At 72.6% G+C, this 56,971-nt stretch carries 49 protein-coding genes (2 of these 49 cut by a window edge); 25 read left to right on the plus strand and 24 right to left on the minus strand.

The window, feature by feature from the left end:
- Positions 1-1,663, minus strand: the 5' portion of a protein-coding gene (locus tag ACQP2Y_RS24550) for a discoidin domain-containing protein (protein WP_433717245.1). 245 nt of this gene lie to the left of the window's left edge; 1,663 of the gene's 1,908 nt are visible here — the first part of the coding sequence; it begins with the start codon at positions 1,661-1,663; its stop codon lies off the left edge, out of view.
- A 113-nt stretch (positions 1,664-1,776) separates the two neighbouring features.
- On the opposite strand from ACQP2Y_RS24550, the gene ACQP2Y_RS24555 reads away from it, so the two are divergent.
- From ACQP2Y_RS24555 to ACQP2Y_RS24565, 3 genes are all read left to right on the plus strand, one after another.
- Positions 1,777-2,811, plus strand: a complete 1,035-nt coding sequence (locus ACQP2Y_RS24555; RefSeq protein WP_433717247.1) for a LacI family DNA-binding transcriptional regulator — start codon at positions 1,777-1,779, stop codon at positions 2,809-2,811.
- 9 nt (positions 2,812-2,820) lie between these two features.
- Positions 2,821-3,867, plus strand: a complete 1,047-nt coding sequence (locus ACQP2Y_RS24560; RefSeq protein WP_433717249.1) for a Gfo/Idh/MocA family protein — start codon at positions 2,821-2,823, stop codon at positions 3,865-3,867.
- Positions 3,868-3,939: 72 nt separating this feature from the next.
- Positions 3,940-6,957, plus strand: a complete 3,018-nt coding sequence (locus tag ACQP2Y_RS24565) for a putative bifunctional diguanylate cyclase/phosphodiesterase (RefSeq protein WP_433717251.1) — start codon at positions 3,940-3,942, stop codon at positions 6,955-6,957.
- Here ACQP2Y_RS24565 and ACQP2Y_RS24570 read toward each other — a convergent pair.
- The 3 genes from ACQP2Y_RS24570 to ACQP2Y_RS24580 all read right to left on the minus strand — a co-directional run bounded on the left by ACQP2Y_RS24570 (position 6,885) and on the right by ACQP2Y_RS24580 (position 14,021).
- Entirely contained in the window at positions 6,885-8,897 is a 2,013-nt protein-coding gene (locus ACQP2Y_RS24570; protein WP_433717253.1) for a GTP-binding protein, read from the minus strand. The two genes, ACQP2Y_RS24565 and ACQP2Y_RS24570, sit on opposite strands and share 73 nt — an antisense overlap.
- Before the next feature lie 119 nt (positions 8,898-9,016).
- Positions 9,017-9,832, minus strand: coding sequence for an SDR family oxidoreductase (locus tag ACQP2Y_RS24575; protein WP_433717255.1), 816 nt, complete (start codon positions 9,830-9,832; stop codon positions 9,017-9,019).
- A gap of 10 nt (positions 9,833-9,842) precedes the next feature.
- On the minus strand, positions 9,843-14,021 hold the full coding sequence (locus tag ACQP2Y_RS24580) for a trypsin-like peptidase domain-containing protein (protein ID WP_433717257.1): 4,179 nt from the start codon (positions 14,019-14,021) through the stop codon (positions 9,843-9,845).
- 112 nt (positions 14,022-14,133) lie between these two features.
- On the opposite strand from ACQP2Y_RS24580, the gene ACQP2Y_RS24585 reads away from it, so the two are divergent.
- On the plus strand, positions 14,134-14,814 hold the full coding sequence (locus ACQP2Y_RS24585) for a GNAT family N-acetyltransferase (RefSeq protein ID WP_433717259.1): 681 nt from the start codon (positions 14,134-14,136) through the stop codon (positions 14,812-14,814).
- Here the strand turns inward: ACQP2Y_RS24585 and ACQP2Y_RS24590 are convergent, their stop codons facing one another.
- Positions 14,815-15,990 (minus strand): acyl-CoA dehydrogenase family protein, encoded by a 1,176-nt coding sequence (locus tag ACQP2Y_RS24590; protein WP_433717261.1) that lies wholly within the window; start codon positions 15,988-15,990, stop codon positions 14,815-14,817.
- Positions 15,991-16,066: 76 nt separating this feature from the next.
- On the opposite strand from ACQP2Y_RS24590, the gene ACQP2Y_RS24595 reads away from it, so the two are divergent.
- The 5 genes from ACQP2Y_RS24595 to ACQP2Y_RS24615 all read left to right on the plus strand — a co-directional run bounded on the left by ACQP2Y_RS24595 (position 16,067) and on the right by ACQP2Y_RS24615 (position 21,414).
- Positions 16,067-17,539, plus strand: coding sequence for a GGDEF domain-containing protein (locus ACQP2Y_RS24595; RefSeq protein ID WP_433717263.1), 1,473 nt, complete (start codon positions 16,067-16,069; stop codon positions 17,537-17,539).
- A 95-nt stretch (positions 17,540-17,634) separates the two neighbouring features.
- Complete coding sequence (locus ACQP2Y_RS24600; RefSeq protein WP_433717265.1) at positions 17,635-18,684, plus strand: permease; 1,050 nt, start codon at positions 17,635-17,637, stop codon at positions 18,682-18,684.
- Positions 18,681-19,385, plus strand: a complete 705-nt coding sequence (locus ACQP2Y_RS24605) for a TIGR03943 family putative permease subunit (RefSeq protein ID WP_433717267.1) — start codon at positions 18,681-18,683, stop codon at positions 19,383-19,385. Before ACQP2Y_RS24600 ends, ACQP2Y_RS24605 begins: the two co-directional genes overlap by 4 nt.
- Positions 19,382-20,455, plus strand: a complete 1,074-nt coding sequence (locus ACQP2Y_RS24610) for a hypothetical protein (RefSeq protein ID WP_433717269.1) — start codon at positions 19,382-19,384, stop codon at positions 20,453-20,455. Before ACQP2Y_RS24605 ends, ACQP2Y_RS24610 begins: the two co-directional genes overlap by 4 nt.
- Before the next feature lie 143 nt (positions 20,456-20,598).
- Positions 20,599-21,414 carry a hypothetical protein gene (locus ACQP2Y_RS24615; protein WP_433717271.1) on the plus strand — a complete coding sequence of 272 codons (816 nt, stop codon included), beginning with the start codon at positions 20,599-20,601 and terminating at the stop codon, positions 21,412-21,414.
- A 9-nt stretch (positions 21,415-21,423) separates the two neighbouring features.
- Here the strand turns inward: ACQP2Y_RS24615 and ACQP2Y_RS24620 are convergent, their stop codons facing one another.
- The 6 genes from ACQP2Y_RS24620 to ACQP2Y_RS24645 all read right to left on the minus strand — a co-directional run bounded on the left by ACQP2Y_RS24620 (position 21,424) and on the right by ACQP2Y_RS24645 (position 29,222).
- Positions 21,424-23,529 (minus strand): PhoX family protein, encoded by a 2,106-nt coding sequence (locus ACQP2Y_RS24620; RefSeq protein ID WP_433717273.1) that lies wholly within the window; start codon positions 23,527-23,529, stop codon positions 21,424-21,426.
- A gap of 134 nt (positions 23,530-23,663) precedes the next feature.
- A complete protein-coding gene (locus tag ACQP2Y_RS24625) occupies positions 23,664-24,482 on the minus strand; it encodes a DUF4142 domain-containing protein (protein ID WP_433717275.1) in 819 nt (272 codons plus the stop codon).
- Positions 24,483-24,587: 105 nt separating this feature from the next.
- Positions 24,588-25,586 (minus strand): MEDS domain-containing protein, encoded by a 999-nt coding sequence (locus ACQP2Y_RS24630; RefSeq protein WP_433717277.1) that lies wholly within the window; start codon positions 25,584-25,586, stop codon positions 24,588-24,590.
- Positions 25,583-25,933 carry an STAS domain-containing protein gene (locus tag ACQP2Y_RS24635; protein WP_433717279.1) on the minus strand — a complete coding sequence of 117 codons (351 nt, stop codon included), beginning with the start codon at positions 25,931-25,933 and terminating at the stop codon, positions 25,583-25,585. Before ACQP2Y_RS24635 ends, ACQP2Y_RS24630 begins: the two co-directional genes overlap by 4 nt.
- Positions 25,934-26,098: 165 nt before the next feature.
- On the minus strand, positions 26,099-28,189 hold the full coding sequence (locus ACQP2Y_RS24640) for a PhoX family protein (protein WP_433717281.1): 2,091 nt from the start codon (positions 28,187-28,189) through the stop codon (positions 26,099-26,101).
- A gap of 103 nt (positions 28,190-28,292) precedes the next feature.
- A complete protein-coding gene (locus tag ACQP2Y_RS24645) occupies positions 28,293-29,222 on the minus strand; it encodes an FAD-dependent oxidoreductase (RefSeq protein WP_433717283.1) in 930 nt (309 codons plus the stop codon).
- Between the two features lie 77 nt (positions 29,223-29,299).
- Between ACQP2Y_RS24645 and ACQP2Y_RS24650 the strand changes: the two genes are divergently transcribed.
- Positions 29,300-29,590 (plus strand): YiaA/YiaB family inner membrane protein, encoded by a 291-nt coding sequence (locus ACQP2Y_RS24650; protein WP_212990485.1) that lies wholly within the window; start codon positions 29,300-29,302, stop codon positions 29,588-29,590.
- A gap of 83 nt (positions 29,591-29,673) precedes the next feature.
- Positions 29,674-31,341 (plus strand): DEAD/DEAH box helicase, encoded by a 1,668-nt coding sequence (locus ACQP2Y_RS24655; protein ID WP_433717285.1) that lies wholly within the window; start codon positions 29,674-29,676, stop codon positions 31,339-31,341.
- Here the strand turns inward: ACQP2Y_RS24655 and ACQP2Y_RS24660 are convergent.
- Together ACQP2Y_RS24660 and ACQP2Y_RS24665 are read right to left on the minus strand one after the other, a co-directional pair.
- A complete protein-coding gene (locus ACQP2Y_RS24660; protein WP_360834304.1) occupies positions 31,329-31,739 on the minus strand; it encodes a DUF1810 domain-containing protein in 411 nt (136 codons plus the stop codon). The two genes, ACQP2Y_RS24655 and ACQP2Y_RS24660, sit on opposite strands and share 13 nt — an antisense overlap.
- On the minus strand, positions 31,736-32,134 hold the full coding sequence (locus tag ACQP2Y_RS24665) for a ChaB family protein (RefSeq protein WP_433717288.1): 399 nt from the start codon (positions 32,132-32,134) through the stop codon (positions 31,736-31,738). Before ACQP2Y_RS24665 ends, ACQP2Y_RS24660 begins: the two co-directional genes overlap by 4 nt.
- A 117-nt stretch (positions 32,135-32,251) precedes the next feature.
- On the opposite strand from ACQP2Y_RS24665, the gene ACQP2Y_RS24670 reads away from it, so the two are divergent.
- The 6 genes from ACQP2Y_RS24670 (at position 32,252) to ACQP2Y_RS24695 (ending at position 39,420) form a co-directional block, all read left to right on the plus strand.
- A complete protein-coding gene (locus ACQP2Y_RS24670; protein WP_433717290.1) occupies positions 32,252-33,343 on the plus strand; it encodes a sensor histidine kinase in 1,092 nt (363 codons plus the stop codon).
- Between the two features lie 229 nt (positions 33,344-33,572).
- The gene (locus ACQP2Y_RS24675; RefSeq protein ID WP_433717292.1) at positions 33,573-34,247 is read left to right on the plus strand and encodes a response regulator; all 675 of its coding nucleotides are present in this window, start codon (positions 33,573-33,575) and stop codon (positions 34,245-34,247) included.
- 59 nt (positions 34,248-34,306) lie between these two features.
- Positions 34,307-35,818, plus strand: coding sequence for a tannase/feruloyl esterase family alpha/beta hydrolase (locus ACQP2Y_RS24680; protein ID WP_433717294.1), 1,512 nt, complete (start codon positions 34,307-34,309; stop codon positions 35,816-35,818).
- Between the two features lie 53 nt (positions 35,819-35,871).
- Positions 35,872-38,097, plus strand: coding sequence for a tetratricopeptide repeat protein (locus tag ACQP2Y_RS24685; protein WP_433717296.1), 2,226 nt, complete (start codon positions 35,872-35,874; stop codon positions 38,095-38,097).
- Between the two features lie 133 nt (positions 38,098-38,230).
- Positions 38,231-38,563 (plus strand): hypothetical protein, encoded by a 333-nt coding sequence (locus ACQP2Y_RS24690; protein ID WP_433717298.1) that lies wholly within the window; start codon positions 38,231-38,233, stop codon positions 38,561-38,563.
- A gap of 56 nt (positions 38,564-38,619) precedes the next feature.
- Entirely contained in the window at positions 38,620-39,420 is an 801-nt protein-coding gene (locus tag ACQP2Y_RS24695) for an isocitrate lyase/PEP mutase family protein (protein ID WP_433717300.1), read from the plus strand.
- A gap of 40 nt (positions 39,421-39,460) precedes the next feature.
- Here the strand turns inward: ACQP2Y_RS24695 and ACQP2Y_RS24700 are convergent, their stop codons facing one another.
- The 5 genes from ACQP2Y_RS24700 to ACQP2Y_RS24720 all read right to left on the minus strand — a co-directional run bounded on the left by ACQP2Y_RS24700 (position 39,461) and on the right by ACQP2Y_RS24720 (position 45,270).
- Positions 39,461-40,531, minus strand: coding sequence for a DUF4037 domain-containing protein (locus tag ACQP2Y_RS24700; protein ID WP_433717302.1), 1,071 nt, complete (start codon positions 40,529-40,531; stop codon positions 39,461-39,463).
- Between the two features lie 31 nt (positions 40,532-40,562).
- Positions 40,563-42,671, minus strand: coding sequence for a glycogen debranching protein GlgX (gene glgX, locus ACQP2Y_RS24705; protein WP_433717304.1), 2,109 nt, complete (start codon positions 42,669-42,671; stop codon positions 40,563-40,565).
- A 138-nt stretch (positions 42,672-42,809) separates the two neighbouring features.
- The gene (locus tag ACQP2Y_RS24710; protein ID WP_433717306.1) at positions 42,810-43,646 is read right to left on the minus strand and encodes a PRC and DUF2382 domain-containing protein; all 837 of its coding nucleotides are present in this window, start codon (positions 43,644-43,646) and stop codon (positions 42,810-42,812) included.
- A 102-nt stretch (positions 43,647-43,748) separates the two neighbouring features.
- Entirely contained in the window at positions 43,749-44,405 is a 657-nt protein-coding gene (locus ACQP2Y_RS24715; protein WP_433717308.1) for a hypothetical protein, read from the minus strand.
- A gap of 151 nt (positions 44,406-44,556) precedes the next feature.
- Positions 44,557-45,270, minus strand: coding sequence for a TetR/AcrR family transcriptional regulator C-terminal domain-containing protein (locus tag ACQP2Y_RS24720; protein WP_433717310.1), 714 nt, complete (start codon positions 45,268-45,270; stop codon positions 44,557-44,559).
- Between the two features lie 99 nt (positions 45,271-45,369).
- On the opposite strand from ACQP2Y_RS24720, the gene ACQP2Y_RS24725 reads away from it, so the two are divergent.
- The 6 genes from ACQP2Y_RS24725 to ACQP2Y_RS24750 all read left to right on the plus strand — a co-directional run bounded on the left by ACQP2Y_RS24725 (position 45,370) and on the right by ACQP2Y_RS24750 (position 50,024).
- Positions 45,370-46,788 (plus strand): DHA2 family efflux MFS transporter permease subunit, encoded by a 1,419-nt coding sequence (locus ACQP2Y_RS24725; protein ID WP_433717312.1) that lies wholly within the window; start codon positions 45,370-45,372, stop codon positions 46,786-46,788.
- Positions 46,785-47,843: a spore photoproduct lyase family protein gene (locus ACQP2Y_RS24730; RefSeq protein WP_433717314.1), complete on the plus strand. Its 1,059-nt coding sequence runs from the start codon at positions 46,785-46,787 to the stop codon at positions 47,841-47,843. The genes ACQP2Y_RS24725 and ACQP2Y_RS24730 overlap by 4 nt, the downstream gene beginning before the upstream one ends.
- 10 nt (positions 47,844-47,853) lie before the next feature.
- Positions 47,854-48,633: a class I SAM-dependent methyltransferase gene (locus tag ACQP2Y_RS24735; RefSeq protein ID WP_433717316.1), complete on the plus strand. Its 780-nt coding sequence runs from the start codon at positions 47,854-47,856 to the stop codon at positions 48,631-48,633.
- The gene (locus tag ACQP2Y_RS24740) at positions 48,630-49,157 is read left to right on the plus strand and encodes an AAA family ATPase (RefSeq protein WP_433717318.1); all 528 of its coding nucleotides are present in this window, start codon (positions 48,630-48,632) and stop codon (positions 49,155-49,157) included. Before ACQP2Y_RS24735 ends, ACQP2Y_RS24740 begins: the two co-directional genes overlap by 4 nt.
- Positions 49,158-49,230: 73 nt before the next feature.
- Entirely contained in the window at positions 49,231-49,566 is a 336-nt protein-coding gene (locus tag ACQP2Y_RS24745; protein WP_360554380.1) for an ArsR/SmtB family transcription factor, read from the plus strand.
- Positions 49,563-50,024, plus strand: coding sequence for an SRPBCC family protein (locus tag ACQP2Y_RS24750; RefSeq protein WP_433717321.1), 462 nt, complete (start codon positions 49,563-49,565; stop codon positions 50,022-50,024). The genes ACQP2Y_RS24745 and ACQP2Y_RS24750 overlap by 4 nt, the downstream gene beginning before the upstream one ends.
- A 57-nt stretch (positions 50,025-50,081) precedes the next feature.
- Here the strand turns inward: ACQP2Y_RS24750 and fliQ are convergent, their stop codons facing one another.
- The 4 genes from fliQ to ACQP2Y_RS24770 all read right to left on the minus strand — a co-directional run bounded on the left by fliQ (position 50,082) and on the right by ACQP2Y_RS24770 (position 53,099).
- The gene (gene fliQ / locus ACQP2Y_RS24755) at positions 50,082-50,351 is read right to left on the minus strand and encodes a flagellar biosynthesis protein FliQ (protein WP_360542727.1); all 270 of its coding nucleotides are present in this window, start codon (positions 50,349-50,351) and stop codon (positions 50,082-50,084) included.
- Between the two features lie 106 nt (positions 50,352-50,457).
- On the minus strand, positions 50,458-51,732 hold the full coding sequence (locus tag ACQP2Y_RS24760) for an erythromycin esterase family protein (protein WP_433717323.1): 1,275 nt from the start codon (positions 51,730-51,732) through the stop codon (positions 50,458-50,460).
- 52 nt (positions 51,733-51,784) lie between these two features.
- Positions 51,785-52,546 carry a hypothetical protein gene (locus ACQP2Y_RS24765; protein ID WP_433717325.1) on the minus strand — a complete coding sequence of 254 codons (762 nt, stop codon included), beginning with the start codon at positions 52,544-52,546 and terminating at the stop codon, positions 51,785-51,787.
- Complete coding sequence (locus tag ACQP2Y_RS24770; protein ID WP_433717327.1) at positions 52,539-53,099, minus strand: RNA polymerase sigma factor; 561 nt, start codon at positions 53,097-53,099, stop codon at positions 52,539-52,541. The genes ACQP2Y_RS24765 and ACQP2Y_RS24770 overlap by 8 nt, the downstream gene beginning before the upstream one ends.
- Positions 53,100-53,174: 75 nt before the next feature.
- On the opposite strand from ACQP2Y_RS24770, the gene ACQP2Y_RS24775 reads away from it, so the two are divergent.
- The gene (locus ACQP2Y_RS24775; protein WP_433717329.1) at positions 53,175-54,383 is read left to right on the plus strand and encodes a YncE family protein; all 1,209 of its coding nucleotides are present in this window, start codon (positions 53,175-53,177) and stop codon (positions 54,381-54,383) included.
- A 26-nt stretch (positions 54,384-54,409) separates the two neighbouring features.
- Positions 54,410-54,853, plus strand: a complete 444-nt coding sequence (locus tag ACQP2Y_RS24780; RefSeq protein ID WP_433717331.1) for a group II truncated hemoglobin — start codon at positions 54,410-54,412, stop codon at positions 54,851-54,853.
- Here the strand turns inward: ACQP2Y_RS24780 and ACQP2Y_RS24785 are convergent.
- Positions 54,842-56,560: a cellulase family glycosylhydrolase gene (locus ACQP2Y_RS24785; RefSeq protein WP_433717333.1), complete on the minus strand. Its 1,719-nt coding sequence runs from the start codon at positions 56,558-56,560 to the stop codon at positions 54,842-54,844. The genes ACQP2Y_RS24780 and ACQP2Y_RS24785 overlap by 12 nt on opposite strands.
- A gap of 107 nt (positions 56,561-56,667) precedes the next feature.
- Positions 56,668-56,971: the 3' portion of an NUDIX domain-containing protein gene (locus ACQP2Y_RS24790; RefSeq protein ID WP_433717335.1), read on the minus strand. The gene runs 113 nt beyond the window's last position; only the last 304 of its 417 coding nucleotides appear in the window; its start codon lies beyond the right edge, outside the window — the gene reads right to left on this strand; it ends in the stop codon at positions 56,668-56,670.

A 56,971-nucleotide genomic window follows, 5' to 3' on the forward strand; every position in this document is an offset into this window, starting at 1 on the left:
CGAGGTCAGTCTGCAGGTACTGGCCCGGCTGCTGCGCGGCACCGCTGGACCAGCGGGTGGACCCGTCGCCGTCGACCGCCGCCGCCGGGGTCTCCCCCGCCGGGGAGGCCGTCGCCGTGGCGCCGGTCAGCGGCACGAGGTCCAGCTCCGAGGTGAGACCGCGGGGCCAGGTGAAGGTGGCCAGGGCGCCGCCGGGCAGCGTGTACTCGAACGACCGGTCCCCGACGGCGACCGCGAAGGTGCGCGGGTCGTCGTTCTCGTTGTGCACCACCAGGGCGGTGGAGCCGTCCGGGTTGCGGAACGCCACGTCCATGAGCTGGCCGTTCCAGCCGGTGGTGCCGAACGACGTGCTGGCGATGCGGACCGCGCCGGGGCGGACGAACTTCGCCAGGTGCCCGATGGTGAAGTACTCGGCGTCGCGGGTCACCGTGCCGTCGGCCTGCAGGGTGAGCAGCCCGGTGCAGGTGCCGCAGCCGCCCAGGTGCGGGCCGCCGGTGCTGTCCAGGGCGATGTTCCAGTTGACCACCGACTTGGCCCAGTTGCGAGTGGTGCCGATGGTCAGGGTGCGGGCGTGCCAGGTCAGCGTGCCGCGGAAGATCTGCTCCGGGGTGTCGGTCGGGCCGTGCGAGCCCGAGCACTCGGTGAACCAGATGCCCTTGTCCGGGTGCGCCTCGTGCAACGCGGTCTGCGCGCTCGGATCCCCCGAGTAACAGTGGTACGCGGTCCCGGCGATCCACTTCGCCGCCGGGCTGTCCAGCAACCGGTACGGGTAGTCCGTCTCGGGGTCCTCACCGGCCGGGGTGGTGGCGACGTCGCCGGGGTGGGTGGTCCAGTTGTGGTCGTAGCCGAGGATCTTGGTGCGAGGGCTGACCCGGCGCAGCAGCGGGCCGAGCGCCGAGATGACCTTGGCCTCCTGCGCCACCGGTACGGCCGCACCCGGGTAGCCGCCGTCGTGCCGGTTCTGCGGCTCGTTCTGCACGGTGAGGTAGTCGATCGGCACCCCGGCCCGGGTGTACGCCTGCACGAAGGCGACCAAGTAGCGGGCGTACGCGTCGTAGATCTTCGGGTCGTCCTTGAGGTGCCCGCCGATCAGCGAGTCCGTCGTCTTCATCCACGCGGGCGGGCTCCACGGCGTACCCATGATCTTGAGGTCGGGGTTGAGCTGCCTGGCCCGGCGCAGCAGCGGCAGGATCTGCGCCCGGTCGTGGTCGATGCTGAAATGCCGCAGGCCGAAGTCGGTCTGCCCGGCCGGCACGTCGTCGTAGCTGTAGTGCGCCGCCGCGGCGGTGAAGTCGGAGGAGCCGATCGGCTGGCGCAGGAAGCTGACGCCGATCCCGGAACGCGGGTCGAACAGCGACCGCATGGCCTGCTCGCGGGCCGCCGGGTCGAGGCGGTAGAGCACGCTGGCGGCGGAGTCGGTCAGCGAGGCACCGAAGCCGTCCATGCTCTGGTAGCGGGTGCCCGGGTCGATCGTGATGGTGGTCTCGGGGCTGCCGCCGCGGCTGAACGCGACCGGGGCCCGCTCGTGCAGCTGCTCCGCCCGGTCGACCGTGGTGACCCAGACCCGGGCCTCGGGGGCCCGGCCGCCGTGGGCCTGCGCGGGTGCCGTGGTCAATATCAACAGAGCAGCGGTGGCCGCCGCCCCGAACGCTCGCCGTCTCATGGCTCGCTCCCCAACCGTGTAACAGATGGAACAAGAGGTTCCGCCGCCATCGACAGGAAACAATCCGGAAACTCTTCTGTCAACCGTTCAGTCGTGCTGCTACCGTCCTTTTCGTGAAACAAAGCGATGTAACAAGGACGGGCCGGAGTACCGTCCGGGAAGTCGCCGCGGCGGCCGGCGTCTCCATCGCCACCGTGTCGCGCGTGCTCAACGGCCGCGGCAGTGTCACCGCCGAGACCCGCGAGCTGGTCGAGAGCACGGTCGCCCGGCTGGACCGGCCCGGTCCCCGGCCCCGTGGCCCGGGCCGGTCGATCCCCGGGGCGGTGCTGGTCCGCTGCCCGTACGTGCTGACCGACTACTTCGGCATCATCGTGTCCTCGATCGCCGAGACGCTGCAGCTGCACGACCGTCCCCTGCTGCTCAGCGCCGGCGAGGCCGCCCAGCACTCCCCCGTGCTGCCGGGGCTGCCCGGACGGGCGGGCATCGCCGGCGCCGTGCTGATCCTGCCGCCGGAACCGGCCGCCGACCTGGAGACGCTCCGCAGCCGGCGGTTCCCGTTCGTCGTGGTCGACCCGCGGCTGCCCCCGCCCCGCGACGTCGCCGCCGTCTCCGCCGCGCACGCCGCGGGGGCCCGCAGCCTGACCGCCCACCTGACCGGCCTCGGCCACCGGCGCATCGGCGTGGTGGCCGGCCCCCGCGAGTGGCTGGCCAGCGACGCCCGGCTCGCCGGGCACGCGGCGGCACTGGCCGACGCCGGGGTGATCGGCGCACCGGAGCTGGTCCGGCACGTCGAGCCGACCGTGGCGTGGGGCCGCCGGGCCGCCGGCGAGCTGCTGGACCTGCCGGAACGGCCCACCGCGCTGGTCGGCTTCAACGACAAGGCCGCCGTCGGCGCGCTGCAGGCCGCCGCCGAGCGCGGACTGCGGGTGCCGCAGGACGTGTCCGTCGCCGGGTTCGACGACATCGACCTCAGCCGGGCCACCAGCCCGATGCTGACCACCGTGCGCCAGCCCCTGGCCGAGCTGGGCCGGATGGCCGTCACGCTGCTGGCCCGGCTGCTGGACCGGCACGCCCTGGACGCCCTGCACGTCGAGCTGGCCACGGAACTGGTCGTCAGGGACTCCACCGGCACGGCCATGGGCCGCTAAAGTGCGCCGGTGACCTCCTTCGCAGTGGTGGGCGCCGGCTGGCGCGCCGAGATGTTCTGGCGGCTCGCGGCCGGCCTCGAGGACGTGCGGTGCGCCGGAGTTGTGGTGCGGTCCCCGCGGGAGCTGCCCGTGCCGACGTTCGCGTCGCTGGCCGAATGCGTGGCCGAGACCGCGCCGGACTTCGTGGTGACCGCGGTGCCCTGGCCGGTCACCCCGGGCGTGGTCGTCGAGGCCGTCGAGCGTGGCCTGCCGGTGCTGGCCGAGACGCCACCCGCGCCCGACGCCGCCGGCCTGCGCGAGCTGTGGGCGGCCGTCGGCGACTCGGGCCTGGTGCAGGTGGCCGAGCAGTATCTGCTGATGCCCTCGCACGCGGCCCGGGCGGCGGCCGTCCGGTCCGGGCTGATCGGCACCCCGACCCAGGTGCAGGTCTCCTCGACCCACCAGTACCACGCGATCTCGCTCATGCGGGGACTGCTCGGCGTCGGCCGCGGCCCGGTCACGGTCCGGGCCAGCCGCAGCACCGCCCCGCTGGTCGACCCGCTGACCCGCGACGGCTGGACCGACGACCCCGACCCGCGGCCGGCCACCACGACCATCGCCACGCTCGACTTCGGCGACGGCCGCTCCGGGCTCTACGACTTCACCGACAACCAGTGGCACAACCAGCTGCGCTTCCGGCGGCTGCTGGTGCGCGGCAGCCACGGGGAGCTGCGCGACGACGAGGTGATCCGGCTCAGCGAGCCGCGCACGCTGGTCCGGTCGCCCCTGGTACGCCGGCAGACCGGTTACGACCTGGACCTGGACGGCTTCGACACGGACACCATCACGCTGGGCGGCGAGGTGCTGTACCGCAACCCGTACCCGGGCCGGCGCTGGAGCGACGAGGAGATCGCCATCGCCACTCTGCTGGACGCCACCGCCGCATGGGTGCGCGGCACCGCCCCCGCGCCCTACCCTTTGGCTGACGGGGCACAGGACCACCTGATCGCGCTGGCTGTCGAGGAGGCGGCCGACACCGACCGGACCGTCACCACCGGTACGGAGATCTGGGCGTAAACCGTCTCAAGCCGACCCGATCGCCGCCGATGGGAGAGGTGACCTGCCCGCAGTCCGCCGAACGGAGGCCGGATGACGACGCGAATCGTTCGCGCCTGCTTCGCCGTCTGGCTCGCCGTGCTGACCGCGGTCTACTACCTCTGGCCCAGCCTGCACGTCTTCACCTGGGGACTGATCGGGCTGTCCGGCGCGGCCGCGATCGTGCTGGGCGTCCGCGCGCACCGGCCGTCGCGGGCCCTGCCCTGGTATCTGCTTTCCGTCGCCCTGATCTTTTTCGTCGGCGGCGACATCATGTACTACGCCCAGGTGGCCCTCGACGTCGAGCCGCCGTACCCGGGTCCCGCCGACGTGCTGTACCTGCTGGTCTATCCGCTGCTCGCCGCCGCGCTGGCCTTGTTCATCCGGGCCCGCTCCGGCGAGGGCAACCGGGCGGCGTTGCTCGACGCGCTGGTTCCCACGGTGAGCCTGGGCCTGCTCTCCTGGGTCTACATGATCGCCCCGTACACCCGGGCGACCGAGCTGACGTTGGTGGAGAAGGCCGTCTCGGTCGCGTACCCGCTGGGTGACGTGCTGGCCTTGGCGATGATGCTGCGTCTGCTCGCCACGGCCGGGCGCAAGCCGCCGGCGGTGAACTGGCTGGCCGCCTCGATCGTCGGCGTGCTGGTCTCCGACGTCGTCTACGGCCTGGGCCGCCTGGACAGCGACTGGATCGTCGGTGGCCCGATCGACCTGGGCTGGATCGTCTTCTACGCGGCGGCCGGCTATGCCGCGCTGCACCCGTCGATGATCTGGCTCACCGACGACCGGACACAGGCCTGCACCCGCGTCGAGACCGGCGGGCGCCGCCTGCTGCTGCTCTCACTGGCCACCCTGATCGCGCCCTCGGTGCTGCTCGCCCAGTACGTCAACGGCGCGGTGGTCGACGCGCCGGTCATCGCGGCCGGCTCGGCGCTGATGTTCCTGCTGGTCATGGGCCGGGTCCGGGACCTGCTGGCCGAACAGCGCCAGACCAACCTGCGCGAGACCGCACTGCGCCGCGCCAACGCCGATCTGGCCGCCGCGACCACCGAGGACGACATCATGGCGGCCGTACGGGCCGCCGTCGCCATGCTGATGCCCGCCGAGCGCCGCTACGAGCTGATCGTGGGTGAGAAGACGCCGCTGACCGAGGGCGGCACCGTCGAGTTCGGCGTCAGCCTGGTGCCGGCGCCCGAGTACGGCTTCGAGTCCGCCCTGCACGCCGTCATGATCCTGCCCGGCAACCCGCCCAAGCGCGGCTCGATCCACCTGGCCGCCCCGACGTCCACGCTGCGTTCGCTGCGGCCGGCTGTCCAGGCGCTGTTCGACCAGGTCACCATGGTCGTCGAGCGGATCGGCCTGGCCGGCGAGATCAGCCGCCGCGACGGCGAGGCCTACTTCCGGACCCTGATCCAGAGCGCGTCGGACGTCATCCTGATCATCGGCGACGACGACCGGATCCGGTACGCGAGCCCGTCCGCCGCCACCGTCTTCGGCTGGACCGACCTGACCGGCACCCCGCTGGCCATGCTCATCGCCGACACCCACCACGACGCCCTGGCCGACGCCCTGGTGCGGATCCGCACCGAGCGCGGGCACGCCGACGGCATCGACCTCACCGCCGTCTGCGCGGACCGGCGCCTGCTGCAGGTCGAGTGCGGCGGGCGCGACCTGCGCGCCGACCCGACCGTCGCGGGCGTGGTGCTGACCGTCCGCGACGTCACCGAACGCCGCCGGCTGGAGAACGACCTGGCCCACCAGGCCTTCCACGACGGCCTCACCGGGCTGGCCAACCGGGTGCTGTTCCGTGACCGGCTCGACCACGCGTTCGTGCTCGCCGAGAGCGGCGCCGGCGAACTCGGTGTGCTCTTCGTCGACCTGGACGACTTCAAGGAGGTCAACGACACCCTCGGGCACGCCGTCGGCGACCAGCTGCTGGTCGCGGTCGGCCAGCGCATCGCCCAGGCGATCGGGCCGGGCAACACGGCCGCCCGGATGGGCGGCGACGAGTTCGCCATCCTGGTCGCGCACGCCGCCGACGCCAGCGCCGCCGAGGAGGTGGCGGCCCGCATCATCAGCGCGCTGTCCACGCCGGTCGAGGTGAGCGACGGTCTCGGCGGTACGCACATCGTCAACGGCGCGGCCAGTGTCGGCGTGGCGACCAACCACGACGCGGCCAGCCCGACCGAGCTGCTGCGCCACGCCGACCTGGCGCTGTACCTGGCCAAGGGCGCGGGCAAGGGCACCTGGCAGCGCTACCAGAGCGACCTGCACACGGCCATGGTGGAACGGCTCGAGCTGCGCACCTCGCTGCTGGAGGCGATCGACGCGCGGCAGTTCGTGCTGCAATACCAGCCGATCGTGGACGTCACCACCCAGGCCGTCGTCGGGGTCGAGTCGCTGGTGCGCTGGCAGCACCCGGAGCGGGGGCTGCTGGGGCCGTACCACTTCATCGACCTGGCCGAGGAGAACGGCGCGATCGTCGGCATCGGCGCGTGGGTGCTGGGTGAGTCGCTGCGCCAGTTCGCCGCCTGGCGCGCCGCCGACCCGCAGCTGGCGCTGGGCTACGTGAGCGTCAACGTCTCGGCCCGGCAGTTCCGCACCCCAGGCTTCGTGGACCAGGTTCGCCAGGCCATCACCGACGCCGGCGCACAGCCCGGATGGCTGCTGCTGGAGATCACCGAGAGCCTGGTGCTGCGCGACGTCGAGCAGGTCTGGGCCGACCTGCGGGTGCTGCGCGAGCTGGGCGTGCGGATCGCCATCGACGACTTCGGCACCGGCTACTCCTCGCTGAGCTACCTCCGGCAGATGCCGGTCGACGTGCTCAAGATCGACAAGTCGTTCATCGACGACATCATCGCCAGCCCGCAGCAGCGCGCGCTGGTCAACGCGATCGTCACGCTGGCCCGCAACCTGGACCTGACCGTGGTCGCCGAGGGCATCGAGGACGGCGCCCAGCGCGAGCTGCTGGAGCGGATGGGCTGCCCGTACGGCCAGGGCTACCTGTTCGCCCGCCCGCTGTGGCCGGCCGATATCCCGCCGCTGCTGGGTGTGGTGGGCGTCGCGGCCTGAGGCGGCCGGGCGCTGAGGAAGCGCCGGTACTCCTCGTAGTTGAGCGGGTTGCCGTCCAGCCGCGGCCGGCTCGGCGCGGGCCCGCGCAGCGGCCGGTCCGGTCCGGGCCGGCTCCACAAGGCGCCCTCGCCGTGGGTGAGCCCCGGCAGGGCGGTGGTGAGCTCATGCATCAGCCGGGCCGGCAGCAGCCCGGTGACCACCCACGACTCCGCCCGCTCGGCCGAGCCGGTGACGTCGGCGCCGAGGACTGCCAGCCGGCCGAGCACCGCGTTCAGCGTCACGGCGGGCACCTCCAGCTCGAAGGCCTGGCACGGCTCGCACACCCGGGTCCCGGCCTCGCGCAGGGCCCGTAACAGCACGACGGGCGTCAGGCCGCGGAAGGCAGCGGCCGTCGACGACGGGGCCTTGTAGCCGGTACGGATGACCGTGACGGCGCAGTCGACGACCTCCCAGCCGCGCAGCCCCTGCTCCAGCGTGCGGCGTACGGCCTCCTCGGTCGCCCGGTGGAAGGCCTTCGGGACAGCGCCCGGCTGCACGTCACGGCGGTATCGCAACCCGGAACCGGGTGGTCCCGGCTCGACGCGGAGCCCGACGGTGGCCCAGAAGTCGTTGGGCCTGCGCGGGTCGAACGCGACCACGCACTCGCCGGTGCCGACGACCCGCTCGAAGTAGACCGGCCGGATCTCACCGAACTCCGCGGCCAGGCCGAAGTCACGGGCCAGACGGTCGGCCAGCACCTCGCGCTGGACAGCGCCGTACAGCAGCACGGACGTGCCGCCGCCGGGCACCGTTCGGACGCGGATCAGCGGGTCCTCGTCCGCCAGGGCGGTCAGGGCGGCGTGCAGCCGTACCTGCTGGGCCGGGTCGCGGGGCCGGACCAGGGACTCCAGACTCGGCGGGGAGAACTGCGGCGCGGGACCGTGGTCGCCGGCGGGTCCGAGCCGGTCACCGACCCGGACGCCGCCGAGGCCGTGGACGCGGGCGATGGCACCGGCGGTGAGCTCGGTCTCCGCGCCGCCGACGACCTCCAGAGTGCTGACCCGGCCACGGATCTCGCCGGTCGTGCCGTCCGGGCGGGCCCGGTGCAGCACGACCCGCTGCCGGGGACGCACCACACCGGCGAACAACCGCAGGTAGGCGACCTTCTCGCCGCCGGGATCGCGCTCGACGGCGAACACCACCCCGCGGGTGCCGGTCGCGGTCGCCGGGCGGGGGCGCAGCAGCGTGGCGATGCCGGTGGCCAGCGGGCCGGTGCCGGCGCCGGTGGTCGCCGAGCCGAAGAACACCGGATGGACATGGCCGGCGGCCGTCTGCGCCGCCAGCGCGCGGCGGACCTGGGCCGGGTCCGGTACGCGGCCGCCGACCAGCTGGGTCAGCAGGTCGTCGTCGTGGTCGGCGAGGGCCTCCGCGGCGTCGCGTTCCCACTCGCGCGGCACGACGTCCGCAGTGGCCGTGCCGGCGTCCCGGACGGCGTTGAGGGCCACCACGTCGACCCGCAGCCTCGTCCGGATCTCGGCGAGCAGGGTGTCGCCGCGCGCGCCCGCCCGGTCGACCTTGTTGACGAAGATCAGTGTGGGGATGCCCAGCCGGCGCAGCGAGCGCATCAGCACCCGGGTCTGCGCCTGCACCCCCTCGACGGCGGAGAGCACCAGCACCGCGCCGTCGAGCACGGCCAGGGCGCGTTCCACCTCCGCGATGAAGTCGGGGTGGCCCGGGGTGTCGATGAGGTTGACCCGCAGGTCGCCGAGCGGGAACGACGCCACGGCGGAACGGATGGTGATACCGCGTTCGCGCTCGAGAGCGCCGCTGTCGGTGGTGGTGCTGCCGGCGTCGACGCTGCCGAGCGCCGCCACGGCGCCGTGGGCGAAGAGCAGGCGCTCGGTGAGGCTGGTCTTACCGGCGTCGACGTGCGCCAGGATGCCGAGATTGAGCGTGGGCAAAGAGATCCTCGGAGGTCAGGGAACGGATGGACGGCCTGAACACACCGGTTCCTCGCATGTCCGTCCCTTTCCCTGGGCTCCGCTGGTCCCGCCACCGTAGAGCGGGCGCGCGGCGGGCGCTACCGCTTTAAAAGCTCCGCCACCGAGGTGGCGGGACGGCCGGTCAGGCGCGGCACCGCGTCGGTGACCGCGGCCAGGTCACCGGCGCCGATCGCGGTGTAGGTCGAGACCCACGCGTCGACCAGCCAGCCGGGTGCGCCCGACGAGCTCCGCGACCGGTACGCCTCCGGCACGGTCTCGGGCTGGTAGGTGACCGACAGCAGGGCCGCGATCTCGTGCAGGGTCAGCGCTTCCGGGCCGGTCAGGTCGTACGTGTGCCCGGCGTGGGCCGCAGCGTCGGTGAGCACCGCGGTCGCCGCGTCGGCGATGTCGTCCTGGGCGACGGCGGCGACCCGGCCGTCGCCGGCCGGCCCCCGGATGACCCCGTCGGTCCCGGCCAGGTACGGCAGGAAGTCGGCGTAGAGGTTGTCGCGCAGGAAGGTGAACGGCAGGCCGGCGGCCCGGATGTGCTGCTCGGTGTGCCAGTGGTCGCGGGCATGGGTGAACGTCGCATCCGGGGCGGCACCGACGAAGGAGACGTACACGAGGTGGCCCACCCCGGCGGCGGCCGCGGCGTCGACGAAGGCCCGGTGCTGCTCGACGCGGTCCTCGCTCTCCGACGCCGAGACCATGAGCACGACCGGTACGCCGTCGAGGGCCTCCCGGACGGCGTCGCGGTCGGTGAAGCTCGCCCTGGTGACAGTGGCTCCGGGCAGCTGGGGTGCGCGGGCGGGGTCGCGGACCAGCAGCTGCTGCGCGATGCCGCGGGCGGCGAGACGGCGGGCGACCCGGCCACCGAGCTGACCGGTCGCGCCGGTGACGGCGATTGCACTCATGCCGGAGACGCTACGGGCAGGGACGGCTGAGCGGAGCCTTCCGCTCGCGCAGCAGCCGGATTTCCCCGGACGTGTAGGGCCGGGCGGCCAGCTCGCACAGCCTGCGGTACCACAGCTGCGGATCCAGACGCAGCTGCCGGGCGTAGCCATCGGAGGACACCCGGAGCTCGTCGCGCCGCAGCAGGACATTGCTGCTGATCGGCGCGGTCAGGGTCGCCACCCGTTTCGCGCTCCGCACCTCCCAGATGCCCAGCTCGGTGGCGCCTGACGAGTCGACGGTGACCAGGTGGCTGTCCAGGCCCGGGGTGAAACCCAGCGGCGAGACGCCCACGCCGATCGGGATCGTCCACGGCGTCCGCCGCGGGTCGCTGACCGGCCAGACCGCGAGGACCTCCGAGTCCTGGTGCACAGCCAGACGCGAGCCGTCCGGGCTGAAGAAGGCGGAGTTGGAATCCTTCGTGGGGTCGGCCTGAAAGGTGGCGACGGCGCGGCGGCGGTCCAGGCTCCAGAGCTGCACCGTCGAGTCGGGCATCACCACCGCGACCTGGTCCAGGTGGCCCGGCCGGCGGCCCGAGGCGAACGCCAGCTGCGCCGCCCGGCTGCGTGCGCCTTGCTGCTCACCCTCGCGCAGCTCCACCGGCTCGCCGATGGGCGTGCCGGTGACCACGTTCCAGCGGGTCAGCACGCCGGCGTAGAGGACGATGGCCTCGCCGGCGCCGACCGCTACGACGGAGCCGGCCCAGTCGTCCACCGTGTTGTCGGTGATCGGCAGCGCACCCAGGCCGGGCGGGACCGACAGGCGCGCACGATGTTCTACGGTCAGGGCCGGCAGCGCGTAGACGACCAGTTCCCCGTGGTGGGCGGTGAGCAGGTGCCGGCTGTCGCCGGTGATCGCGTACGGGATCCCGTGGAACGAGTAGTCCTTCGGGAGGGGCTCGGCAGCGGTGGCCGCGAGCTGCTCATTCGTCCGCGCCTGCACCACCGTGATGCGCCCGCTGCCGGTGTCGAAACGCACGCGGTGGGCGCCGTCGGGCGTCACCAGGGTGCGCCCGCCCAGGTCCAGGCCGAACCCGACGGTCCGGTGCAGGGTGACGGGCGGACCCAGCGGCAGCCGGTAGAGCTGGGTACCGTCGGCGATCAACGCGCCGGGCCCGCCGGCGGGACCGCGGTAGACGGCCAGGCGGCCGATCGGCACGAACCCGGTGATGAAATCGGCCGGCGGGGTGGCCACCTGACGCACTTCTCCGGTACGCGGATCCAGCACCACCAGCGTCGCATTCGTGCCCCGGGCATCGCCCTCGATCTTCCCGACCGTGCCGAACTCGCTCGCGGCGTCCATCTCGAAGCCGGCGCAGCTGGGCAGCGCGACCGTACGCGCCACCTTGCCGGTGCCGATGTCCCTGACCGTGACCTTCTCGTCGCGGCAGGAGACGACCAGGGCGCCCCCGGCCGCCACCGTCACCATGGTGTTCCCGCCCCGGAAGATCCGCGGTTCGCGGCGGCCGGTCAGGTCGTGCGCGGCGACCATGCTCAAGGTGCTGAGCACGACGGTGCCGGGCCCCGGGCCGAAGAACGCCGCCGTCGGCACCAGCTCACCGGCGGTCGGCGGCAGGCCCGGCACCGGCGCGCGGGTGCGCAGGTCCCACATCCGCAGCTCGGCACTCGTCTCCCCGAAGTTCGTCCGCAGCACGAGCAGGCGGCTGTCGTCGGACGCGAACCGCAGCGACTTGACGACCGTGTGGCCGTGGGCGCGGTCCGGCCCGGACGGCGCCAGGTCGACCGGAGGCAGGTCCGGCCGGGTGATGTCGCGGACATAGACCCCGCCCAGATCGTTGGCGTAGCCCAGGTAACGGCCGGACGGGCTGATCTGGAAGCTGCCACCGACGTACGTGCTCCCGAGCGGGAAAGTGATCCGTTGCGGGTCGCCCGTGGCGAGGCCACGCCAGACCGTTCCGCCGCCGAACTGGTCGACTACCACGGCCACGGATCCGTCCCGGCTGGTGGAGATCGACTCGATCGGCGCGCCCGGAGTGGCGGTGAGGCCGGTGAACAGGCGCTCCACCGGTTCGTAGGTCGCGTACTGGGTGAACAGGGCGCCGTACGCCTCCGGGGTCTGCTGGGTGTGCCAGGCGGCCAGCGCGAGCTGCAGGGAGGTGGCCGGATCGCTGCGCCGGAACCGCTCGGCGTCGTCGGCGAGCTGCCACGAGACCGCCGTGCGCAGCTGATCGCGGACCACCCCGGTCTGCTGCTGGGCGGCCAGCGCGAACGCGCCGGCGAGCATGGTCAGCACCACCAGGGCGGCTGTCACACTGCGGCGGCGGCGGGCCCGGCGGTGGTCCTGCGCCAGGCTCGCACGGATGAACTGCGCCTCGTCCGCGCCCAGATCGATGCCCCGGTCGTCGGCCCAGCGGGCTGCCGTGGTCAGCGCGGCCCCGCGCAGCAGGGCATCCGGCTCCCGGCGGGTCTCCGTCCAGCGCCGGGTGGCCCGGCGGATCTCCGTGAGCCAGGTGAGGAAGGCGCGGTCCTGCGCCAGCCACTTGCCCAGCCGGGGCCAGGCTCGGATCAGGGCCTCGTGGGCGAGCTCCACCACGGGCTCCCCGGCGACGCCCGGCCCGACGACGATCAGCCGCGCCGCGACGAGCCGGTCCAGGGTGGGACGCAGCCCGGCCGGCAGGTCGGCCAGGCGCAGCGGGCGGCGGCGGAACGTCCCGTCGTCGTCCGGGCCGGCCAGGAGCACCAGCAGCCGGCGGGCCCGGACCGGGTCCCGCTCGTACGTGCGGTCGGCGTAGCGGGCCACCGCACCCTCGACCCCGCCCAGCTCGTCGTAGCCGGCATTGGTGAGCAGACCGTGCTCGCGGCGCTGCCAGAGCCGGTCCAGGGTGAACTCCAGCAGCGGCAGGGTGCCGGGCTCCGTACCGGCGTCGGCGACGATCCGCTCCACCAGGCCCGGCTCGAACTCCGCCCCGGGCGCGGTCACCGCCGCGCGCAGCTGCCCGGCGGTCATCGGCGCGACCAGCACCAGCCCGGCCTGCATGGCCACGGCGGTCTCCCCGGTGGCGACAGTGTCGAGCTGGCCGCCGCGCAGGGTCACCACGATCAGCAGCCGGGGTGACCCGTCAGCGAGCGTCCCGGCCGCCTCCGCGAGGCGGTGGAGATAGCCGGTGATGGTCCGGGCGGTGTCCGGGCCGGCCTCCTCGAACTGGTCCACCAGCAGGACCAGGCCCTCCCGGTCGTGCAGCAGCTCCGCGACGCGACCGGCCGCCGGCTCGGGCTCGTCGGGCGGCGTGCCGGTGAGCTCCCCGAGGATCCGGCTCAGCAGGACGGCGGCCGGCTCATCGGGCAGCACGCGGGCCGTGACGACCGTGCGGCCCTGCGCACGCAGCCGGGGCAGCAGGCCGGCGCGGGCCAGCGACGACTTGCCGCTGCCGGAGGGCCCGATCAGCACCAGCAGCGGATGCGTGGCGGCCTTGCCGAGGGCATCCTCGATCAGCTGGTCGCGGCCCCGGAAGTACTCGGCGTCGCGCTCGGCGAACGCGGCCAGCCCCCGGTACGGCGAAGCCTGCGCCTGCTGCAGCTCCGGGTGCTCGGCCAGCAGCGTCCGGACCGGGTGCAGGAACGCCGTGGTGTGCCGGGCGTCGCCGACCACCGCGACGACCATGCCGACGACCGCGCCGGCCTCGGCACCGAACACCGGGGTGCCGCTGAAGCCGGGGCTGATCGCCCGGGCGTCGGAGACGGCGTCGACCTGGAGCCAGCCGGTGGCCTGCTCGTCGCGGAGCCGGCCGTGCGCCCAGATGCCCTGCTCGGACAGGTCGTCCGGGAAGCCCAGGGCCTTGATCTCGGCACCGGACGGGACCGGTCCGGGACTCAGCGGAAGCGGCCGGACCCCCTCGGGCACGCCGTCGTCGAGGCGCAGCACGGCGATGTCACCGCGATCGTCCGGGCGGGTCGGGGTCCAGCCGATGACTTCGGCGGTGCGCCGGGCGGAGCCGAGCGCGCCGCGTACGGGGAACTCCAGGGCGACCGGACCGCCGGGCCGCTGCTGCTCGTCGCGGCCGAGAGCGGCCGCGACGACGTGTGCGCACGTGACGACCAGGCCGTTGCCGACGAGGAACCCGGCACCGACGACCGTGCCCCCGCCGTCGCGGAACCGCACCACCGCGGATCCCGGCCGGGCCAGCTCCGCCACGCGTGCTCCGATCCCCCTCGGCAACGACACCCGACTATATCCGGACGGTCCACTGTGGCAGGCGGCACAAATCTCTGCGCCCGGCGGTCCGGTACCGGGCAGAATCGGCGGCGTGCATGTACTGGACAACCCCGCCTGGGCCGCCCTCACCGGCCCGCACGCCGGCCTCGCCGAGCGGCACGGTCGCAGCGCCCGCTATCTGAGCGACGTCAGCCCGTTCGCGGCCGTCGACGATCCCGCCGACCCGGCCGCCTGGCGGGACCTGGCCGCGCTGGCCGGGGCGGACTACGAACCGCTGCTGGCCGCGCCGGGGCTGGCCGGGCAGCCCGGCTGGACGCACGTCGGCGGGATACCGGGGGTGCAGCTGATCGGGCCGGACGTGCGCGGCGCGGCGGACCCCGAGGCGCTGCTGCTGACCGCCGACGACGTGCCGGAGATGCTGGACCTGGTGCAGCGGACCCGGCCCGGACCGTTCGGCAAGCGCACTCCGGAGCTGGGCACGTACCTGGGGATCCGGCGCGACGGGGCGCTGGCGGCGATGGCCGGTGAACGGATGCGGCTGGACGGCTGGACCGAGGTCAGCGCGGTGTGCACGGATCCGGCGTACCGCGGGGCCGGGCTGGCGACGCGGCTGATCGGGGCGGTGGTGGCCGGTATCCGGTCGCGCGGCGAGGTGCCGTTCCTGCACGCGGCGGGGACCAACACCGGTGCCATCCGGCTCTACGAGCAGCTCGGCTTCACCGTCCGCACGCCGATCGTGTTCGCCGCGTACCGGCTGGACCCGGCCGGGTAGTCACAGCTGGCCGTGGTTCGGCGGCTGCACGCCGGCCAGCTCCCAGGCCGCCAGGTGGTGGTACTTCCAGTCCACCGGGTCGTGCACGCTGTGCGTCCGCGCGTTGCGCCAGTGCCGGTCGAGGTCGTACTTGGCCGCCGTCGAGCTGGTGCCGCACATCGCGAACAGCTCCGAGGCCGTCTCGACGGCCACTTCACTGGCGAACGCCTTGGCGGCGGCCACGGCCAGGGAACCGCGGGCGGCGGCCTCGGCGTCGGCCGGTATGAGTCCGATCTCCTCGAGGACGGCCGCCGCCTCCCGCAGCAGGGCGGCCGCTGCTCGGACGCGGGTCGCCGTGCGGCCGTACCGGTGCAGCACGTGCGGATCGCCCGCCGCCGTGGCGGCACCGGCGCGCACAGCCTCGGTGGACGGCCGGGCCTTCTCCCGCAGGTACGCGGCGGCGGCGCGCAGCGCCCCCTCGGCGATGCCGACCTCGATCGCCGCGTGCACGAGCTGGGCCCGCGCGCCCAGCTGCTGCGGCACCTCGAAGGCGCCTGCGTAGTCCAGCACGAGGTCGGCCGGCACGTCCTCGAACGTCGTCGTGCCGCTGATCGTGGCGCGCTGCCCCATCACGTCCCAGTCGGTGTCGACGGTGACGCCGTCCGCGTCGCGCGGCACGAAGACCAGCACCAGCCGCCCGTCGCCGTCCAGTGCGCTGACCGCGATCCAGGCCGCCGTCAGCGCGCCGGTGCAGTAGTACTTGCGGCCGCTGAGCAGGCCGTCCTTCAGCCGGGTGGACAGGTCCTGGGCGTGCTTGCCGCCGCGCTCGGCCAGCGCGTTGCCGATCCGGCGGCCGGCGAGCACGTCGCCGAACAGCCGGGCCCGCAGCGCCGCGTCGCCGTGCACGGCCAGCACGTCGACCAGCAGGTAGTGGGCCTGCGGGACCTGAGCGACCGCCGGGTCGACCGCGGCGATGACCCGGGTGACCTCGGCCAGCGTGACCGGGCCCAGCGCCGGGCCGCCGTCGGCGGCCGGCACGGTGATCGCGAGCAACCCCGAGCGGTCCAGGGCGGCCAGCGCCTCGACCGGTACGGCGGCAGCCCCGTCCCGGTCGCGCTGGATCACCCCCGGGGCGAGCGCCGCGGCGACGTCAGCGGCGGCGGCGAGGGCGGCGTCATGCGAATCGATAGTCGGCACCGCCCGATCGTAGGTGCAACCGCACGGCACCGGGACGGCTCCCGGGCCGGCACCGCTGCCGGGTTGTGCTGGACGAATGACGAGTGGCCGCACCTGGAAGCTCTACGCCGCCGCGATGGCGCTCGCCATCGCCGGTTACCAGCTGATCCCCGAGAACGGCTGGTGGGAGAGCACCTGGGAAGTCGCCATCGGGTACGCGGGCACAGCCGCCATCCTCCTGGGCGTACGCCGGCTGCCGCTGGCTGACCGGCTGCCCTGGTGGTGTTTCGCCGCTGGTGTCTTCAGCAACGCCACCGGCATCGGCGTCGCCATCTACAGCGACCAGGTGCTGGGCTGGAGCGACATGCCCACCCCGTCCGACCCGTTCTTCCTGGGCCTCTACCCGGCCTGCGCGCTCGGCCTGGCCCTGCTGATCCGCCGCCGCGACCGGCGGCGCAACTGGACGGCGATGGTCGACGCCACCACCATCACCACCGGCCTGGGCCTGCTCGCCTGGGTGTACGTGATCCACCCGGCCGCTCAGGACGCGGACATGTCGGTGCTCGGGCGCACGGTGCAGGTCGCATACCCGGTCGGGGATCTGTTGCTGCTGGCGATGATGACCCGGCTGTTGCGCACCGGCGGCAGCCGCGGCGCGCCGTTCTGGTGGATCACCGGCTCGCTGGCCGCGTTCCTGATCGGTGACACCACCTGGGTGCTGCTGGGCAACCTCGGCGACTTCGGCGTGCACCTGGAGGAGGTGCTGTGGTTCCGCCGGGGCCTGGACGAGGTGTTCCTGGTCGCGTTCACCCTGTTCGGCATCGCCGCGCTGCACTCCGGCGCGCGGGAGCTGGGCGTCACCGCGGCGCCGCAGCCGCCGCGGCTGGGCAAGGTGCAGCTGGTCGTGCTGACCACCACGTCGCTGATCGCCCCGGCGATCCTGGCCACCCAGCTCTACCACGGCGGGGTCAAGGACGGCCTGGCCATCGTGATCGGCTGCACGGCGCTGTTCCTGCTGGTCGTCACCCGGATGGCGCAGCTGGTCCGGCAGGTGGAGCTGCAGACCCGGCAGGTCCGGGAGCTGTCCCGCACCGACGAGCTGACCGGGCTGCCGAACCGGCGCGCCTGGAACGACGAGCTCCCCCGGGCTCTGGAGCACGCCCGTCGCGACGGCGCCCCGCTGGCGGTGGCGCTGCTGGACCTCGACCACTTCAAGAAGTTCAACGACAGCTACGGCCACCCGGCCGGGGACCGGCTGCTCAAGGAGGCGAGCGCGGCCTGGCACGGCGCGCTGCGCCAGGGCGACACGGTGGCCCGCTGGGGCGGCGAGGAGTTCGTCGTGCTGCTGCCGGGCGCCGACGCCGAGGTGGCCCGTGAGGTGCTCGGACGGGCTCTGGCGCGTACGCCCCTGGGTCAGACGTTCTCGGCGGGCGTCGCCCAGTGGGACGGCACCGAGACCTCGGAAGACCTGCTCCAGCGGGCCGACGCCGGCCTGTACGCGGCCAAGGCGGCCGGCCGCAACCAGATCGCCGCCGCGTCGTCACGTGAACATATGCGCAGCTCAGCATAGGGTTACCCACGCCGTTGCGGGATGCCCGGACGCCGGGCCGGGTCGGTATGGTGGGCGGCGGCCGACCGACCCACCCGCCATCCGGAGTGACCACTGTGACCGCACCCGAGGACGTCACCGACCGGCGCGACGCCGCGCCGGGTGACGACATCGACCGGACCCCGGCACCGCCCGCACCACCGGACGCCCCGGCGCCCGGCCGCCGGATCGGCTCGGTCGAGATCCTGGCCGGGCTGCTGGTGCTGCTCGTGGTCTTCCGCAACCCGCTGGCCGCCCTCGTCTCCGCACCCCGGCTGCAGACCTGGACCACCGTGTTCGTGTCGGTGCTGGTCCAGGCGGTGCCGTTCCTGGTGTTCGGCGTGGTGCTGTCCGCGGTCATCGCCGTGTTCGTGCCCCGCTCCTTCTGGGCCAAGGCGCTGCCGAAGCATCCCGCGCTGGCCGTGCCCGCCGCCGGCCTGGCCGGGGTGGTCCTGCCCGGCTGCGAGTGCGGCAGCGTGCCGATCGCCGGGTCGCTGATCCGCCGCGGCGTCACCCCGGCGGCTGCGCTGGCGTTCCTGCTCTCGGCCCCGGCGATCAACCCGATCGTGCTGACCGCGACCGCGGTCGCCTTCCCCGGCAACCCCGAGATGGTCGTCGCCCGGGGCGTGGCCAGCCTGATCGTGGCTGTGGCGATGGGCTGGCTCTGGCTGCGGCTGGGCAAGGCGGAATGGATCAAGCTGCCGGCCCGCCCGCACGAGGACGGCTCCCGCCTCAAGGCCTTCGTCGCCGCCTGCCGGCACGACGTCATGCACGCCGGCGGATTCCTGGTGCTCGGTGCCGCGGCCGCCGCCACCATCAACGTGGTCGTGCCGGAGAGCTGGCTGCAGACGCTGGCCGGCAACGAAGTGCTGTCGATCATCGCGCTGGCGGTGCTGGCCGTGCTGCTGTCCATCTGCAGCGAGGCGGACGCCTTCGTGGCCGCCTCGCTGTCGCAGTTCTCGCTGACCTCCCGGCTGGTGTTCCTGGTCGTCGGCCCGATGGTCGACCTCAAGCTGATCGCCATGCAGACCGGGGTCTTCGGCCGGCGCTTCTCCGTCCGCTTCGCCCCGGCCACGTTCGCCGCGGCGATCCTGGTGGGCACCGGCATCGGGGCGGTGCTGCTGTGAACAAGCAGGCCCAGGCCGTGATCATGCTGCTGTTCGGCGGCGCGATCCTCAAGGCGAGCCTCTCCGACCTGTACCTGCGCTACGTCAAGGAAGGCCTGCGGCCCTTCCTGATCGGCGCGGGCCTGCTGCTGGTCGCGGCGGCCGTGCTGACCCTCTGGTACGACCTGCGCGGCAAGGCTCAGGCGCACGGCGAGCACCACCACGAGCCGAAGGTCGGGTGGCTGCTGCTGCTGCCCGTACTCGGGCTGCTGCTGGTGGCGCCGCCCGCGCTCGGCTCGGACGCGGCCGGGCAGGCCGGCACGGTGCTGACCGCCCCCGGCACGGACTCGGACTACCCGGCGCTGCCGGCGGGCGACCCCGTCGATCTCGGGCTACTGGACTACGCCTCCCGGGCGGTCTTCGACGACGGCCGCAGCCTCACCGGGCGCAACCTGCGACTGACCGGCTTCGTCACACCCGGCCCGGACGGCGCACCGATGCTGGCCCGGATGGTGATGTCCTGCTGCGCCGCCGACGGCCGGCCGATCAAGGTGGCGCTCAGCGGTGACGTGCCGGCGGCCGTACCGGCGGACACCTGGATCCAGGTGGTCGGCACCTGGACCGACAAGACCGAGCAGGACCCGGTCAACGACGCCAAGGTTCCGTACCTGCAGGTCCGGTCCTGGCAGGAGATCGCCGCACCGAAGCAGCAGTACGAGTGACCCCGCTCCGCGCCCTGGCCGCCCTCGTCGTGGCCCTCGCCGCGGGCGCCGCCCTGCTCGTGTTCGCCCCCGACAAGCCCGACACCGCCCCCGCCGCCCGGATGGGCCTGGCCGCCGCCTGGCCCCGCGCGCAGCGCGCCGACCTGCCCGGCAACCTGCGCGACGGACCGATCTACCACCCGGGCCTGTTCCTCGACGCCCGCACCAGCGTCGGCACCGCGCCCAGCCCCGACGGCACCGCCGAGCGGCTGCTCGTGCGCAACGCCGACGAAACCGTCCGCGAGCTGCGCCGCCGTCCGCTGTCGGGCAACCCCGAGTTCGGTGCCTTCACCATCACCGGCGACGACCTGGTGTGGACGGAATCCGCCGACGGCACCCCGCTGGAGATCTGGACGGCGAAAGTGGCCGGTGGCCCGGCCCGCCGCCTCACCACCGACACCGGCAACGCCGTGTTCTTCGGCTCCCAGTGGGACCTGGTGCTGGCCGACGGCCGGGTGCACTGGGCCGCCGCCGCACCGGAGGGCGAGCAGGTCACCGAGATCCGCTCGGTCCCCCTGACCGGCGGCAAGGTCACCGTCCGCGAGGAGCCGGGCACCTGGGCCCTGACCACCTGGCCGTGGCTGACCAACGGCGGCGGCGACCAGTCCGGCACGACGGTCCTGCGCAACCTGGCGGCCAACAAGGACACCCCGGTCCGCACCACCGGCCCGGAGCTGATCACCTGCTCCGCGACGTGGTGCCGCGTCCTGGTGATGAACGGCGAAGGCCTGGCCCGCATCGACCTCATGCACCCGGACGGCACGGCCCGCCGACGCGTGGCGGGCAGCGCGGCCGGGGCGGCGGTCCCGGACGTGGCGGTGCTGGACCGCTTCGAGCTGCTGTCGGAGACCGGCCCGGACTCGGACCTGACCGGTACGGCGGGCCTGCTGATCTACGACCTGAAGACGAACCGCACGGTGGACATCAGCCCGGCGGTCGACGGCGTCTTCACCCGCAACGGCGTGGCCTGGTGGGCCACCGGCGACCAGGACAACCTGGTCTGGCACACCCTGGACCTGCGCACCGTGTAGCCGCAAATGCAATAGCCGATCATCAGCGCGCGGCGGCTGTCCGGCCGCTCAGAATGCCGCAATGATTCATGGCCGCGGGATCCTTCCGGTGCCAGGCTGCTTGGTGAGCGAACCACCGAAGGTACGCGACCAAGGCGGGTCACGTGGAACTTCTGAAGCCGGACGACGTCCTCGAGAACTTCCTGAAGTACCTGTTCGGATCCAGTTCGGTCATCGTGACCGGGTTCCTGATCGTGAAGTTCCTCCTCGATTGGTGGGCGTTCGGCACGTCCACTGTGCGGCGGACCCGCCAGGGCTTCCGGGCCACGACCAGGGCGTACACAAGATTGCGGCGGATCGGCCCGGTGCAGGTCCTGGTCGCCACCGTGGTCAGCGTCGCCGTTCTGGCGATCCAGGTGGTGTGGCTGGCGTCGTCGTACGTCGTCGGCAACGGCGTCGCGCTGTTCGTGCTCAACCGGCCGATGGACGACGGGCCGCACTGGGCCGAGTTCATCGCCTCGCTGCGCTGGGACGTGGTGTCCACCACCTACGTCGTGCTGGCCGCACTTGCCCTGGTCATTCAGTACCGTCGCGGTGGCTCGGTCGACGACGGCAACCCGGCGCGCATGCTGATCATGATGCCGTTGACGTTCATCGGCGGAATCACCGCTTTCGCCGCGCTGCTCAGTGGACTGATGTGGGCGTTGCTGACCTGGAAGCCCGATCCGAACATCGACCTGACCCCGGCCTGGACAGCTCAGTTCGGTCTGCAGACAGGCAGTATCGCGGGGATCGCCCTGGTCTACGCCCTCTCCACCGCGGTGATCATGAGGACGCCGGAGATGATGAAGCGGGCCTGGCAGAAGCCCCCGGAGGACCCGGACGTGACTCCCGTCCTTCTCGGATGGGAGCAGGACGGCTGGCAGCCGGACCGATGGCAGCCGGACCGCTCCCGGCGCCGGGGTGGCGCCGGGAGCTGATGGCCGGGCTCAGCTGCCGATCGGCCCGCCGTCCAGGCGCCAGGTCACCACGACCGACGGCTTGGCGAAGTCCCCGTCCGGCCACGTCGAGGCCGGCTTCTCGACGCTCGCGCCGGTGATCTCGCCCGGGTGCTGCACCGCGACGAAGACCGACCGGTCGTCGCCGGTGATGAACGGCCCGCACGTCTCCGCGCCCAGCGGCACGGTCAGGAACTGCTTGAGGTGGCCCCGCTCGGATCCCTCGATCGCCGTGGCGAACAGGCCGTCGTTGCTGCCCAGCGCGTTGCCGTCGGTCGAGATCCACAGGTTGCCGGCGCTGTCGAAGGCCACGTTGTCCGGGCACGAGATCGGCGACACGGCCGTCTTGTCGTAGCCCGCGAAGTACGTCGACGCGTCCGCCGGGTCGCCGCACAGGATCGGCAGCGACCAGGTGAACGACTCGCCGGTGTGGTCGCCGCGGTCCTCGACCAGTTCGAAGATCTGGCCGTGCTTGTTGGCGTTGCGCGGGTTGGCCTCGTCGACGCCGGGGTTCGTGCCGACGCCGCGGTTGGTGTTGTTGGTCATGGCCGCGTAGATCTTGCCCGTACGCGGACTGGGCTGCACGTCCTCCGGGCGGTCCATCTTGGTCGCCAGGACCACGTCGCCGGCCAGCCGGGTGAAGGTCAGCACCTCGGCCGCGGTCATGCCGGGCACGTACGAGCGGTTGCCCGACACCAGCTTGATCCAGGTGCCGCGGCCGTCGAAAGCGCCGTCGGACGGCAGCTTGCCGGTGCCGTCGATCTCGGCCGCCGGGCTGTCGCCGCCGAGCTTGGCCACGTAGAGGGTGCCCGACTCCAGCAGGGTCAGGTTGTGCCGGCGGGCGTGGGCCGAGTCGCCGGGCAGGTACTTGCCGTCGGAGACGAACTTGTACAGGTAGTCGAACCGCTCGTCGTCACCCATGTACGCGACCACGTGGCCGTTCTTGGCGACGATGACGTTGGCGCCCTCGTGCTTGAGGCGGCCCATCGCGGTGTGCTTACGCGGCGTCGAATCGGGGTCGAACGGGTCCACCTCGACGATCCAGCCGAAGCGGTGCGCCTCGTGCGGGTGCTTGGCCAGATCGAAACGCTCCTGGGCGCGGTCCCAGCGCCGCGAGCCGCTCGGCACCCGGGCCGTGGTGGAGATGCCGTAACGGGCCAGCTTGGGCTTGAGCGCCTCGGGGGCCGCGTCACCGCCCACGAAGTACTGGTTGAAGTTCTCCTCGCCGGACAGCACGGTGCCCCACGGGGTGACGCCGCCCGAGCAGTTGTTGAGCGTACCGATCGCGGTCCGGCCCTTGGGGTCGGCGGCGGTCCTGAGCCACACGGAGCCGGCGGCCGGGCCGGTGAACGCGAACGGCGTCTCCAGGGCGGTGATCCGCCGGTTGTACGGCAGCCGCCGGGCCCGGACGGGCTGCCACTGCCCGGTGCGCTCGACCCGCTCCAGCTCGACGACCGACAGGCCGTGGGCCGCCATCGCGATCTTGAGCTGGTCCACGCTGAGCGCGTCCAGGGTGGTGAAACCGGGGAACATCAGCTCCTCGTTGGTGTACTCGTGGTTGACCACGAGCAGCGCCCGGCGCCCGTCGCGGCCCAGCGGCAGCACCCCGACGAAGTCGTTGTTGTAGCCGAACTGCGCCGACTGGCGGCGCACGCTCTGCTCGGTGATGTCGAACTCCGGCGCGCCGGGCAGGACCGGGTCGCCCCAGCTCATGACGACGGCCGAGTCGTAGCCGTTCGGGACGATCAGGTTGTCGAGCTTGTTCGGCAGGATGGCCTTGAAGGTCAGCGGGCCGGCCTTCCCCTTCTGGAGGGTTTCGAGCAGTCCCTCGGCGACCGGCGCGGCGGCGGGTGCGGCCGACGCCGGGCCGGCCGCGGCAGCCGCCGTGCCACCGAAGCCGAGCACGAGCGCGCCCACGGCACCGGCGCGCACCACGCCGCGGCGCGACATCCCGGTGTTCACGACGTCGCCGAGGTACGGGTTGTCCGTCCGGTTCGGCACCGGGTGGTCGCAGGCATTGCCGCAGCGGTAGAGGCACGTCATCGCGTCGCGCCCGGTGTGGCCGAGCAGCGGCAGCAGGCGGGGTCGTTCAGTCATCGGGGCAGAGCTCCTCGCAGGCAATATGGCCCCCGTCACGGACGGGGTCGCCTGACGCTAAGAGCTGCGATTGGAGCTGGTCCGGACGTACGGTGAACGCCGGATGAACACGACGGCCCGGGTCGGGCCCGGGGTCAGGACTCGAAGTACCTGGGGCGTTGCCGCCGGTAGTTCCGGCGGGAGTTCTGCATGAAGTACCGCAGGACGAAGGCGGTCACCGCCGCACTCGCGATCGCGACCAGGATCATGGCGGGCACCGGATTCCGGGTCACCGACAGGTCGGTGGCGGAGCTCGCGGGGGCCTGCTTCTGGGCGACGTTGGCCGTTCCACCCGTGGCCGCGGCCGGCGGCGGCACGGTCGGCAGCGCGGCGAAGTCGACGATGCCGCTGCTCTCCAGCAGCGTCATGTGCGTCATGACGAACTGGTTGGTGCGCTGGGCGAGCTTGCGCACCGTGTCGTTGCGGGTGCCGGCCCGGATCGTGGCGATGGCCGGGAAGATCTTGCCGTGGGCCGCCCGCAGCCGGTCGATGTACACCCGGTCGAACTCCTCGCCCTCCGCGTCGCGCATCTCGGCGAGCCATTTCTGCTGGTCCGCGTTGGGCTTGTCGGGCAGGGTGACGTCCAGCTTCTTGGCCGCGGCCCGGACGAGCTTGTCGAGCGCGACATGCTGAGTGGCGATGTCCTTGCCGATCGCGCGGATCCGCGGATCCTGCGACTTCTCCTCGGCCATCTGGCCGGCCGGGATCTCCCACAGCCCGGCGAGCCGGACCTTGACCGCGAAATCGCGGTCCGCGTCGGAGACGTCACCCTTGCCGCGGTCGGTGAGTAGGCCGTTGGGCGGCACCGGTACGCCGGGTTCGGCCCTTGCCACCTGCGGGTCGAACACGAGCAGGGCGACCGCGGCCAGTGCCGTGCCCGCCAGGTGACGCAACATCCGATCGACCGCGAACACGTCAACCTCCGGCCATGGTTCTTCGATGATCCTGGTGAGCCGGAATACGGATCGCGGGCCGTTTCGGATCAACGCGAGGAAAGATCCGCGCCGGCCGGGGCGATGTCAGCTGGGCACGCGGAGATTGCGGTGGGTCACCGCGTAGGGGAAGTACATCCGTACGGCGGTCCGGCCACCGTCGGTGCGGCTGGTGAGGACGTCCGCGAACTGACGGGCGACCCACAGTCCGGCCGGATCGGCGGGACTGAGCGGTGGCCGGTAACCGGCGTGGACGGGGATGCATCGTCCGCCGTGGTCGTCGACGTGGACGATCAGGGTCGCGTCCTGACTCCACGCGCGTGTTCGCACCGGCGGCCGGCCATGTCTCAACCCGTTGATGACCACTTCACTGGTCGCCGTGACCACCTGCCGTACCGCCGTGGGCACGAAGTGCCGCGAGGTCGCCCACTGGGCGACAGCGGCGCGACAGGCCGCCACCTCCTCGACGTGCCAGACGGTCAGGTCCACATCCGTAACCGGGGGAACCGCCGTCATGGTGGCCTGCGCCCGCTCGCCGAGAAAGTCGCCCGGCGCCACGTACCCGGGATTGTCCACGACGCCGTGGGCGCTCAGCTCTCGCTGGTGGACCTTGCGGACCCCGTCGATGATCGACGGCGATTGCCGGCCGCCGTGCCAGACGCAGGTGATCGAGCAGCGGTAGCAGGTGTACACCTCATTGGCCATCGCCTCGTAACCCAGGTACGCGGCCGCCCGGTCCACCGGCGAATCAGGATCGGTCACGACGTCGGGCTCGGCGACGATGTGCACGACCTCCTGCCGGGACTGCCGTTCCCGCAGATACCGCAGGAACCTGGAGTAGGTGAAGCCCGTGCGCTGGTAGAAGGCGTTCATCGGCGCCCACTGCAGGGCGTGGGCATCAGGGCCCAGGCGGTCCCGGACGATCGCTTCGGTGTCGGCTCCGACAACCATCAGGACAGCCTGGTCGGACGTGATCTTCCGGCGAAGGTACGGGAGCAGCACGCGGTCGACGGTGTCGTCCCCGTCGACGACGAGGGCGCGGTGGTCGAAGGTCCCCGAGCGGCCACCATCGGCCAGGCTGATCACTGTCGGCTCCCCGGGCTGTCGTGGCTCGCATGTTTCAGCGTTACGCCGGGAAGCTCCCGCACACCACACAAGGTCAACATCTCCGTCACTGCCGGTGAGCACTGCAGGCACACGGTCGCGCCCTCGGCGTGTGCCGTGGCGCCGACCTCGGCGAGCATGCGAAGACCGGCGGCATCAAGGAACGTGACGGAGCGGCAATCGACGTGGAGCTCCCCGGGACCGACGAGCGCACGCATCCGGTGCCCGACCACCGGCGCGTTGGCCGCGTCGATCGCGCCGGACACCGCGATCCAGCCGGCCGACCACACCGCCTCGCAGCCGGCCAGGACTTCCGACTGCCGCTCCATAGACCACAACCACCACCATCGGCCGGCACCCTCGGCACATTGCCGCCACCAGCGTCCGACGCAGCCGCCCGGGCCGCAACCCGCTGCCACGAAAGGGGTAACGGGCCCGCCGCTACGCGAGCCCGTCAAGTGCCCGGTTGTCCGGCCTGGGCAGGGCCGTCCCGGTCAGCTGCCGATCGGGCCCGCGTCCAGGCGCCAGGTGACCACCACGGCCGGCTTGGCGAAGTCGCCGTCGGGCCAGGTCGAGGCCGGTTCGTCCAGCGTGGCGCCGTCGATCTCACCGGGGTGCTGCACCGCCGTGAAGACCGAGCGGTCGTCGCCGGTGATGAACGGCCCGCAGGTCTCGGCCCCCGGCGGCACGGTCAGGAACTGCTTGAGGTGGCCGCGTTCCGGCCCCTCGATGGCGGTGGCGAACAGGCCGTCGTTGCTGCCCAGCTGGTTGCCGTCGGTGGCGATCCACAGGTTGCCGGTGCTGTCGAAGGCCACGTTGTCGGGGCACGAGATCGGCGAGACGGCGGTCTTGTCGTAGCCGGCGAAGTACGTCGACGGGTCGGCCGGGTCGCCGCAGACGATCGGCAACGACCAGGTGAAGGTCTCGCCCGTGTGGTCGCCGCCGTCCTCGACGAGCTCGAAGATCTGGCCGTGCTTGTTCTCCCGGCGGGGGTTGGCCTCGTCGGGCCCCGCGTTCGTACCCACGCCGCGGTTGACGTTGTTCGTCAGCGCCGCGTAGATCTTGCCCGTCCGCAGGCTGGGCTGCACGTCCTCGGGCCGGTCCATCTTGGTGGCGCCGACCGCGTCGCCGGCCAGCCGGGCGAAGGTCAGCACCTCGGCGGCGGTCATGCCGGGCACGGAGGACCGGTCCCCCGACACCAGCTTGATCCAGGTGCCGCGGCCGTCGAAGGCACCGTCGGACGGCAACTTGCCGCTGCCGTCGATCTCCGCCGCCGGGCTGTCACCGGTCAGCTTCGCGACGTAGAGCGTCCCGGACTCCAGCAGCGTCAGGTTGTGCCGGCGGGCCGAGGCCGAGCCGCCCGGCACGAACTTCTTCGCGGAGACGAACTTGTAGAGGTAGTCGAACCGCTCGTCGTCACCCATGTACGCGGCGACCTGGCCGTTCTTCGCCACGATGACGTTCGCGCCCTCGTGCTTGAAGCGGCCCATCGCCGTGTGCTTACGCGGCGTCGAACCGGGGTCGGACGGGTCGACCTCGACGATCCAGCCGAAGCGGTGCGCCTCGTGCGGGTGCTTGGCCAGATCGAAGCGTTCCTGGGCGCGGTCCCAGCGCCGTGACTTGTCCGGCACCCGGGTGGCGGTGGAGATGCCGTAGCGGGCCAGGGCCGGTTTGAGGGCGGCCGGGGCGGCGTCGCCACCGACGAAGTACTGGTTGAAGTTCTCCTCGCCGGACAGCACGGTGCCCCACGGCGTGACGCCGCCCGAGCAGTTGTTGAGCGTACCGATCGGGGTGAGGCCGCGGGGGTCGGCCGCGGTGCGCAGCAGCGCCGTGCCGGCCGCCGGGCCGGTGAAGCGGAACGGCGTGTCCAGCATGGTGATCCGCCGGTTGTACGGCCGCCGGCCGCCGACGGGCCGCCACTCCCCGGTGCCGGCGACGCGTTCGAGCTCCACCACGGACATGCCGTGCGCGGCCATCGCCACCCGGACCTGCTCGACGCTCAGCGCCTCCTGAGTGGTGAAGCCGGGGAACATGAGCTCCTCGTTGGTGTACTCGTGGTTGGCCACGAGCAGCGCCCGGCGCCCGTCGCGGCCCAGCGGCAGGACCCCGAGGAAGTCGTTGTTGTAGCCGAACTGCGCGGACTGGCGGCGCGCGGTCTGCCGGTGCACGTCCAGGCCGGGCACGCCGGGCAGGATCGGGTCGCCCCAGCGGATGACCACCGCGCTGTCGTAGCCGTTGGGCACGATCACCGTGTCCAGCTCGTTCGGCGGGATCGGCTTGAAGGTCAGCGCCCCGGCGCGCCCGCCGCCGTGCTTCGGCACCGCCGCGGGCTCGGCGGCCTGCGCGGCACCCGCGGCGGCCGGCGCGGCACCGAAGCCGAGCACCAGGGCCCCGACCGCACCGGCCCGGACCACCCCGCGGCGGGTCATCGCGGTGTTGACCACGTCACCGAGGTACGGGTTGGCGGACTCGTTGGGCACGGGATGGTCGCAGGCGTTGCCGCAGCGGTACAGGCAGGTCTTCGGGTCGCGACCGGCATGCCCGGCCGGTCCGAGGATGGGTAGCAGGCGGGGTCGGTCGGTCATCGGACGGTCTCCTCACGCGACACTGCATGATTCATCAAGATCGATGCCGTGGAAATCTGAGCCTAGTCGCGGGCGAAGGTGAACGGAAGGTGAACGGCCGTTGTCAGAGAGCAAGCTCGGCGACCTGGTCGGCACAGCCCCAGCAGAGCGTCATGCCGGCGCCGCCGTGCCCGTACGCGTGCACCACCGTCCCGCCCGGCCACTTCTCCGCCTCCACCCGCGGTCCCCCACGCCGCACCGGGCGCAGCCCGACCTTCTCCCCCACAACCGGCGCACCCGCCAGCTCGGGCACCAGCGCCACGCAGCGTTCCAGGATCGCGTCCCGCGTCGCCGGGTCGGGCGTGGTGTTCCAGTCCCCCTCCTGCCAGGTGCCACCCAGCACGACGTCCCGGCTGCGCGGATGCACGTAGGTCGACGGCTCCCCCTCGTCGCGTACGGAGGTGTAGATGCCAGTGTTGGCGACCAGCACGATCTGCCCGCGGGCCGGGACCACCTCCGGGTCACCGCACAACGCACCGGCGGCCAGCCCGGTCGCGTTGACCACCACCGGCGCCTCGACCAGGGCCTCCTCCAGCCGGTCGACCCGGCGCCGCAGCACGCGCACCCCGGCGGCCAGCAGCCGCTCACGCAGCCACGGCAGATACACGCCCATCTCCACCAGCGGCGCCCGGAAGCGCACCTCCCTGGTCCACGGCGGCTCGGCCGGCAGGTAGCGCACGTCCCGCGCGGCCGGCGCCCACCACGGCTCACCGGTCGCGCCGGACCGCTCGAGGTTGCGGGTCTCGCGCATGAGCACGCCCGGCACCCGGTCGAAGGCGTCCCGGCAGAACTGGTCGTAGGTGGCCGCGGCCCAGGTCAGGATCCGCTCGTCGAAGCCGGTCCGGGTCGGATACCAGGCAGCGGCGGCCACCGCTGAGACCGTCCGGGCGGGGTCCTCCGGCGTCCACACGGTCACCGCCGCGCCGCGCTCCCGCAGCCGCATCGCCGCTGTCAGACCGATGATGCCGCCGCCCACCACGACCACGTCCGCCATGTCCGTCATCCTGTCGTAACCCGGCTCTGAGTACCCGGGCTCAGTCGCAGGTACGACCGCCCGGACCAGACTGCGGCATGGACACCAATCCGCAACCGAGGACCACCACCGCCTTCTACGTGCAGTCCATCGCCTCCTTCGCGCTGTCCCTGACCGCGGTCGCCACCGGGATCGCGTACCTGCCGGTGGGCAGCTGGATCCGCGCCTTCCTCGCCGTGGGCCTGCTCTACGTGGTCACGTCGGCGTTCACGCTGGCCAAATGCGTCCGCGACATGCAGGACGCGGGCACCGTGGTCCGCCGGGTCGACCAGGCCCGGCTGGACAAGCTGCTGGCCGACCACGACCCGTTCAAGGTCCCGGCCGGCTGAGCCCGAATGCCGGCCCCGTATCCTTGTCGTCGTTGATGCGGTCACCGATGTGACCGGCGCACGATCGATCCGGAGCAGAGATAATGAGCGAGCACCTGTTCGCGGACGCGACAGGCTTCGCCGGTCTGGCGCTCCGTCCCGAGCTGCTGAAGGCACTGACCAGCTTGGGCTACGAAGAGCCGACGCCGATCCAGCGCGAGGCCATCCCGCCGCTGCTGGAGGGCCACGACCTGCTGGGCCAGGCCGCGACCGGCACCGGCAAGACCGCGGCCTTCGCGCTGCCGCTGCTGCACCGCCTGGAGCCCGACGCCAAGGGCGGCCCGGCCGCCCTGGTGCTGGTGCCCACCCGCGAGCTGGCCGAGCAGGTCTCCCAGGCGGTCCACCGCTACGGCCGTGACCTGGGCGTCCGCGTCCTGCCGGTGTACGGCGGACAGCCCATCGGACGCCAGCTCCAGGCCCTGCAGCGCGGCGTGGACGTCGTGGTCGGCACCCCCGGCCGGGTGCTGGACCACATCAGCCGCGAGACGCTGAACCTCAGCGACGTACGCACGGTCGTGCTCGACGAGGCCGACGAGATGCTCGACATGGGCTTCGCCGAGGACATCGAGGCCATCCTGGCCGAGACCCCGCAGACCCGGCAGACCGTGCTGTTCTCCGCCACGATGCCGCCGCGCATCGACGGCATCGCCCGCCGCCACCTCAAGGACCCGGTCCGGATCCAGATGGGCCGGGAGGCCTCGGCGCCGGGCGAGATCCCGCTGGTCCGGCAGAGCGCGTACATCGTGGCCCGGGCGCACAAGCCGGCCGCGCTGGGCCGGGTGCTGGACGTGGAGGCGCCCGCCGCGGCGATCATCTTCTGCCGCACCCGGGAAGAGGTCGACCAGGTCACCGAGACGCTCAACGGGCGCGGCTACCGGGCCGAGGCCCTGCACGGCGGCATGAGCCAGGACCAGCGGGACCGGGTCATGGGCCGGCTGCGCGCCGGCAGCACCGAGCTGCTGGTCGCGACCGACGTGGCCGCCCGCGGGCTGGACGTCGAGCAGCTCACCCACGTGGTCAACTACAACGTGCCGTCGGCGCCCGAGGCGTACGTGCACCGCATCGGCCGGGTGGGGCGCGCGGGCCGCGAGGGCGCCGCGATCACCCTGGCCGAGCCGCGCGAGTCGCGGATGCTCAAGGCGATCGAGCGGCTCACCCGCCAGCGGATCACCCTGGAGAAGGTCCCGACGGTCACCGACCTGCGGGCCCGGCGCCTGGAGCTGACCCGCGCGGCGCTGGAGAGCAGCCTGCAGGCCGACGACCTGGAACGGTTCCGCGTGGTCATCGAGTCGCTGACCAGCGAGTTCGACATCGAGACGGTGGCGCTGGCCGCGGTCAAGCTGGCCCACGAGGCGGCCGGCGGCGACGTCGACGAGCAGGAGATCCCCACCCCGCGCGAGACGATCCGGGACCGCCCCGAGGGCCGCGACGGCAAGCGTCCCGAGCGCCGCGGCGGACCGGCCGGGGCCGGCGTCGCGCGGCTGTTCATCGGGCTCGGCCGGCGGGCCGGGCTGCGCCCGCAGGACCTGGTCGGCGCGATCGCCGGCGAGTCCGGGCTCAACGCCCGCGACATCGGCGCGATCCAGATCACCGACCGCTTCTCGCTGGTCGAGGTGCCGGAATCGGCCGCCGAGATGGTGATCGAGGCGATGTCGCAGGCCACGATCCGGGGCCGCAAACCGACCGTACGCCGGGAGCGTTACAGCCGCTGAAGCGTGGCCGGGTCGTCCTCGCCGCCGTAGTAGCGGTCGAGCACGGCCCGGAACACGGCCGGGTCCTCGGCCGCGTGGGCGAAGAGCGTCATCGACGACCGCAGCTTGAGGTCGTCGGGGGTGCCCAGGATCTGCGTGGCAGTGCGGCCGTGCACGCCGAGCAGGGCCCGCGCGCACTCGGCCAGCCGGGGCCCGAGCACCGGATGGGCCAGGTAGGCCCGGGCCTCGTCCAGGTCGGCGATGGCGTAGTGCTGCGCGGTGGCGGTGCGGCCGAGCCCGGCGATCTGCGGGAAGACGAACCACATCCAGTGGCTGCGCTTGCTGCCGGCCGTCAGCTCGGCCAGGGCCTGCTCGTGGACGTCCTGCTGGGCGCTGACGAAGCGGGCCAGGTCGCTCACTTGCCGCGCGCCTTGCGGGTGCTCTTGGCGTTGGCCTGCTGGATGGCCTCGACCAGCTCGGACTTCTTCATCTTGGTCCGGCCGGAGATGTCCAGCTTCTTGGCCACGCTGAGCAGGTGCTCCTTGCTCGCGTTGGCGTCGACCCCGCCGGCGGTCTTCTTCGGGGTGTCCCGCCCGCCGGCCGCCTTGGCGTCGCTGGGACCCTTCTTCGCCTTGGGCTCCCAGTGGTCGCCGACCTTCTCGAACGAATGCTTGACCGCAGCCAGGGCGGTCCGGTGGGCGCGCTCACCCTCGCCGTACTCCTTGACGGCCGAGTCGTGCGCCGCGACGTACGTGTCCTGCGCCTTCTTCGGGGACCGCTTCAGCGTCCCCGGCATGTCCTCACGAGTTGGCATACCGATCAGGTTTCCCGGGCCGGGCAGCGGCAAACCGCGGGCGTCGTTCTCAGGGATGAGACACGGGTCGTTCCCAGGGCCGATGACCGCCTCCGGCGGGCCGCTTACGATCGCTGCGTGCGCCTTCCCCGGGACCAGGAACGGATCGCGGGCATCTCCGTCGCGGCGGGACTGTCCGTGGTCCTGGTGACGCTCGTGCTGATCACCCCGGGCGGCCCGGCGACCACCGCGGGCCGGGCGGTCGCCGTGGCCTGTGCGCTGGTGCAGGCGGGCAGCGTGGCGTTCATCAGGTGGCGGCCCGAGGCGGCGATGGCTGTGGCCGTGGCCGCCGGCATCGGCCTGGAGGTGCTGACCCCGGACATCGGCTGGCTCGGCCAGTCCGCCGCCGTGCTGGCCTGCTACACCCGGCTGCGCACGCCGCGCCGGTCGCTGTGGGTGCTGGCCCTGCTGGTCGCGGCGACCCCGTGGAAGCTCATCGACGGCGACTGGCGCAATCTGCTGCTGGCCGTAGCAGGGCCCGCGCTGGGCTGGACGCTGGGCGAGCTCGGACGCACCCGGGCGCTGCGGCGCGAGGACCAGCGGCGGCGCATCGTGCTGCGCGAACGCAACCGGATCGCCCGCGAGCTGCACGACGTCCTGGCCCACACGGTGTCGGTCATCGTCGTGCAGGCGGCGGCGGCCGAGGACGTCTTCGACCGCCGGCCCGAGCAGGCCCGCAAGGCGCTGGGGACGATCGCCACGGCGGCCCGTTCCACCCTGGCCGAGCTGCGGGTCCTGCTGCACACCATGAGCGCCGACGACCCCGCCGACGGCGGCCCCCAGCCGGGGCTGGCGCAGCTGGAGGCGCTCGCGGCCGCGCTCGGCGCCACCGGCCTGCGGGTCGACCTGCGCACCGAGCTGCGCGAGCTGCCCGCGGCGGTGGACCTGTCGGCATACCGGATCGTGCAGGAGTCGCTGACCAACACGCTGCGGCACAGCCAGGCGACCCGGGCCGAGGTGACCGTGCGGTGCGAGCCGGACGCGCTGCGGGTGGAGGTCCGCGACGACGGCCCGGCGCGTGCGGTCGGCCGGGTCGACGGGTCGGGGCACCGCGGCATCGTGGGCATGCGGGAACGCGCGCAGTTGCTCGGCGGCACGCTGGACGCGGGGCCGCTGCCGGGCGGCGGCTTCCGGGTCCGCGCCGACCTGCCTTTGGAACGGGCCGCGTGACGGCGCCGGACGCGGCGGGCCGACGGCCTCCGGCCGCGGGTGTGGGCCAGCCGATGCTGGACGCGGCGGGCCGACGGCCTCCGGCCACGGGTGTGGGCCAGCCGATGCCGGACGCGGCGGGCCGACGGCCTCCGGCCACGGGTGTGGGCCAGCCGATGCCGGACGCGGCGGGCCGACGGCCTCCGGCCACGGGTGTGGGCCAGCCGATGCCGGACGCGGGAGGGGGCGGATGACGTTGATCAGGGTGTTGATCGCTGATGATCAGGAGCTGGTCCGGGCCGGTTTTGCGATGATCATCGACAGTCGTGACGACCTGGAGGTCGTCGGTGAGGCGGGTGACGGCCGCAGTGCCGTCGCCCTGGCGGCCGAGGTCCGGCCGGACGTGATCCTGATGGACGTGCGGATGCCCGGGATGGACGGCATCGCGGCCGCCCGGCAGCTCACCCGGGCCGGCCACCCGGCCCGGATCATCATGCTGACCACGTTCGACCTGGACGAGCCGGTGTTCGCCGCGCTGCGGGCCGGGGCCAGCGGCTTCCTGCTCAAGGACATCCGGCCGGCCGAGTTGGCCGACGCGATCCGGGTGGTCGCGAGCGGCGAGGCCCTGCTTGCTCCGACCGTGACCCGCCGGCTGCTGGACCGGTTCGCGCTTGAGCTGCCCGGTGGGGAGCCGCCGCCGAGCCTCGCGGCGCTCAGTGAGCGGGAGGTCGAGGTCCTCGCCCTGGTCGCCCGGGCGCTGTCCAACGACGAGATCGCCGAACGGCTCACGCTGAGCCGGGCGACCGTCAAGACGCACCTGTCGGCGATCCTGTCCAAACTGGGCCTGCGGGACCGGGTGCAGGCGGCGGTGCTCGCGTACGAGGTGGGGCTGGTCCGGCCCGGCACCACTCCGCCCCGGGACTGAGCCGGAGACCGATCCGTGGACCGATTCGCTCACAGCCCGGGGACGGCACGCTCGAGGCCATGATGAAACTGCTTTTGGCGGCACTGGCCGCCGTACCGCTGGGCCTGGGTGTGCCTGCGCCCGCACCCCGCGCGCCCGTTGTCGGTTGCGAAGCCCTGTCCCGGGTGGAGCTGCCCGGTGTGCGGATCGCCTCGGCCGCACCTGAGACTGTCCGGGACAACGAGTTCTGTGCCGTGCACGGCAGCTTCACGCCGGGCACCACCTTCACGATCAAGATGCCGACCAGCGGCTGGACCGGCCAGTACGTGCAGCAGGGCTGCTCGGGCCTGTGCGGCAGCGTGCCGGAGCTCGACGTGCCCCCGCTCGGCTACAGCTGCACCGCCGCCCTGGCCGGAAAGCTGGCCCTCGCCGCCACCGACAGCGGCCACCGGGGTACGGACACGCAACCGGCCACCTGGGGCGCCGATCCGCGCCGGCGGGTCGAGTTCGGTCTCACCTCGGAGCACAAGCTGGCCGGGGTGGCGACGGCGGTGCTGCGTGCGTACTACGGGCGCGGTCCCGCGCACCGGTACTTCGACGGGTGCTCGACCGGTGGCCGGCAGGGGCTGACGCTGGCCCAGCGGTATCCGGCCGACTTCGACGGCATTCTGGCCGGGGCCCCGGTGACCAACCTGGCGCTGCTGTCCGGCGTGTTCAACCCCTGGCTGGTCCGGCACAACACCGCTGCCGACGGCGGGCAGATCCTCAGCGCCGAGAAGCTGCCGGCCCTGCACGCGGCAGTGGCCAGCGCCTGCGGCGAGGTCATCAACGACCCCCGGCAGTGCGGTTTCCGGCCCGCTTCGCTGCGCTGTCCGTCCGGTGCGGACCGTCCGACGTGCCTGACCGGCGCGCAGGTCGCCGCGGTGCAAGCCTTCTACCGCGGGCCGGTCGACCGGGCCGGGCGCAGTCTCTTCAACGGTGGGGTGCCGTACGGCTCGGAGTTGACCTGGACCTGGTTCATCGGCCCGGCGGGCACCCGGCCGGCGGCGACCGACGCGGCCGTGATCGCGCTGAACTACCTGCGGTATCTCGCCTATCCGGTGAACCCGCCGCCGACGTACTCGCTCGACGACGTGCGCTTCGACCGGGCCACCGTCGACCGGCTGTCCGTCGTCGGGGACGCCCTCTACCGCGCCGACGATCCCGATCTGGCCGCGTTCCGGGCCCGCGGCGGCAAGCTCATCCTCTACCACGGCTGGGCCGACGGCGTGATCCCGCCGTGGTCCACGATCGACTACTACCGGGCCGTGGAACGGCGGGCGGGCGGCTTCACCCGGGCGCAGTCGTTCTCCCGGCTCTACCTCATCCCGGCCGGCTACCACTGCCTGTTCGGCCCGGACCTGCACCGGGTCACCGAGATCGGGGTTCCGGAGCTGCTCACGCCGCTGATGGACTGGGTCGAGTCCGGGGTGGCGCCGGGCGAGCTCGAGGTGCCGACGGTCACGGCGACCAAGCCGCCGGAGCTGGTGCGGTACCTGACGGTGCAGCCCTTCGACGCGCTGGCCCCGGTGCCCCCCGCCGGTCGACACTGACGACGACAATGTCGGGGACCGCGATCCGCGCCAGCACCGGAGGAACGTCCACTGTGTCCCGTACGGAAGGCTCCGCACCGTTGCCGCCCGATGTCGAGGGATTCACCGGCCGGGAGGACGAGCTGGCGCTGCTGGGCTCCGTACCGTCGGGGGTCGTGGTCGTCTCGGGGCCGCCGGGCACCGGCAAGACGACCCTGGTGGTGCACTGGGCGCACCGTGCGGCGTCCCGCTTCCCGGACGGCCGGCTCTACGTGGATCTGCGCGGCTTCGACGGCACGGACGCGCCGCGGGAGCAGGCCGGCGCCGTACGCCTGCTGCTCGACGCGCTCGGCGCCGAGCCGCACCGGATCCCCGCCGATCCGGACGCTCAGCTCGCGCTCTACCGCAGCCTGACCGCCCGGCGCCGGCTGCTGGTGATCCTGGACAACGCCCGCGACGCCGAGCAGGTGCGCCCGCTGATCCCGCCGGGCGACCAGGTCCGGACCGTGGTCACCAGCCGGCGCCGGCTGACCGGGCTGGTCGCCGGTTCCGGGGCCGAGCCGCTCGACCTGGACGTGCCGGCCCGGCCGGCGGCGATCGAGCTGCTCCGGCGCAGGCTGGGGCCGGCGGCGGCGGACCCGGCGGCCGTGGCCGACATCGTGGACGCCTGCGGACGTCTTCCGCTGGCCCTGACGCTCGCGGCGGCCCGGGCCCGGCTGACCGGCATCCCGCTCGGCACGCTGGCGGCCGAGCTCCGCCGGCCGGTCGGCCGGCTGGAGGCCCTGGAGGACGGCGGACGCGACGGCATCCGCGCCGTGTTCTCCTGGTCGTACGACGCCCTGAGCGCGCCGGCGGCCCGGGTGTTCCGGCTGCTCGGGCCGGACATCGCGGTCGCCGGGGTCGCCGCGCTGGCCGGGCTGCCCGATCTCGACGCGCGCCGGGCGCTGCGGGAGCTGACCGGCGCCGGACTGCTGGCCGAGCATGACGGCGGCCGGTACGCGATGCACGACCTGCTGCGGGCGTACGCGGGTGAGCTCGTCCGCCGCACCGACCCGGCCGGCGACCGGCGGGCGGCGCTGCAGCGGCTGCTGGACCACTACACGCACACCGCGTACCACGCTGATCTGGTGCTGAACCCGGCGCGGGCGCCGATCCCGCTGACGCTGGACAACCCGGCCGACGGCGCCCGGCCCGAGCCCCTCGACGACCTGAAGACGGCGCTGAGCTGGCTGCGCAGCGAACGGGAAGCGCTGCTGGCGGCGGTGCGGCAGGCCAAGGACGAGGGGCTGGACGCGCAGGCGTGGCAGCTGAGCTGGGCGCTGGACACGTTCCTCAACGAGCAGGGACGCTGGGACGACGAGGGCGCGGCCTGGGCGGTGGCTCTGCAGGCGGCCGAGGCACTCAGCGACGGTCCGGCGCTGGCGTACGCGTACTCGTTCCTCGCCGTGGCGGACGGCCGACGGCAGCGGTTCGAGACGGCCCGGGAGCACATGCGCCAGGCGCTCGGCCTGGTACGGGCCGCCGGCGACCGGGCCGGCGAGGGCGAGTGCCTGTTCATCCTGTCGTACCTGTGCTGGTTGCAGGGCGACCAGGACGACGCGCTGGCGCAGGTGGAGCAGTCGCTGGCGCTGTTCCGTCAGGTGGACGCACCGATGTGGGCGGGCAAGGCGAGCCTCGCCGCGGGCTGGTACCTGACCCAGCGGGGTGAGCTGCAGCAGGCGCTGCCGTACTACGTCGAGGCGCTCGCGCTCCAGCAGCGGGCCGGGGACTACCCCAACGAAGCCGTGACCCAGAACAGTCTCGGCTGGCTGCAGCACCAGCTGGACAACGTCGACGAGGCCGTCCGCCATCTCCAGGACGGTCTGCGGCTCGCCCGCCGCCTCGGCAACCCGGCCCTGGAGGCGCAGATCCTCGGACACCTGGGCGACGTCCACGAGAGCCTGCTGGACGGGGACACCGCGGTCGAACGGTGGCGGCAGGCGTACGAGATCCTCACCGACCTCGGCCATCCGCAGGCCGCCGAGCTGCGCCGCAAGCTCGCCGCGACCGCACCGGGCGACGACGCCCCGGCGCCGCCCGGGCTCGGCGGCGAGCTGCGGCGCCACCGGCTGCGCGGCGGGATGTCGCAGGAAGACCTGGCCGCCCGTACGGGTCTGAGCGTGCGCACCATCCGCTACCTCGAGTCCGGCCGGGCCGGGCAGTCCCGGCCGGAGACGCTGCGGCTGCTGTCCGTCGCCCTCGGCCTGGACGGCGCCGACCGGGACCGCTTCTACGCCGCCGCTGACCGCGGCCGCCGCTGATTGCCGCTTCCCTGCCGGGTCCTTGCCTGTCCCCCGGACCCGCCCGGAACCGACGATGGAGACCAGCCACAGCCGGCGGAGCGACGGGGGCGGCGGCTGCGGAAGCGCCATCACACGGGAGGAAACGATGGGGATGACCAACACACGGTGCGGGTCGCGGGTGCTGGCGGGGCTGGCGTTGACAGCGGCCCTGACCACGGTGACAGCCGGCTTCGTGGGCGTACAGGCCGCCTCGGCGGTGCCGTGGGACTGTTCGGTCGGCGGGTCGGGCAACGTCGGCTGGGCCATCTGCACCTCCGGCACCGGCCAGTACCAGGCGGTGGTGGACTGCGACGTCTGGCTGGGACGCGACTACACCCGCAAGGGCGCCTGGCGGGCGGTGGGCAGCGGCGAGCAGAGCATCGCGGCCTGCAACTCGTCCGAGGGCGCGTACAACAGGCGGCTGAACGCCTTCGGACCGCTCTGAGACCCGGCCGCCTCCCGGTCCGGCGGAGCCGGGAGGCGGTCTCTACGCTGATGACCATGACCGGCCTTCACGATCGTTTCCGGGCACTGCACGAGTCCGGCACCTTCTTGCTGCCGAACCCGTGGGACGCGGGCTCGGCCCGGCTGCTGGAGAGCCTGGGCTTCCCGGCGCTGGCCACCACGTCGTCCGGCCTCGCGGCGAGCCTGGGCAAGCTCGACCAGCAGGTCACCCGCGACGAACTGGTGGCGCACGTCGCGGCGGTCACCGCCGCGGTGCGGATCCCGCTCAACGTCGACGCCGAACGCTGCTTCGCGGACACCCCGGCGGGCATCGCCGAGACGGTGGACCTGCTGGCCGACGCGGGCGCGGCCGGCATCTCGATCGAGGACTACGACCCGGCGGCCGACCGGGTGGAGACGCTGGAAGCGGGCGCCGAGCGCGTCGCAGCGGCGGCGGAGGCCTGCGCCCGGCACGGCATCGTGCTGACGGCCCGGGCCGAGAATTACCTGTACGGCCATGACGACCTGGACGACACGATCGCCCGGCTGGACGCCTACCGGGCCGCGGGCGCCGACGTGGTGTACGCGCCCGGCCTGCGGAATCCGGCGGACATCGGCCGGCTCGTGCAGTCGGTGCCGGCGCCGGTCAACGTGCTGGCGTTGCCGGGCACGCCTACGGTCGCCGAGCTGAGCGAGCTGGGGGTGCGGCGGATCTCGACCGGTGGGGCGCTGACCTGGGCGGCTTACGGGGGTCTGCGGGATGCCGCGCGGGAGCTGCTGGAGAGCGGCACGACGACGTTCCGGTCCCGCGGCCTGACCGGCGACGAGATCGAGCAGGCCTTCGGGGCCCGCTCCTAGCGGCACGGACTCCGTCGAACGAGCCGCACGGGGCCGACAGTCACTCGTCCGGGTGCCCGGGCAGGCCGAGCAGCGGGCCCGCTCGCCGGCAGCGCGCAGGATCGCCAAGGATCTCGGTGGAGTCGGTCACCTGGTCGATCGTGCCCGGCAGCGTCCCGATCGGACCGCCCCGGCGCCCACCCAGCCGGTCGACCAGCGCCCGGACCTCCGGCTCGGTGATGGCCGCGGTCAGCGCCACCGTCAGCCGGTCGGCGAACAGCACCCGGATGTCACGCGTGTAATAGATCCGCGGCGCCGGGTCGACCGGCGCCGCCAGCCCGAGGTCGTTGGTCGCGGAGGCCAGCACACCCGCGGCCGTGACCAGCGCCGCCTCCCGGTCGCGCCAATCGGCTGCAGCGGTCGCGGCCGCCAGCGCCGGCCCGGCCGTCGCCGCCAGGTCCAGGCGGGCAAAACAACTACCGAGCCATTTCGGGTACGGCGCCCAGCACCGCTCGATCAGAAACGCCAGCCGCACCAGCTCGCGAACCAGCCGGGCGGCGACCAGCCGTGAGCCCAGGTCGTCACCGACGGCACCGGCCCGCCCCACGAAGGCCTCCTCCTGAGCGACCCGCAGCCACCCCGCCGCCAGGGCGTAGCGCCACACGTCGGGCGGATACCAGCGCACCGCCTCCCGGCGACGGGCCAGTTCCCCGTCCGGGTCGTGGAACACCGCCCCGGCGGTCAGCGTCGCGAGGGTCTGCGTCGGCGTCAGCAGCCAGTCCGCCACACCCAGTCCTCCGGCCGGATCGACCCCCAGCCGCCGGGCGAAAAAGGCACCGGCAGTCGTCACCTCGATCTGGTGGCCCGGCGCGCCGCCGTTGCGGTCCGCGGCGGCGAAGACTGTCGGGTGGCCCTCGAAGACGTCCGGCAGTGCGGCGAACGAAGGCGGCTGCTCGCGGTCGGGCAGGAAGATCTGCACGCGGGGGCCGAAGTCGTGGTCGGTGGAGACCGTGTCGTCGAGGCCGAGGACCTCGGAGCCCTCACCCAGCAGGGCCGCGGCGTGCCGCCGTCCGCCCAGCAGCGGGCGGACGGCGTGCTCGTAGAAGCGGTGGCTCAGCGCGATCCCGGACACGGCCTCAGCGTGCCGTACCGCGCAACCGGTTTCAGTAGCGGCAGCGCAGCACGACCATGGTGTGGCCCTCGACATCGCGCTGCCCGCCCGCCTTGGTCGTGCGGCGCCGGGCGGCCAGCAGCGGGTCGGCCGTGTCGACCACGGTCTCCCACGTACGGCCGTACGAGCGCGGCGGCAGCGTGAACGTCACTCCCTCGGCAAGCGGGTTGAACAGCACCAGGAACGAGTCGTCGATGATCTCCTCGCCCAGCGCGCCGCGTTCCGGGATGCCGTGGCCGTTGAGGAACACCGTCATCGTCATGCCGGAGCGGGTGTTCCAGTCCGGCTCGGTCATCGGCTCGCCGTCGCGGCGCAGCCAGGCGATGTCCGGCACCTTGGAGTCCCCGGCCGGTTCGCCGGTGAAGAAGCGGCGGCGGCGGAAGATCGGGTGGTCCGCGCGCAGCTTGGTCAGTGACGCGGTGAAGCGGGTCTGCACGTCGTGCATCCGGGCGTCTTCCCAGTCGACCCAGCTCAGCTCGCTGTCCTGGGCGTACACGTTGTTGTTGCCGTGCTGGGTGCGGCCCAGTTCGTCGCCGTGGGCGATCATCGGCACGCCCTGCGACAGCACCAGCGTGGTGAGGAAGTTGCGCTTCTGCCGCTCGCGCAGCTTCACCACCTCGGCGTCGTCGGTGGGGCCCTCGACGCCGCAGTTCCACGCCCGGTTGTGGCTCTCGCCGTCGCGGTTGTCCTCGCCGTTGGCCTCGTTGTGCTTCTCGTTGTACGAGACCAGGTCGTTGAGGGTGAAGCCGTCGTGGGCGGTGACGAAGTTGATCGACGCGATCGGGCGGCGGCCGTCGATCTCGTACAGGTCGGAGGAGCCGGTGAAGCGGGAGGCGAACTCGCCCAGGCTGCCCGGCTCGCCGCGCCAGAAGTCGCGGACGGTGTCGCGGTACTTGCCGTTCCACTCGGTCCACAGCGGCGGGAAGCCACCGACCTGGTAGCCGCCGTCGCCGACGTCCCACGGCTCGGCGATCAGCTTGACCTGGCTGACGATCGGGTCCTGGTTGACCAGGTCGAAGAACGCGGCCAGCCGGTTGACCTCGTGGAACTCGCGGGCCAGGGCGGAGGCCAGGTCGAAGCGGAAGCCGTCGACGTGCATGTCGGTCACCCAGTAGCGCAGCGAGTCCATGATGAGCCGCAGCGACTCGTGGTGGCGCACGTTGAGACTGTTACCGGTGCCGGTGGTGTCGTAGTAGTACTGCTTGTCGTCGTCGACGAGCCGGTAGTACGCCGGGTTGTCGATGCCGCGGAACGACAGCGTCGGCCCGAGGTGGTTGCCCTCGGCGGTGTGGTTGTAGACCACGTCCAGGATGACCTCGATGCCGGCCGCGTGCAGGGCCTTGACCATCGACTTGAACTCCTGCACCTGGCCGCCGTGCCCGCCGAACGAGGCGTAGTCGTTGTGCGGGGCGAAGAAGCCGATGGTGTTGTAACCCCAGTAGTTGCGCAGGCCGCGGTCGACCAGGGTGCTGTCGTGCACGAACTGGTGCACCGGCATCAGCTCGACGGCGGTGACCCCGAGCTCCTTGAAGTGCTTGATCATCGTCGGGTGGGCCAGGCCCGAGTAGGTCCCGCGGACGTCGTCGGGGATGCCCGGGTGGCGCTGGGTCATGCCCTTGACGTGCGCCTCGTAGATCACCGTCTGGTGGAACGGGATCTTCAGCGGGCGGTCGTTGGCCCAGTCGAAGAACGGGTTGATCACCACCGAGCGCATCGCGTACGGCGCCGAGTCCTCGTAGTTGACCTCGCCCGGGTTGCCGAAGTTGTAGGAGAACAGCGCGTTGTTCCACTCGTGGTGCCCGTCGATCGCCTTCGCGTACGGGTCGAGCAGCAACTTCGACGGGTTGCAGCGCAGCCCGGTCGCCGGGTCGTACGGGCCGTGCACGCGGTAGCCGTACCGCTGACCGGGCACGACCCGCGGCAGGTAGCCGTGCCACACCAGGGCCTCGCGCTCCGGCAGGTCGATGCGGGTCTCGGTGCCGTCGTCGTCGAACAGGCACAGCTCGACCCGGTCGGCGATCTCGGAGAAGAGCGCGAAGTTGGTCCCTCCGCCGTCGTACGTGGCCCCCAGCGGGTACGGCGAGCCGGGCCAGATCTTCATGTCTCTCCTCACCACCTGCGGACGCTCCGCGCAAGGCTTCCCACTCTGCCGTGCCTCGAACCCTGAATACGATGCGGGGCAGGACACACCGCGACACCCCCCGGATACCAGGATCCGGGGGGCGTCGGATGGTAAAGGTCAGCGGCGGGTACGGCCGCTGGTCTCGTCGTCGAACTCGATCTGCTCCTTGCGGACCTCACCGGAGACGCGCTCCTCGTCGGTGACGGTCTCCTTGCCCAGGCGCACGCGCTCCACCGGCACGGCCTCGGTGTCGACCACCGGGCGCTCGGCGTGCAGCGTGACCTCGTGCTCCTCCTCGGAGATGTCCGGGCCGTCGAGGGCCGAGCCACGGTTGGCGTCCGTGATCGGCTCGCGCTCCAGGCGTACCTCCTCGCGGCTGACCGGCACGGTGACCTGCTCCTGCTCGGTCACGACGTACTTGCGCAGCCGGGCCCGGCCGGCCTCCTCGGTGCGGGTGTCCGCGACCAGGCGCTCCTCGGAGCGGGTCATGGCGTCGTCGGTGTTGCGGCCGGACGTGTCACCACGGTCGTCGCTGGTGTCGTACGCGGTGCCGGTGGTGTTCGTCGTGGTGCCCGACGTGCGGGTCGTGGTGGTGGTGGTGTCGGTGTAGCCGTCACCGTCCCGGTCGAGGTTGCCGCCGGTCGACGAGAGGCCGTAGTAGGTGTAGAGCTCGTCCTCCTCGGCGGGGCTGAGCCGGCCGTCGGGGTCGATCCGCGGGGCGTCCTTCACCTGGTCCTTGCTGAACGCGACGATGATGCGGTCGCCCTCGAGGTTGGCCCCCTCCAGCGGCACGAAGCTCTGCTTGGTGCCGAACAGGCCGGTCTTCACCGAGACCCATTCGGGGTTGCCGGTCTGCGCGTCGAGGTAGACGTCGGCAGCCGAACCGATCTTGGTGCCGTCGGTCTCGTAGACGTCGGAGCCGAGCAGCTTCTGGGTGTCGTTCTGGGTGAGCATGCTGTTTCCTTTCCGGGTGGGTGGGCACGACCGATCGACCGGCCGGCCCCGGTGTGCGGTGTTGCGGTGTTGCGGTGTTGCGGTTTCAGGTGATGCGGGCGGTCAGAGCCCGAGGCCCGCCTTGTCGACCTTGCGGTGGTACCGCATGCCGGCGAGGCCGCCGAGGATCGCGCCGGCGAGGGCCGCCACGACGGCCACCACGATGGCGATGATGCCGCCGGTGGTGACGTCGCCCTCGTTGATCGGCAGACGTGGGAAGCCGCCCAGCTTGGCCAGGATGTCGAACTTGGCGCCGGCCAGTGCGCCGACGACGGCCACGACCACCGCGATGACGATGGACCAGACCCAGACGCCGATCCCCTGCTTGGCCCCGCTGAGGCGGGCCATCCGGCCCGCGACGTAGCCGCCGCAGTAGTACGCGATCAGCAGCACCACCAGCAACGCGATGCCGCCGACGATGGTGACCGTGCCGGCGTTGTCCGCCGCCTGATCGGCCGCCTGACCGGCGTCCGTGTCGTTCGCCACGCCCACTGCGGTGCCGGCCGCGGCCAGCAGTGCGGTCAGCAGGATCGCGGTCCCGGTGGCGGTGAGCCAGCCGAAGAAGGCCGAGCCCCATTTGATGCCGCCGTAGCGCTCCTTCTCGCGCTGGAGCACGGCATGCCGCTCACTGGTGGCTGCCGTCGCTCCGGAGTCGCTGTCCGGTTCGTCGCGGGAATACCGCGTCGCACCGTCTTCGTGCGCATTTCGGGGATTGTTCATGACCGGCTCCGGGGGGAGGTGCCTGCGGGGGGATCGATCATCGAAGCCGCTGCTCAGCGCCGCGGTCCGACATCCTTACGCAGGCAAAGGTGCCCGGCTGTTTACCGCATAAACAGGCGATCTTTAATTCTTTCAGGAAGTGCTCAGGACGTTATTGATCGCCATTTCGGGGTATCGCCCGCCCCCGGCCGCGCGGGCGGGTCGGCAGCATCAACGCGATGCGGTCGAGCAGCGTCTCGAGGGCCTCCTCGAAGTCCGCGGCGGAGTGGTCCTGCGACAGGTGCGGCTCCAGGCGCCGCAGCACCGGGTACGCGCTCAGATCGTGCACCGGGGCCACCTCCGGCTCCTCCACCGGGCCGGTCTCGACGCCGAGGGCGGAGACCTCCAGCAGCAGATGGCCGAGCAGGAAGCTGCTGAACGCCCGGTACACCGCGGCGGCGTCCTCGTCGGAGAAGCCCGCCGACGTCATGACCTGCAGCAGCGACTCGATCCCGCGCAGGCTGCGCAGCGGGGGCCGGACCCAGGGCGCCGCCGCCGGCCGGGTGGCCACCAGCGGGAACACCTCGGGGTGGGCCAGCGCGATCCGCCGCAGCCCGTGGGCCAGCCGCTGGAGGTAGTCGACCCAGCCGGCCGGCGCCTCCAGGCCGAGGTCGGGGTCGCCGTACAGCTCGTCCACGACGGACTCGACCACCGCGTCCAGCAACGCTTCCCGGCCGGGCAGGTGGCGGTACAGCGCCATGCCCTCGACCCCGAGGTACGCCCCGAGGCGCCGCATGGTCAGCTCGCGCAGGCCGCGCTCGTCGATGAAACGCACGGCGGCCTGCACGATGCGTTGCTGATCGAGCCCCGTCTCGCTGTTCCGCATGGACCCTCCGACCCGTACGCCGCACAGCCGGATGAAGTGTGTCACGCCGCCCCGCCGGGTTCCGCGGACACTGCCGCGCGAAGGAGTAGAAAGGATCCGATGCCCGAGCTCAGTCACCGCCGCCGCCAGCTGGTGCTCGCGATCTGCTGCCTGAGCCTGTTCATCGTCGGGCTGGACGTCACGATCGTGAACATCGCGCTGCCCTCGTTGCGGGCCGACCTGGACGCGTCCGTCTCCTCGCTGCAGTGGGTGCTGGACGCGTACACGCTGGTGCTGGCGAGCCTGCTGATCCTGTCCGGCTCGACCGCCGACCGGGTGGGCCGGCGGCGCACGTTCCAGACCGGGCTGGCGCTGTTCACCGTCGGGTCGCTGCTGTGCAGTGTGGCTCCGGGGCTGGGCTGGCTGATCGTGTTCCGGATGGTGCAGGCGGTGGGCGGCTCGATGCTCAACCCGGTCGCCATGTCGATCATCACGAACACGTTCACCGAGCCCCGCGAGCGTGCCCGGGCCATCGGCGTCTGGGGCGGGGTCGTCGGGCTCAGCATGGCGCTGGGGCCGGTGCTGGGCGGTCTGCTGGTCGCCGGGCTGGGCTGGCGGTCGATCTTCTGGATCAACGTGCCGGTCGGGGTGGCCGCGATCGTGCTGGCCGCCCTGTACGTCCCCGAGTCGCGGGCCGAGCACCCCCGCCGCATCGACCCGGTCGGCCAGGTGCTGGTGCTGCTCGTCCTGGCCTCGGTCACGTTCGGCATCATCGAGGGCCCGAACGCCGGCTGGGGCTCGCCGCTGATCGTAGGGTGCTTCGTATCGGGGGCCGTGGCGCTGGCCTCGCTGCTGGCGTACGAGTCGCGCCGCACCGAGCCGCTGCTGGATCTGCGTTTCTTCCGCAGCGTGCCGTTCTCCGGCGCGACCGTCATCGCGGTCTGCGCCTTCGGCGCGCTCGGCGGCTTCCTGTTCCTCAACTCGCTGTATCTGCAGGAGGTACGCAGCCTGTCAGCGCTGCAAGCGGGCCTGTACACGTTGCCGATGGCGGCGCTGACCGCGGTGATCGCGCCGCTGTCGGGCCGCATGGTCGGCGCCCGCGGGCCCCGGCTGCCCCTGATCCTGGCCGGCTCGGCGATCGCGCTGGCGATGCTGCCGCTGACCCGGCTCACCGCGGACACCCCGGTCTGGCTGCTGTTCACCGCGTACGCGATGTTCGGTTTCGGCTTCGGCATGGTGAACGCGCCGATCACCAACACGGCGGTCTCCGGCATGCCCCGCGCCCAGGCTGGTGTGGCCGCCGCGATCGCCTCGACCAGCCGTCAGGTCGGCGCCGCACTCGGCGTGGCCGTCGTGGGCGCCGCGGTGGTCTCCGGCCTCAGCGGCGCGGCGGCGCAGCACTTCGCCGAGGCGAGCCGCACCGGCTGGTGGATCCTGTTCGGCTGCGGCCTGGCCGTCCTCGCCCTGGGCCTGGCCACCACCGGCCGCCGCGCCCGCGCCACCGCCGCCCCCGTCGAAAGCCCGGTGCCTGTCCTATGAGCGCTCTGCTGGACATCCGCCGTATCTACGTCGAGCCGGAGGCCGCCGCCCTGCCCCGCGGCAAGGAGATCCTGGCCCGCTTCCCGGAGGCGGAACGCGTCGCGGTGGAGAGCCACCACCGCATCCCCGAGCTCTACGGCGACGAGACCAACGTTGACCGCTGGGTCCGGATCAAGCGCGAGGCCCTGGTGCTGGGCGTCAAGAAGTCGCTGGCCGCCCGCCCCAACGGCCGCTCGGCGGACTTCATCGCCCCGTCCACGGCCAACGGCTGCGCGATGGCGTGCGCCTACTGCTATGTGCCGCGCCGCAAGGGTTACAGCAACCCCATCACCGTCTTCGCCAACATCGACAAGATCCAGGGGTACGTGCAGCGCCACGTGAGCCGTCAGGGCGTGAAGCCGGCGCCGAACGAGTGCGACCCGCATGCCTGGGTCTACGACATCGGCGAGAACTCGGACTGCTCGCTCGACGCCCGGATCAGTGACAACGTGCGGGACCTGGTCGAGCTGTTCCGCTGGCTGCCCACAGCCAAGGCCAGCTTCGCCACCAAGCACGTCAACCGTGATCTGCTGGAGTGGGATCCGCAGGGCCGCACCAGGATCCGCTTCTCGCTGATGCCCGCGCCCGACGCCAAGCTGCTCGACATCCGCACCAGCCCGGTGGCCGAGCGGATCGCCGCCATCGACGATTTCGTCGCGGCCGGCTACGAGGTGCACGTCAACTTCAGCCCGGTCGTGGTGCGCGACGGCTGGCTGGAGGACTGGGCGGTCCTGCTCGACCAGCTCGACGCGGGCCTCGGCCCGGCGGCCAAGGCCCAGCTCGCCGCCGAGGTCATCTTCCTGACCCACAACAAGGACCTGCACGAGGTCAACCTGGGCTGGCATCCGAAGGCCGAGGAGCTGCTCTGGCGCCCGGAGCTGCAACAGGTGAAACGCTCGGAGAACGGCACCCTGAACGTGCGCTACCGCACCGGCGACAAAGGACGCTACGTCGCCGCTCTGACCGACCTGATCGCCGCCCGGACCCCGTATTGTCGGATCCGCTATGCCTTCTGACTTGCCCGCCATGATTGGGACCTTCGACGAGGCGGCCGCGAGCTACGACAGCGTGGGCGTCGACTTCTTCACGCCGATGGGCGCCGAGCTGGTGCGCCGCGCGGCGATCCAGCCAGGCGAGCACGTTCTCGACGTCGGCTGTGGACGCGGCGCGGTGCTGCTGAGCGCCGCCGCTGCGGCCGGGCCGACGGGCCGGGTCGTCGGCATCGACCTGGCGCCGTCGATGGTCGAGCTGACCGCGGCCGCGTCCGCACACCTTCCGGGCGTCACGGTGCAGGTCGGCGACGCGCAGCAGCCGGCGTTCGGGCCCGGCACCTTCGACGTCGTCACGGCCGGGCTGGTGCTGTTCTTCCTGCCGGATCCGCCGGCGGCGGTGGCCGCATACCGGGAGCTGCTGCGTCCCGGCGGCCGGCTGGCGTTCAGCTCGTTCGCCGCGTTCGACCCACGCTACGAGCGCGCCATGAAGGCGCTGGCGGCGCACACCCCGACGCCGCAGCGGCGCGAGCAGGCGCCCGGCATGTTCGGCTCCGAGGCATCGCTGCGCGCGGCCCTGAGCGCCTGGTCCCGGATCCGGATCACCGAGTTCACCCAGGTGAGCCGCTTCGCCGGGATCGAGCAGTGGCTGACGTGGGTCGGGTCGCACGGTGGCCGGGCCGTCCTCGCCGCGGTCCCGGCCGAGCGCCTGCCGGCGGCGACCACCGCGGCCGAGGCCGAGCTGGCCGGCGCCCGCACCGACGACGGCACCATCCACCTGACCACCACCATCCGTGTCGTGGTGGCCGATCGTTGAGTGAGCCGGCCGGTCCCGCCCTGGTCGTGGTCAGCGGGCCACCCGGCAGCGGCAAGACCACCCTGGCCCATGCGCTGGCCCGCGAGCTCGGCTGCCCGGCGATCTGCCGCGACGAGATCCGCGAGGGTGTGGTGCGGGCCGGGACACCCGACCCCGGCATGCTGCACACCCTGGCGACCTTCTTCGACGTGCTGACCCTGCTGGTGCGGGCCGGCGTGACGACGGTGGCCGAAGCGGCGTTCCAGGACAAGTTGTGGCAGCCCGGGCTGGCCCCGCTGACCGGCCTGGCTCGCATTCGGGTCGTGCGCTGCTCGGTCACGCCGTCGACCGCACGCACCCGGATCACCGACCGTCTGCGGACCACGGCGAACCGGGCCGCCCACGACGACGCCGGTCTGCTGCGCCGGATGGACGCCGGCGAGGCGACCTGGGAGCCGATCAGCCTGCCGGTGCCGACGCTGACGGTGGACACCACCGACGGCTACTCCCCCGGCCTGCGCGAAATCGTCGCCTTCGCTTATTGACATCACCGCGTCCAGCGGTACTCTCAACCTATCGGTTGATAAACCGACTAGTTGATAAGCCAGGTGGTTGAGCATGACGACGGCCGACCCGATCAGCGGCGTCTTCGCCGCCCTCGCCGATCCGACCCGCAGGGCGATCCTCGCCCGGCTGGCCCGCGGCGAGGCGACGGTCAACGAACTCGCAGAGCCCTTCCCGATCAGCCTGCAGGCGATCTCGAAGCACCTGAACGTGCTCGAGCGCGCCGGCCTGATCGCCCGGACCCGCGAGGCCCAATGGCGGCGCTGCCGGATCGAACCCGCCCCGCTGCGCGACATCGCGGGCTGGGTCGAGCAGTACCGGCGCCTCTGGGAAGAGCGCTACGACACGCTCGGCGGATACCTGGACGACCTGCAGAAGGAGCAGTCATGAGCACCATCACGGTCAGCACCCCCACCCCCACCGAACTGGTCATGAGCCGCACGTTCGACGCCCCCAAGGAGCTCGTCTTCGCCGCGCACACCGAGGCCGAGCACCTGCGGCACTGGTGGGGCCGGGGCAACCCGCTCGACGTGTCGATCGACTTCCGGGTCGGCGGCAAGTGGCGCTTCGTGGAGACCTCCGACGGCCAGGAGCACGCCTTCCGGGGCGAGTTCCGGGAGATCTCGGCACCCGACTCCTACACCTGGACGTTCGAGTACGAGCCGATGGCCGGCCACGTGCTGGTCGAGAAGTTCGTCTTCACCGAGGAGGACGGCAAGACCACGGTGACCGCGTCGAGCACCTTCGACTCGCAGGAGGACCGCGACGGCATGCTCCAGTCGGGCATGGAGGCCGGGGCGAACCAGAGCTACGCGGCGCTGGACGCGTACCTGTTGAAGGTGGGTTGATCCCGGAGACACGAAAAGGGCCGCCCGATGGGCGGCCCTTTTTCGATGTGCGGGAGGTCAGCCGATCAGCGTCGGGATCTTCTCGAACAGCTGCGTCGTGAACGTGACCATCTCGTGCAGCATCCAGTTACCCGAGAACAGGATCGCCGCGCCCACGCCCACAGCCTTCGGGACGAACGACAGCGTCGCCTCCTGGATCTGGGTCACCGACTGGAACAGCGAGATCGCGAAACCGATCAGCAGCGCGGTCAGAAGCACCGGCGCGCACATCTTCGCGGCGATGGTCATGGCCTGCAGCCCCAGCTCAACGATCTGCGTGTCCGTCATGCCATCCCCTTCGGGCTCCCGACGAAGCCGGGGAGCGCAGAACGGGGGCGCCACGGTTGCCGTTCGGTTCGGGCTCACACCGCCTATCGCGTCCTAGGAAGATAGGTCAAACGCCGGAGGGGAAAGTCTCGGGTTCGCGGGTGTCGATGGTCGCCGGGTGCAGCGGGCGGACCGCCTGCGTCTCGTCGAACCAGAGGAAGGCGTCGTAGCGTTCGCCCAGCACCGTCGGGACGTAGTTGCCCCAGCGTTCGCGGTCCGGGCGGTAGACCACGCCCATCGCGCGGTGGGCCAGCTCATCCGTCAGCAGGTCCGGGCCGTCCTCGGGGAAGACGAACAGCGCGCGGGACGGTGCCGTCGCGTGCAGCACGTCCTCCAGGGAGTCCGGCCGGGCCGGCGGCACCCCCATCTCCCGCATCGGCGCGCCCCACGAGTCGCCCGCGATCACCGAGCCGCGGTGCGTACCGAAACCCACCAGCACCACCCGGTCCCGGCCGTAGCGGTCGCGGGCCAGCTCGCCCAGCGTGTTCTCGCCGTGCCGGGACTGGTCCGTCGCCCGGGCGTCGCCCACGTGGGTGTTGTGCGCCCACACGACCGCCTTCGCCTCGGGGCCGTAGTGGGTCAGCAGCCGGTCCAGGGTCTCGTCCATGTGCCGGTCGCGGACGTTCCACGAGCGCGGACCGCCGTGCACCATCGCCCGGTAGTAGTGCTCCGCACCCGCGACCACCTCGGCGTTCTGCCAGGCAGCGAACTCCCCCGCCCCGGCCGTCGCCCGCTCGCGCAGCCGCACCAGCAGGTCCACCACCTCGTTCTCGCAGGTCGCCGACACGAACCGGGTGGCCCACGCGTACGACTGCGGGTCCTCGGCGAACGGCTCGAAGCACCGGTACGCGGCCAGCGCGGCCGGCACCTGATCCGGGTCGTGCTCGCGCAGGTGCACCAGGATCTCGCGGAGCGACTCCCACAGCGAGTACACGTCCAGGCCGTGGAAGCCCACCGGCCGCTCCCGGCTCTCGTTGCTCGCCCGCAGCCACCGGCAGAAGTCGGTCACCTCCTCGTTGGCCCACATCCACGTCGGCCACCGGTCGTACGCCAGCAGCGCCTCACGCGGATCCGCGGGCTCGCCCGGCAGTCCCCGCACGCTGCGGTCCACCCGGGCGCAGTCGGGCCAGTCCCCCTCGACCGCGACGAAGGAGAAGCCCTGCTGCTCGATCAGCCGGCGGGTGAGCGCCGCCCGCCAGGTGTAGAACTCGTGGGTGCCGTGGCTCGCCTCGCCCAGCAGCACGACCCGGGCCGGGCCGGCCCGTTCGACCAGCTCGTCGAGGTCGCCGGGGTCCCGCAGCGGGGTCGCCAGGGATGCCACTTCGTCGCCGTAGCGTGCCATGAGCCGCCGCCTACCCGGCCCGGATGCCGTTCATACGTCTGACTCTTGGACCTCAGCGCAGCGACACCGCGACCGTGCGCGCCTCCTCCAGGTCGGCGAAGCCCTCCAGGCGGTAGGTGAGGTCCCCGCTGGTCCAGATCAGCGTGGGACCGGCCAGCCGGGCGGTCTCGACGCGCTCGACGCCGTCCCGCCCGACGTAGGTCACCGGATGCGGCTGCGGCAGCCAGATCGCGTCCGCGCCCGCCACCTCGACCCACTGGGCCTCGGGGGCGGACTTGAAGAAGAACGGGCTGACCCGGCCGTCGAACTCGTCGAGCCGGACCGTTCCGCCGCGGTAGACCAGCGTGACCACCCGCGGCGCGCCGGACGGGTCCGGGTCGCCCAGTTCCACCCGCTCGGGCGCGCCGAGCTTGTCCGGGACCAGCACCGGGAACAGCGCCACGCGCCGGGCGGCGTCGAGGCTCCCGGTGCGCACCGACGGCAGCGGACTCGGGTCGGTGGGCAGGCCACGAGGGGCGGGCTCCTGGCGTACCTCGATCCCCGCGATCCGCAGCAGCCCGCCGACCGCGTCGACGACCGCCGCGCGGGCCGGGGCGATCCCGGCGACCAGCGCGATCAGCGCGGCCACCACGGCCACGATCCACCGGCGGCCCGGCAGCGGCCGCACCTTGACCGACGGAAACCAACGGCGGCGGGGCGCGGGCTGTGCGAGCCGGGCCCGCACCGCGGCCCGCTGATCGGCGGCATCCGGTACGTCGAGATGGGTTGCGAGCGCCCGCAGCTCCCGGGCGAGGTCGTCGAGGTCGTCAGGCACCGGGCACCCCCTGCCCCACGAGGCGGCCGCGCAGTTTGGTCAGCGCCCGCGACGTCCGCGACTTCACCGTGCCCTTGGGCAGGCCCAGGGTCTGCGCCGTCTCCGCCTCCGACAGGTCCAGCAGGAAACGGCAGACCAGCACCTCCTGGTCCCGCGCGTCGAGCAGGCGGATCTGCTCGACCAGGTGACGCCGGCGCTCACCCTCGAGGACCGACTCGGCCGGATCCGGCTCGGCCGCCTCCGGGTGCTCGCGGGCGGCGGCGCGCAGCACCAGGCCGTCACGCCGGCGGCGGGACCGGTGCAGGTTACGGGTCTCGTTGGCGACGATGGCCAGCAGCCACGGCCGGAACCCGGACCGACCCTGGTAGTGGGCGAGCTGCCGGTACGCCTTCACGAACGCCTCCTGCACCACGTCGTCGGCGTCGGCCCCGGCACCGAGCAGGACGGCGGCCCGGTGCGCGGGCGTGGTGTAACGGACGACGAGGACCTCGTACGCGTCCACGTCGCCGGTGCGGGCACGCGCCACGGCTGCCGCATCGTCCAGTTCGGTCACCATCACCTCCTCGACACCGCACGCCGGGGAAAGGTTCCCGGGAACCCGAGCAGCACCTCGCGGTGTCGACAGGACATGACGACCCGGCGGGATCTTCTCATCATCGCGGGCGGCGCCGCCCTGTTGTCCGGTTGCCGCGACGAGCCGCGGCGCGCTGTGTCCGTACCGGATGTGGTGGTGGCCGGGACCCGCGAAGGCCTGGTGGTGCTCGGCGGGCCGCATCGGCGCGGCCTCGGCCGGGAGGCGGTGACCAGCGCCGACGGCGCGGCCGCGGGCGCGCTCGGCCGTGACGACGCCGGCCGGCCGGCCCTCGTCCGGCTGGACCTGGCGACCGGTCAGCTGGGCCGGCCGCTGCCGCTGGCCGCGGGCTGGCTCCCGCGGGTGATCACGGCGGACGGCGCGAACTGCGCGCTGACCCGCACGGCTGCGGCGGCCCGCCCGGTGGCCCGGGCCCGCACGACGATCATGGTGCTTTCCGGTACGGGACAACGGGAGTACGACCTCAGCGGCGTCGTCGAACCGGACGCGTTCACCCAGGACGCCACCGGCTTGTTCGTGCTGGAGTGGCTGCCTTCCACGGCGCCGGACCACTACCGGGTACGCCGGCTCGACCTCGCCACGGGCTCGCTGGAGCCGTTGCTGACCCGGGACAAGTCACCGGTGCCGGCCGGTGCCGAGGAGGAGATGCGCGGTGACGGCCGGCAGGAGGTGCTCTCCCCGGACCGGCAGGTCCTCTACACGCTCTACACCCACCAGCCCGGCCACCTGCACACCCGTGACCTGCTGGCCGGGCGGTCCGGTGGCGTCCACGCGTTCGTGCACGTGCTGCACCTGGCGCAGGGGTGGGCGTACTGCCTGGACCTGCCGGACCCGTTCGGCCAGGGTCCGGCCGAGGGGCACGCGCTGGCGGTGAGCGCGGACGGGCAGCGCCTGGCGATCGCCCACGCGATGGCGGGCGTCGTTCTGTACGCCGACACCGCCTCGCTGGCGATCGACGCGACCGCCGCGGTGCCGGCCGTGGCGGACTCGGCGAGCCTGGCCTTCGCCCCGGACGGGCGGCTGCTACTGGGCGCCGGAAGGACGGTGACCGTGCTGAAGCCGGGCGGCTCGGTGCCGGCGGGCTGGACCGTGCCGGCGCCGGTCCGGGGGCTCGGGGTCAGCAGTGACGCGTCCCGGGTCTACGTGGGCGGTGCCGACGAGGTGCTCTGGCTGGACGCGGGCACCGGCGGCGTGCGGGGGCGGGCACCGGTCGCCGGACTGACCGAGCTACGACACGTGCGGTAGAGAGGGCTTTCTGCCAGGGTGACCTCATGTCCCTCTACGAGGCTGCCGGCGGCGCCCCGGCCATGCTGGCGCTGGCCACCGACTTCCATGCCCGCTGCCTGGCCGACCCGCAGCTCGAACATCCCTTCTCGCACCAGGGCAATCCCGAGCACGTGCAGCGCCTCGCCGACTACTGGGGTGAGGTGTTCGGCGGCCCGCCGGTCTACTCGGAGTCCTACGGCGGGCACTCCGGCATGCTCGGCATCCACGCCAACCAGGGCGCCGAGGCGGAGCTCGGCGACCGGTTCGTGGCGTGTTTCGTGGCCGCCCTGGACGGCGCGCACCTTCCGGCGGATCCGGAACTGCGCGCCGCCCTGAGCGGCTACATCCGCTGGGCCACCGACGAGGTCATGACGTACTCCCCCGCCGGCGCCCGGGTCCCGGCGGCGCTGGCCACGCCGCGCTGGGACTTCGACGGCCTACGACGCTGAACAGGTGACCGCCGGCGTCGGTGCCGGGCCCGTGCCGACGAAGCCGAACGTGGCGCTCGCTCCCGGGGCCAGGGCGCCGTTGTGGGCGGCGTTGCGGACCGTCGCGGTCGAGCCGGACGTGGTCAGCGTGCCGTTCCACAGCGAGGACACCGCCGTGCCCGCCGGATTGGTCCAGGTGGCCGTCCAGCCGCGGGTGGCCGCCGTACCGGTGTTCTTGATCGTGACCTCACCCTGGAAGCCGCCGGACCAGACACCGGTCTGGCTGTAGGTGGCCGTGCAGGTGCCGGACGGCACGGGCGGGGTGGACGGCGAGACCGAGACCGACGCCGACGGGGAGGCCGGGCCGGTGGGTTCGGTGCCGCCGCCGTACCGGGCGGCCAGGCTGATGCCGGTGGTGCTGCCCGCGCCGCCGAGCGGGACCTGGTGGTCCAGGCTGACGAACTTGCCGGCGTACTGCCACAGGGCCGGCTTGAGCAGCGCGTACTTCTGCTCGTCCCAGGTCTTCCAGTCGTCGAGCAGCAGCCCGCCGGTGTCGCCGGAGTTGGGGTTGAGCACCCAGAACGTCTGGTGCAGGTGCTTCTCCACGATCAGGTCCCGCAGGGCGGTCATCCACTTGTCCTGCCGCGGGTCCTGGCCCAGCCGGCCACCCCACTCGCCGACCAGCAGCGGCGCGGTGCCGGAGTCGTGCACGTAGAGCCAGTTCGGCGTCCACACGTCGGTGGTCAGCGAGGCCTTGTCGAACGCCTTCTGGAACCACGGCTGGTCGAACACCAGGGGCCCGTAGTCGTGCGGCGAGTAGACCAGCTGGTCCTGGTTGGCGCCCAGGTTGATCGGGTGCTCGGCGACGCCGCGCAGGTTGCCGCCCCACCAGGTGTTGTAGAAGTTCGAGCTCTGGTCCGGGTTGGTGTTCGGCGAGGACCAGGTGGAGCCCGGCTTCGGGTAGACCTGGATGCCCTCGACCAGCACGAGCACCTTGGGGTTGATCGCCAGGATCCGCTTGGCCGCGGTCTCGGCCACGTACTTCCAGTTGTCGGCGTCGGTGGAGCTGTCCCACTTGGCGCGGACAGTCTCGTTCTGCGCGCCGTGCGGCTCGTTCTTGATGTCCATCGCGACCAGCGTGTCGTCGCTCTTGTAGCGCGCGGTCACCCACTCCCACGCCTGGTAGAAGTTCTCCGTGGTGACGGTGCCCTTCCACCACACCGGGTGGTTGTGGCCGGAGTTGTCGGCCTCGGCGCTGTGCACGTCGAGCAGGACCTTCATGCCGTACTGGCGGCAGAGCGCCAGGAACGCGTCGAAGACCTGCAGGGTGGTCTTGCCGGTCAGCTCCGGATTGGCGTACGTGTTGACGCCGGAGGCCACGGCGGCCTGCCCGGCCTTCCACTCCAGCAGCAGCTGGGTCGAGATCGGCACCCGGACGATGTTGATGCCGCGGTCGGCCATGGACTTGGTGACCTCGGTGAGGTTGGCCGACCAGAGCCCGTGGAAGACGCGCTCACCGGCGTTGAAGCCGAACCAGTTGGTCCCGGTGAGCCAGACCGGGTTGCCGGCTTCGTCGACGATCTGGTTGCCGCTGACGTGCAACCAGTCCTCGGCCGGGGCGGCGGCCGCGGCCGAGGAGGTGCCGGTGCCGGCGAACCACAGCAGCGGGGCGGCGAGGACCGCCGCCGCGGCTGCGGCGAGACGCCGTTTGGATCGGGTCGAGAACATGCGCGGGTTCCTCCGAGGGGGACGACGAGGATGGTGGGAGCGCTCCCACGCACAGCATGGAACATCGACCAAGCCAAATCCAGTGTTTCGCGGCAGAAAACCCGCCGTTACAGCTGGGCCTCGCGGAAAAGGTCGAGGGTCGGCTCGAGCTGGGAGTGCAGCGGAGCCGGCAGGGCCGCCGGGTCGAACCAGCCCAGCTCGTCGAACTTGTGCGGTTCACCGATCGCCACGGCGGCCGGGTCGACGCGGACCGCGAAGACCACCGCGACCCAGTGCGACAGCGGTTCCGTGCGGACCACGTTGCGGACGCCGAGCAGGCTGATCTCCTGCGGCTCGGTCGCGTACTCCTCCTTGACCTCGCGGGTCACCGCGGCCTCGAAGGTCTCGCCGAACTCCAGCGCGCCCGCCCCG

This window comes from Actinoplanes sp. CA-051413 (assembly GCF_050955795.1).
Lineage (GTDB): Bacteria > Actinomycetota > Actinomycetes > Mycobacteriales > Micromonosporaceae > Actinoplanes.

Bases quoted from the DNA above. Each gene is read 5' to 3' on its own strand.
- ACQP2Y_RS24565 (WP_433717251.1), top strand. From the start codon at position 3,940: ATGACGACGCGAATCGTTCGCGCCTGCTTCGCCGTCTGGCTCGCCGTG.
- ACQP2Y_RS24575 (WP_433717255.1), bottom strand. From the start codon at position 9,832: ATGAGTGCAATCGCCGTCACCGGCGCGACCGGTCAGCTCGGTGGCCGG.
- ACQP2Y_RS24595 (WP_433717263.1), top strand. From the start codon at position 16,067: ATGACGAGTGGCCGCACCTGGAAGCTCTACGCCGCCGCGATGGCGCTC.
- ACQP2Y_RS24620 (WP_433717273.1), bottom strand. From the start codon at position 23,529: ATGACTGAACGACCCCGCCTGCTGCCGCTGCTCGGCCACACCGGGCGC.
- ACQP2Y_RS24635 (WP_433717279.1), bottom strand. From the start codon at position 25,933: ATGGAGCGGCAGTCGGAAGTCCTGGCCGGCTGCGAGGCGGTGTGGTCG.
- ACQP2Y_RS24640 (WP_433717281.1), bottom strand. From the start codon at position 28,189: ATGACCGACCGACCCCGCCTGCTACCCATCCTCGGACCGGCCGGGCAT.
- ACQP2Y_RS24645 (WP_433717283.1), bottom strand. From the start codon at position 29,222: ATGGCGGACGTGGTCGTGGTGGGCGGCGGCATCATCGGTCTGACAGCG.
- ACQP2Y_RS24650 (WP_212990485.1), top strand. From the start codon at position 29,300: ATGGACACCAATCCGCAACCGAGGACCACCACCGCCTTCTACGTGCAG.
- ACQP2Y_RS24655 (WP_433717285.1), top strand. From the start codon at position 29,674: ATGAGCGAGCACCTGTTCGCGGACGCGACAGGCTTCGCCGGTCTGGCG.
- ACQP2Y_RS24665 (WP_433717288.1), bottom strand. From the start codon at position 32,134: ATGCCAACTCGTGAGGACATGCCGGGGACGCTGAAGCGGTCCCCGAAG.
- ACQP2Y_RS24675 (WP_433717292.1), top strand. From the start codon at position 33,573: ATGACGTTGATCAGGGTGTTGATCGCTGATGATCAGGAGCTGGTCCGG.
- ACQP2Y_RS24680 (WP_433717294.1), top strand. From the start codon at position 34,307: ATGATGAAACTGCTTTTGGCGGCACTGGCCGCCGTACCGCTGGGCCTG.
- ACQP2Y_RS24690 (WP_433717298.1), top strand. From the start codon at position 38,231: ATGACCAACACACGGTGCGGGTCGCGGGTGCTGGCGGGGCTGGCGTTG.
- ACQP2Y_RS24695 (WP_433717300.1), top strand. From the start codon at position 38,620: ATGACCGGCCTTCACGATCGTTTCCGGGCACTGCACGAGTCCGGCACC.
- glgX (WP_433717304.1), bottom strand. From the start codon at position 42,671: ATGAAGATCTGGCCCGGCTCGCCGTACCCGCTGGGGGCCACGTACGAC.
- ACQP2Y_RS24710 (WP_433717306.1), bottom strand. From the start codon at position 43,646: ATGCTCACCCAGAACGACACCCAGAAGCTGCTCGGCTCCGACGTCTAC.
- ACQP2Y_RS24715 (WP_433717308.1), bottom strand. From the start codon at position 44,405: ATGAACAATCCCCGAAATGCGCACGAAGACGGTGCGACGCGGTATTCC.
- ACQP2Y_RS24720 (WP_433717310.1), bottom strand. From the start codon at position 45,270: ATGCGGAACAGCGAGACGGGGCTCGATCAGCAACGCATCGTGCAGGCC.
- ACQP2Y_RS24725 (WP_433717312.1), top strand. From the start codon at position 45,370: ATGCCCGAGCTCAGTCACCGCCGCCGCCAGCTGGTGCTCGCGATCTGC.
- ACQP2Y_RS24730 (WP_433717314.1), top strand. From the start codon at position 46,785: ATGAGCGCTCTGCTGGACATCCGCCGTATCTACGTCGAGCCGGAGGCC.
- ACQP2Y_RS24735 (WP_433717316.1), top strand. From the start codon at position 47,854: ATGATTGGGACCTTCGACGAGGCGGCCGCGAGCTACGACAGCGTGGGC.
- ACQP2Y_RS24745 (WP_360554380.1), top strand. From the start codon at position 49,231: ATGACGACGGCCGACCCGATCAGCGGCGTCTTCGCCGCCCTCGCCGAT.
- ACQP2Y_RS24750 (WP_433717321.1), top strand. From the start codon at position 49,563: ATGAGCACCATCACGGTCAGCACCCCCACCCCCACCGAACTGGTCATG.
- fliQ (WP_360542727.1), bottom strand. From the start codon at position 50,351: ATGACGGACACGCAGATCGTTGAGCTGGGGCTGCAGGCCATGACCATC.
- ACQP2Y_RS24760 (WP_433717323.1), bottom strand. From the start codon at position 51,732: ATGGCACGCTACGGCGACGAAGTGGCATCCCTGGCGACCCCGCTGCGG.
- ACQP2Y_RS24775 (WP_433717329.1), top strand. From the start codon at position 53,175: ATGACGACCCGGCGGGATCTTCTCATCATCGCGGGCGGCGCCGCCCTG.
- ACQP2Y_RS24780 (WP_433717331.1), top strand. From the start codon at position 54,410: ATGTCCCTCTACGAGGCTGCCGGCGGCGCCCCGGCCATGCTGGCGCTG.
- ACQP2Y_RS24785 (WP_433717333.1), bottom strand. From the start codon at position 56,560: ATGTTCTCGACCCGATCCAAACGGCGTCTCGCCGCAGCCGCGGCGGCG.